Here is a 52,657-nt window from a genome sequence, read left to right as displayed (position 1 = left end):
TTCCTCGGCCTGGGTGGTCAGGATGCCGGACAGGATCGCCTTGCCGCCGGGCGCCACCTGGCGCGCCATGTCCGGCACCAGGTCGATCAGCGGCTGTTTCAGGATATTGGCAAAAACCAGGTCGAAGGGCGCCGCGCCCTCGATCAGCGGATGGTCGAAGCCGACCGCCTCGACGCATTCGACGCGGCCGTCCAGCCCGTTGGCGATGACATTGGCGCGGGCCACGTCCACCGCCTGAGGGTCGATGTCGCCGGCCAGCACCACGACCGGGAACACCCGCGCCGCCGCCATCGCCAGGACGGCGGTGCCGCAGCCGACATCGACGATGCGCTCGGGCCGTAACCCGTCCGCGACCAGCCGGTCCAGCGCCAGAAGGCAGCCGCGGGTGGTGGCGTGATGGCCGGTGCCGAAGGCCATCGCCGCTTCGATCAGCAGCGCCTCGGCGCCCTCGGGGACGCTGTCCGCGTCATGGCTGCCATGTACGAAGAAGCGCCCGGCCTCGACCGGCGCCAGCGTGCGCTTGACATGCGCGACCCAGTCCACTTCGGGCAGTTCCGACACCTCGAAGGGCGCGGCGCCCCAGGCGGCGGCAAGCAGGGCCAGCGCCACCTCGTCGGGGGCCTCGGTGAAATAGAGCCCCACCTCCCAGCGGTTCGAGCCGTCCTCGATCTCGAAGACGCCACTGCCGACGGGCTCGGGGGTCAGGTCCTCGCCCGCCTCGGCCAGCGCCTCGGCCGCCTCGCGGCCTGTGGTATGGGTCAACGCGGTCCAGGTCGGCATTCAGATTCCCTCGGCGATGTCGGTCAGCGGTGCTTTGACACCGGTGCCGCGCAATCCGCAATAGCCGTCGGGATAGCGGTCCAGATATTGCTGGTGATCCTCCTCGGCAGGCCAGAACGGGCCGGCGGGCAGGATCAGGGTGGTGATGTCCGGGTATCCGCCCACCGCCAGCCGGTTGCCGTAATCGGCCTTGCTGAGTTCGGCCGCCACCCGCTGGCTGTCGGTGAAATACATGATCAGCGAACGATACTGGTCGCCGACGTCGTTGCCCTGGCGGTTGCCCTGCGTCGGGTTGTGGTTTTCCCAGAACACCTGCAGCAGCCGCTCATAGCTGATGCGCGAGCTGTCATAGACCACGCGCACCACCTCGGCATGGCCGGTGCCGCCGGCGCAGACCTGCTTGTAGGTCGGGTTCTCGGTGGCGCCGCCGGCAAAGCCCACCTCGGTCAGCCAGACGCCGTCCAGCTGCCAGAACAGCCGCTCGACGCCCCAGTAGCAGCCCATGCCGAAGATCGCCTGGTCGAAGCCTTTGGGCGGTTCGGCATCCAGCGGCCGGTGAAAGATCCTGTGCATCGGGGCGGTCATCGTCGCATCCTTTCGCGAAAGCTGTTGCCGCAAATCTAGGTGCGGCCCTAGTCTGGCGCAACGCCGCAGGCCGCGGGACGGTTCGGCGGCAGGGCAGCAAAGAGGCAGAGATGCGGGCAGGACCGCGAAACCTCATCACCGATGTCGCCGGGCTGAGCGTGGGCAACGCCCGGGACGACCGGCTGCGGTCCGGGACCACGGTGCTGGTGGCGGATGCGCCCTTCGCCTGCGGCTTCAACGTCATGGGCGGCGCCCCCGGCACGCGCGAGACCGAACTTCTGGCCCCCGACAAGCTGGTGCAGGGCGTGGACGCGCTGGTGCTGTCGGGCGGCTCGGCCTTCGGGCTGGCCGCCTGCGACGGCGTCTCCGAGGGGCTGCGGGCGGTGGGCCGCGGCTTTGCCGTCGGTCCGGTGCGGGTGCCGATCGTGCCGGGGGCCATCGTCTTCGACCTGCTGAACGGCGGCGACAAGGATTGGGTGCAGAACCCCTATCCCGCCCTGGGCCGCGCGGCGCTGGAGGCGGCCGCGCCCGGTTTTGCCCTGGGCAGCGAGGGCGGCGGCACCGGGGCGATGACGCATCGCTGGAAAGGCGGCCTCGGCTCGGCTTCGGCGGTGCTCGACTGCGGCGTGACGGTGGGCGCGCTGGCGGTGGTGAACGCGCTCGGCTCGGTCACGGCCGGCGAATCGCGGCAGTTCTGGGCCGCGCCCTGGGAACTGGACGACGAGTTCGGCGGGCTGGGCCTCGCGGGTCCCTGGCCCGGCGGCGAGGAGCCGCTGCCCGGCAAGCGGCTGGGCGAGGCGACGACCATCGCCGTGGTGGCCACGGATGCGGCGCTGGACAAGGCGGGATTGACCCGCCTTGCCACCACGGCGCAGGACGGCATGTCCCGCGCCATCGTGCCCAGCCACACGCCTTTCGACGGCGATCTGGTGTTTGCGGTCTCGACCGGTGCCATGCCCCTGCCCGATCCGGCGCTGACCCCGTTCCAGCTGGGCCATGCCGCCGCCTGCGTGCTGGCCCGCGCCATCGCCCGCGGCGTCCATGCCGCAAGCCCCCGGCCGGGCGATCTGCAACCCTGCTGGGGCAGCGCCCTGCCGTCCGGGACAGCGCGGAGATAAAAAAGGGGCGGCGCGAGAGAAGCACCGCCCCAGCCTTGAACGCCAAGAGGGAAAACCTGACGATACAGGGCCAACGCCCCCCCCCCGCTTCGGGTTCATCACGATTCTGCGACGACGCATCGCCCGGGGCCGGCCTTGCGTTGTTCCGCCAAAAGCGCAAGCCTGCACCCGATTGCCCGAAAGGAGACCGCCATGAACACCCATGCGACCGATCTGAAGATGCTGTTGAAGGACCCGTCGCTGCTGGAGACGCGCGCCTATGTCGCCGGCGAATGGGTCGAGGCGGACGACGGCAGCACCTTTGCGGTGGTGAACCCCGCCCGCGGCGACGTGATCGCCCAGGTGGCGGATCTGTCGCGCGCCGAGGTCGCCCGCGCCATCGCCGCGGCCGCCGAGGCCATGAAGGCCTGGTCCGCCCGCACCGCCAAGGAGCGCGCCCAGATCATGCGCAAATGGTTCGACCTGATGATGGAGAACCAGGACGACCTGGGCCGCATCCTGACCGCCGAACAGGGCAAGCCGCTGCCCGAGGCCAAGGGCGAGATCGCCTATGGCGCCAGCTTCATCGAATGGTTCGGCGAAGAGGCGAAGCGCATCTACGGCGAGACCATCCCCGGCCACCAGCCCGACAAGCGCCTGACCGTGATCCGCCAGCCGATCGGCGTGGTGGCCTCGATCACACCCTGGAACTTCCCAAACGCGATGATCACCCGCAAATGCGGCCCGGCGCTGGCGGCCGGTTGCGGCTTCGTCGGCCGCCCCGCCGCCGAGACGCCGCTGTCGGCCTTGGCCCTGGCCGTGCTGGCCGAGCGCGCGGGCGTGCCCAAGGGGCTGTTCAGCATCGTGCCCTCGTCGCGGTCCTCGGACATCGGCAAGGAGTTCTGCGAGAACCCGGCTGTGCGCAAGCTGACTTTCACCGGCTCGACCGAGGTCGGGCGGATCCTCTTGCGCCAGGCCGCCGATCAGGTGCTGAAATGCAGTATGGAACTGGGCGGCAACGCACCCTTCATCGTCTTCGACGACGCCGACCTGGATGCGGCGGTCGAGGGCGCCATGGCCTCGAAATTCCGCAACAACGGCCAGACCTGCGTCTGCGCCAACCGCATCTATGTCCAGGCGGGGGTCTATGACGAATTCGCCAGGCGGCTGGCGGTGGCGGTCGACAAGCTGCGCGTCGGCGACGGGTTGGAGGAAGGCGTGACCACCGGCCCGCTGATCAACCGCGACGCCGTCGAAAAGGTGCAGGAACATATCCAGGATGCGCTGGAGGGCGGCGCGACCGTGGTCACCGGCGGCAAGCCGCGCGAGGGGCTGTTCTTCGATCCGACCGTGGTCACCGGCATCACCGACAGGATGAAGGTCGCGACCGAGGAAACCTTCGGCCCGCTGGCGCCGCTGTTCCGTTTCGACACCGAGGCGGAGGCCGTCGAGCGCGCCAATGCCACGATCTTCGGCCTGGCCGCCTATTTCTACGCCCGCGACATCGGTCGCATCACCCGGGTGCAGGAGGCACTGGAATACGGCATCGTCGGGGTGAACACCGGCATCATCTCGACCGAGGTGGCGCCCTTCGGTGGCGTCAAGCAGTCGGGGCTGGGCCGCGAGGGCTCGCGCCACGGGATCGAGGATTATCTGGAAATGAAATATATCTGCCTGTCGATCTAACCCGGCAGATCGCGGGCAATGCGCTGGAGGTAGAGCCCGCTCATCATCGGCGCCATGCCGGCCATGCCGTCCTACCAGACCAGGAAGGCGAGGCGCAGCCCAGCCACAGCGGCTGGTGGCGCGAGGCGGCGGCAGGCTGGCCAACAGGGCCAGGGCTTCGTCGCGCCGGCCGGCAGGGACGGTCAGCCTGAACCCGCCCAGAGCGAAGCCGGCATGCGGCAGCTGAGTGCCGCATGGGTGTCGTGGATCTCGGCCGGCAGGCCCGCGGCGTGCAGGACGGCAGCGGCCAGCTGCGCCTCATGCCAGCGATAGGCATGGGCGATCACCACTGGCGCGGCCTTCTGCCGCGGCACGGCGCCGGGCTCAGTTGTCCTCGTCTTCGTCGTCGTCGGCCTCGGGCAGGTTGAAGAAGCTGTCGGCGTCCAGATTGTCGGCCTGAGGCTTGTCCTCGTCCTTGCTGAGGCTGAAATTCTCGAGCCCGGCGATGCTCGAAGGCAGGCGCGGCTCGTCCGAGATCGCCAGCGAGGTCTCGGTCGACAAGAGCTTGCGACGCTCGTCATCGGTCATGGCGCCGCCCTCGGTCGCCTTCTTCTTGGCCGCTTTCTGCACGGCGGCATCCAGTTCGGACTGCCGGCACAGGCCCAGAGCGACCGGGTCGATGGGCTGCATGTTCTGGATGTTCCAATGCGTGCGCTCGCGGATCGAGGCGATGGTCGGCTTGGTGGTGCCGACGAGCTTGGCGATCTGCGCATCGGCCAGTTCCGGGTGGAACTTGACCAGCCACAGGATGGCGTTCGGCCGGTCCTGGCGCTTGGACAGCGGGGTGTAGCGCGGGCCGCGGCGCTTTTCCTCGCCCTCGGCGGCGGGGTTGTGCTTCAGCTTCAACCTGTAGAGCGGGCTTTTCTGGCCCTTCTCGATCTCGCCGGGATCGAGTTGGTTTGAGGCGATCGGGTCGAAGCCCTTGACGCCCGCCGCCACGTCGCCATCGGCGATGCCCTGCACCTCAAGCTCGTGCATGCCGCAGAAATCGGCGATCTGCTTGAAGCTCAACGTGGTATTGTCGACCAGCCAGACAGCGGTGGCCTTGGCCATCAGCGGCTTGTTCATGACCTTCTCCTTAACAATATCTCTTCCGGCCGGGGAAAACGGCTGTCGGCGGCTGCCATTCCATTTTCGGGGGATTGACGGGCTATATAGGACCAGATTGGACCAAAATAAAGCCTGAATTTCGTGGCGCCGGCGCCCTGCCACGACTAGTTTCCGGGCATGAGAACGCTCGCCCTGCTCGTCGCCCTGCTGACGACCGCCCCCGCCGCGCTGGCGCAAGACGTCGCCGGGCGCTTCGACTATTACGTCCTGTCGCTGAGTTGGTCCCCGGGCTGGTGCCGGGCCGAGGGCGATGCCAGCAGCGCCGCGCAATGCGATGCCGGCAAGCGGATCGGCTTCGTGGTCCACGGCCTCTGGCCGCAATACGAGCGCGGCTGGCCCGAGGATTGTCCGGCCACCACCTCCGACCCTTCGCGGCGCGACAGCCGGGCCATGGCCGATCTGATGGGCTCGCCCGGATTGGCCTGGTATCAATGGAAGAAGCATGGCCGCTGCTCGGGCCTTTCCGGCTCCGATTACTTCCTCCTGACCCGAGAGGCGGCCCGCGCCATCGCCATCCCCGATCCGCTGCGCCGGCTGGACCGCGACGTGACCCTGCCGGCGAAGGTGATCGAGGATGCCTTCATTACCGCCAACCCCAAGCTCACTCGTGACGGCATCACCGTCACCTACCGAAACCGCGCGCTGCAAGAGGTCCGCATCTGCCTGACCCGCGACCTGGCCCCCCGCACCTGCGCCCCGGACGCGCGGCGCGATTGCAGCGGCAGCTTCCTGATGCCGGCGCCGCGTTGACGGCACGGCCGCTGGCCTCCGGCGGGGATATTTATCCACAAAAGAAGCCGTTAACCGAATCGTAAGGATTTGCGGGCAATCTGGCATCACGGAACAGGCGGGGACGCCGATGGCCGTCACAGAAGAAGCCACACCCCGACCCTTTGCTCCGGCGGGCGGGGTGTGTGCTTTTCTTTTGTGGATAAATATCCCCGCCGGAGGCCAGCGACCGCGACGCAGAGCTCGGCTTCAGTCCTCGGCCAAGACCTGCAGCAGGATCTTGCCGATATGGCCGCTGCTCTCCATGCGGCGATGGGCCTCGACCGCCTCGCGCAGTGGGAAGCTGCTGTCGATCTGCGGGCGTACGACCTCGGCCTCGATCAGCGGCCAGAGCTTCTCCTGCAACTCGCTGGCGATCGCTGCCTTGGCACGGTCGGATTGCGGGCGCAGGGTCGAGCCGGTCACCGTCAGCCGCCGGGTCATGATCTGGGCGAAGTTGATCTCGGCCTTGGGACCGGCCAGGAAGGCGATCATCACCAGCCGGCCGTCGTCGGCCATGCATTTGATGTTGCGGGCGATATAGTCGCCGCCGACCATGTCGAGGATCAGGTCGGCGCCGCCCGCCTTGCGCAGCAGGGCGACGAAGTCCTCTTCGCGGTAGTTGATGGCGGTGGCGCCCAGCCGGCTGCAGGCCGCGCATTTCTCGGCCGAGCCCGCCGTCGCCCAGACCCGCGCACCCAAGGCCTTGGCGATCTGGATCGCCATGGTCCCGATCCCCGAGGAACCGCCATGAACCAGGAAACGCTCGCCCGGCTGCAGTCCGCCGCGCATGACGACATTGGACCAGACGGTGAAGGCGGTCTCGGGCAGGGCGGCGGCTTCGCGCAGGGTCAGGCCCGCGGGGATCGGCAGGGCGTGTTCCGCCGGGCAGGTCGCGTATTCGGCATAGCCGCCCCCCGGCAGCAGCGCGCAGACCCGGTCGCCGGGCTTCCAGCGCGTCACGCCCTGGCCGACGGCCGCGACCTCTCCGGCGCATTCCAGACCCGGCAGATCCGAGGCCCCCGGCGGCGGTGCGTAGGAGCCGGCGCGTTGCAGCACGTCGGGGCGGTTCACGCCGGCCCAGGCGACCCGGATCAGGATCTGGCCGTGGCCGGCCACCGGCACCGGGCGCGTGGCCGGCTTGAGGACCTCGGCCCCACCCGGAGCAGAGATTTCGATCGACTGCATGACATCGGGAATCACCCTTGCCCCCCCTTGGCTTTGTGCATGCGCGCATCGCCGCGCAAACCTCCGGGCAGATTGCGATTTTCCGGCCGCTTAATCCAGCCCGTTGCGAGCTCGGCCAGCATGCCCACGCCCGGCAGCGCGCCGATCCGGCCCTTGAAGGTCTCGAAGCGCATCACGCCCGCGATGCGGCGGTCCAGGAAGGCCCGCGTCGCCTCGCAGTCCGGGGAATCGTCGCCCAGCCAATAGAGCGCCGTCGCGCCATAGACCGCCGACAGGGTCGCGCGGCGGGAATACCAGTTCACGTCCTCGGACCGGTCGCCGAGCCCGTCCCAGACCGCGTCCGCCGTCTCCCACAGCAGCCGCGCGCCCAGGCTGGCATGCTGCGGCAGCGCCAGGACCGAGGCGCCGGCCCGGGCCAGGTCGCGGTCGCTGAACGCAAGGCGCTGCATCACCGCCGCCGCCACCCGGTCGCGGAAGCGGCCCTGCGGCGGATGCTGGACCAGCCAGTCGCGCAGCGCCCGGTCGCCCTTGCGGTGATAGGCCGCGGCCAGGTCGGCGCCGCCGCGCGGCAGCAGCACCCGCGCCATCGCCGGCGTCATGCCGAGGTCGCGGGCGCCCGCGGCCACGGCCTTTTCGCCCATGCCCTCGAAAACGACATGGGACAGGGCGGCCTCGATCAGCCGTTCCCGTTCATCCGTCATGGCCTTCTCCTCCTCGATATTGCGCAGGGACCTGGAAAATCTGGACAAGAGCGATTCGCCCTGCTAGAAGGCCGCGTCCTGCAAATCTGCTCAACTTTAACCTAGGAAGGTGGTGACAACCACATGCAGGTAAGTGTTCGCGACAACAACGTCGAACAGGCGCTTCGTGCTCTGAAGAAAAAGCTTCAGCGCGAGGGGGTGTTCCGTGAAATGAAGCTCAAGCAGCATTTCGAGAAACCCTCGGTCAAGAAGGCCCGTGAAAAGGCCGAGGCCGTTCGCCGCGCCCGCAAGCTGGCCCGTAAAAAGGCCCAGCGCGAAGGCGCGCTGTAAGACGAGCGACACGTTCGTTTCAGGAAAACCCCCGCTTTTGCGGGGGTTTTTCATGTCAGACCGGCAGCGCCGTGGTCTGTGCCACCGTGCGCAGCGAGAACGAGGAATGCATCTGCTGCACCCCCGGCAGCTTGGCCAGGGACTGGCGATGGATGCGGGCGAAATCGTCGGTGTCATGCGCCACCACCTTCAGCAGGTAGTCGGCCGAACCCGCCATCAGGTGGCATTCCAGAACGTCGGGGATCTTGCGCACCTCGCGCTCGAAGGCTTCCAGCAGCTCGTCCGCCTGGCCGGAAAGCGTGATCTCGACGAAGACCGTGGTCGGCCGCTCCAGCTTGCGGGCGTCGAGCAGGGCGACATAGCCGCGAATCACCCCCGCCTCTTCCAGCCTCTGGACCCGGCGGTGGCAGGCGCTGGCCGAGAGGCCGACCTCGGCCGCCAGGTCGGCATTGGTCATGCGGCCGTCGCGCTGCAGCACGGTCAGGATGCGGCGGTCCGTCGCGTCAAGCTCGATCATCGGTGAACATCCCCGCGTCCCGGGCGCCCTTTCGGGCGAATTCTTCGGATCTAACCGGATTCCGCGCGCAGTTTAAGCGGGAATTCCCCCCACGCCCGTGTCACGATCCCGTCAGGAGAGAGGAGAGCCCCATGAAGATCGGATGCCCGACCGAAATCAAACCGCAGGAGTTCCGCGTCGGCCTGACGCCCGAAGCCGTGCGGGAGGCGGCGGCCCATGGCCACGAGGTGCTGGTGCAGGCCGGCGCCGGTCTGGGCGCCGGCTTCCCGGACCAGGACTACCGGGCTGCCGGCGCCCGCATCCTGCCCGATGCGGCGGCGATCTTTGCCGAGGCGGACATGATCGTAAAGGTCAAGGAGCCGCAGGCCGGCGAACGCGCCATGCTGCGCCGGGGGCAAGTGCTGTTCACCTATCTGCATCTGGCCCCCGACCCCGCCCAGACCCGCGAATTGCTGGAGAGCGGCGTCACCGCCATCGCCTATGAAACCGTGACCGATGGCCGGGGCGGCCTGCCGCTGCTGGCGCCGATGTCCGAGGTCGCCGGCCGGCTGGCGCCCCAGGTCGGCGCCTGGACGCTGCAAAAGGCCAATGGCGGCTCGGGCGTGCTGCTGGGCGGCGTGCCGGGGGTGCGGCCGGGCAATGTCGTGGTGATCGGCGGCGGGGTCGTAGGGGCGGCAGCGGCGCGGGTGGCGGTCGGCATGGGCGCGAACGTGACCGTGCTGGACCGGTCGGTGCCGCGGCTCAGCGAGCTCGACGACGTCTTCATGGGCCGGCTGACCACGCAATACGCGACCCAGGCCGCGATCGCCGATCTGCTGCCCGGCGCCGACATGGTGATCGGCGCGGTGCTGGTGCCGGGGGCGGCCGCGCCCAAGCTGGTCACCCGGGCGCAGCTGCGGCTGATGAAGCCGGGCTCGGTGCTGGTGGACGTGGCCATCGACCAGGGCGGCTGTTTCGAGACCTCGCATCCGACCACGCATCAGGACCCGGTCTTCGAGGTCGACGGCATCATGCATTACTGCGTGGCGAACATGCCGGGGGCGGTGGCCCGCACCTCGACCCGGGCGCTGGGGAACGCCACCCTGCCCTTCGTGCTGGCTCTGGCGGACAAGGGCTGGCGCCGCGCGCTGTCCGAGGATGCGCATCTGCGCGCCGGGCTGGCCACGCATGAGGGCGCGCTGGCCTCGGCCCCGGTGGCGGCGGCGCAGGGGCTGGACTGGCAGGCGCCCGAGGCGCTAATCGGCTGAGCGCATGGCCGGCGCGGCGGACGCGCCGGCCGGCAGCATCAGCCGCGCTGCGCGCGCAGTTCGTCGCGGATCTGCAGCAGCAGTTCCTCTTGCGTCGGGCCGGAGGGCGCGGCGGCCTCTTCCTCTTTCTTGCGGATGGCGGCGGATTGCAGCTTGTTCACGCCCTTGACCAGCAGGAACACCGCCCAGGCGATGATCAGGAAGTTGATGACCGCCGACAGGAACGCGCCATAGGCAAAGACCGCCGCGCCGGAATCGCGCGCCGCCGCCAGGCTGGCGCCGTCCGGGACGTTGCCCTTCAACACGATGTAATGGCCGCTGAAGTCGGTGCCGCCGGTGAGCAGCCCGATGATCGGGTTGATCAGGTCGGCGACCAGCGAATTGACGATGGCGGTGAATGCCGCGCCGATGATGATACCGACGGCAAGGTCGACGACATTGCCCCGGGCGATGAATTCCTTGAATTCCTTGATCATGTGCTTACCTTTTCAACCTGTCGCACGTGTTGACGAATTTGCTCACAACACGCTGCCGGAATCCAGCCCAGACGGAACGGAACGGGACCCCATCATGACCGCATTGACCGACTTTCCCATCACCCACCGCTGGCCGCCCAGGCGTCCCGACGTGATCCAGCTTTACACGCTGAACACGCCGAATGGCATCAAGACCTCGGTCATGCTGGAAGAATGCGGGCTGGACTACGACGCGCATCGCATCAGCATCACCGACCCCGAGGACCAGCTGACCCCCGAGTTCCTGTCGCTGAACCCCAACAACAAGATCCCGGCGATGATCGACCCAAACGGGCCGGACGGCGCACCCATCGGCCTGTTCGAGACCGGCGCCATGCTGATCTATCTGGGCGACAAGACCGGGAAGTTCCTGCCCGCCTCGGGCAATGCGCGCTATCACACGATCCAGTGGCTGATGTGGCAGATGGGCGGCGTCGGGCCGATGTTCGGCCAGGTCGGCTATTTCCACCGCTACAAGGGCAGCGAGATCGAGGATCCCCGTCCCCGCACCCGCTATTACAACGAGGCGCGGCGGCTTCTGGGCGTGCTCGACCGGCAATTGCAGGGCCGCGACTGGATCACCGGCGAATATTCCATCGCCGACATGGCGGTGGGGCCGTGGCTGCGCACGATCCGCGTGAACTACCAGGCCGAGAAAGAGACGGGCATGGACGGGTTCGGCAATGTCCAGGCCTATCTGGACCGCTTCCTGGCCCGGCCGGCGGTGCAACGCGGCATCGAGGTCGGCGCGGAGTGACCTGAAGGCGCTACGGCCGAGGCGCCGGGACCGGTTCCCGCGGCACGGCCGGGATGTCCGCGGGCAGTTCAACGGCAAGAAACGGATCGCGCGGCCTGCCCGGGCCTGACACCGTCCCCTCCGAATAGCCGCCCCCGAGGGCGGGACCGGAGGGCTTGTCCATGTCGTCACCATCGCCATCCCGTCGCCCCATGACCCCGATGGAATGGGCCATGCTCCTGGCCCTTGCCACGGTTTGGGGCGGATCGTTCTTTTTCAATGCCGTCGCCGTGCGAGAGCTGCCCGTCCTTACCGTGGTCGTGTCCCGCGTGGTGCTGGCCGCCATCCTCCTGCTGGCGATCATGCGGCTGCGGGGCGAACGATTGCCGCCCGACCGGCGGGTCTGGGTCGCGTTCTTCGGCATGGGGCTTTTGAACAATGCCATCCCGTTCTCGCTGATCGTCTGGGGACAGCAGCACATTGCGTCGGGCGTGGCCTCGATCCTGAACGCCACGACGCCGCTGTTCACGGTCGTTCTCGCGCATGTGCTGACCCGGGACGAACGGCTGACGCGGGGCAAGTTCGCCGGCGTGCTGGCCGGCCTGGCCGGGGTTGCGGCGATGATCGGGCCGGATGCGCTGCAGGAGCTGGACGCCGGCTCGGTTGCCCAGCTGCTGTGCCTGGGCGCCGCGATGTCCTATGCCGCCGCCGGCATTTTCGGCCGCAGGTTCCGGGCCATGAAGATCAGCCCGATGAGTACGGCGACCGGGCAGGTGATCGCCTCCAGCCTGACCATGCTGCCGCTGGTCCTCATCCTGGATCGACCCTGGACCCTGCCGCCCCCCAGCCCGGCCGCCATCGGCGCGCTGATCGGCGTGGCCGCGATCTCGACCGCCTTGGCCTATGCGCTGTATTTCCGCATCCTCGCCACCGCAGGGGCCACCAACCTGCTGCTGGTGACGTTCCTGATCCCGGTCAGCGCGATCTTGCTCGGAACATTTTTCCTTGGAGAAACCCTGCTGGCGCGCCATGTCGCCGGCATGGCCCTGATCGGTGCCGGGGCGGCGGCCATCGACGGGCGGCTGTGGCAGGCCGCAACCGCCCAACGCAAGGGGACGGTGGAATGACCCGCGACACGATGCCGCGACAAGCCGTCGATATCCGCGACGTCGAGACGGCAGGAACCTTCGTCTATGACCGAGACAGCGACATGACGGTCCCGCCCGCTTCGCGGTATCCATCAAGGCAAATCCGGCGGGGTCAACCCGCCGGGCAACGCATTATTCGCGACGGGATTCATCACTCTGCCATCCGCCACAACCGATCGTATCTCGACGGCATAGGCTTCTCGCCGCATCGGAGGCTTCAATGGCTGGAAAGGCGTTGCCCGCACCACGCGCAACGGCAAGCCGAAGCGTGCGACGCCCGCCTGGCTGGCGCATACGCCCGGCGCCGCAGGCTGCGCTCAAACGCGCCCTGCCCTGGCCCTCAGCTCCGCAGCACGCCGCCCGTCGCCTTGGAGACTTTCTCGACGATCTTGGCCGAGACCGCCTCGATCTCGGCATCCGTCAAGGTCTTGTCCTTCGGTTGCAGGCGGGCGGTGATGGCGACGGATTTCTTGCCGCCCTCCAGCCCGGTGAACTGGTCGAAGACGGTAACCCGCTCGATCAGCGCCTTGTCCGCACCCGCCGCCGCGTTCACCAGCGTCAGGGCCTCGACCTGCGCATCCACAACGAAGGCGAAATCGCGCTCGACCGCCTGCAGGTCCGACAGCACCAGCGCCGGGCGCGAGGGCGTGCGGGTCTTGGGCAGCGGCACCGCAGCGATGCGGACGGTAAAGCCGACCGCCGTGCCCTTGATGCCGAAATGCTTCAACACGCGCGGGTGGATCTCGCCGAAGGTGGCCAGCGTGTTCGGGCCCAGCGCGATATTGCCGGCGCGGCCGGGATGCCACCAGCCATCCAGCTTGCGGTTGACCTGCGCCTTGGCCGGCGCGCCGATGGTGGCCAGCACCGCCTCGGCATCGGCCTTGGCGTCATAGATGCCCACCTTGCGGCGCGAGGCATAGGGGTCGCGCGGCGCCGTCGCGCCGACCAGGACGCCGGAAAGATGCAGGTCCTGCTCGCCCGGCTCGCCGCCACTGAAGACCGGGCCGCATTCGAACAGCGCCAGGTCCATGAAGCCGCGCGCCTGGTTGCGCGCCGCCGCCGCCAGCAGGCCGGGCAGCAGGTCGGGGCGCATATGGGTCATCTCGCTGCTGATCGGGTTTTCGATCCGCACCGCGTCCGAGCCGCCGCCGAACAGCGCCGCCGCCTGCGCGTCGATGAAGCTGTAGGTGACGCATTCGTTATAGCCCAGGCTCGCCGCCATGCGCCGCGCCGCCGATTCCCTGCGTTGCAGCGGCGTCAGCACCGGCTGCGGCACGCCGGCCTGCGGGCGCGGCAGCGGCTGGCCTTGCAGCCTGGTCAGGCTGGCAACGCGGGCGACCTCTTCGACCAGGTCGGCGCTGCCCTGCACGTCCGGGCGCCAGGACGGCACGAATGCCTCGTTGCCCTCCAGCCGGAAGCCCAGCGCCTGCAGCGTGGCGCGCTGTTCCGCCTCGGGGATCTCCATGCCGACCAGGCTGATGACCCGGGCGGGGTCCAGGGTATAGCTGCGGGTCGTATCGGGGATGGCGCCGGCGGTGACGACCTCGGAGGCCTCGCCGCCGCAGAGGTCGAGGATCATCCGCGTCGCCAGTTCCAGCCCTTTTTGCGTGAAGGCCGGATCCGCGCCGCGCTCGAAGCGATAGCGGGCGTCCGAGTTGATCTTCAGCGCCCGGCCGGTGGTGGCGACGGCGATCGGGTCCCAATAGGCGCTTTCCAGAAAGACGTCGGTGGTCTCCTCCGAGCAGCCCGACAACTCGCCGCCCATGATTCCGGCCAGGCTTTCAGGGCCTTGCTCGTCGGCAATCACCATGGTGCCGGGCGCGAAGGCATAGGTCTTGCCGTCCAGTGCCAAAAGCGCCTCGCCCTCGGTCGAGGGGCGGACGATCAGGTCGCCCTTGACCTTGGCGGCGTCGAAGACATGCAGCGGCCGGTTCAGGTCGAAGGTGAAGAAATTGGTGATGTCGACCAGCGTGTTGATCGGGCGCAAGCCGATGGCGGTCAGGCGCTTTTGCAGCCAGTCCGGCGAGGGGCCGTTCCGGACGCCCCGGATCAGTCGACCCGAGAAGAACGGCGCCTTTTCAGCGACTTGCGCATCAATCACCACCTTGATCGGGCTGGGGAACATGCCCGGCACGGTGACGTCGGCGATGGGCTTCAGCGTGCCAAGACCGCGCGCGGCCAGGTCGCGGGCAATGCCGTGCACGCCCAGGGCGTCGGGGCGGTTCGGGGTGATCTTGATCTCGATGACCGGATCGACCGCCTCGGGACGGTTCGCGGCCAGCCAGTCGACGAATTTCTCGCCGACCTCGCCCGAGGCAAGCTCGATGATGCCATTGTGTTCGTCCGAAAGCTCCAGCTCGCGTTCCGAGGCCATCATGCCATGGCTCTCGACGCCGCGGATCTTGCCGACGCCCAGCGTGGTGTCGATGCCGGGAACATAATCGCCGGGCTTGGCCAGGACCACGGTGATGCCGGCGCGGGCATTGGGGGCGCCGCAGACGATCTGCTTCTCGCCCTCGTCGGTCAGCACCTTGCAGACCCGCAACCGGTCGGCGTCGGGGTGCTGGACGGCTTCCAACACCTTGGCAAGGGTGAAGGATTTCAGCTTGCTGGCCGGATCGGTCACGCCCTCGACCTCGAGGCCCAGGTCGGTCAGCGCCTCGGTGATCGCGTCGAGCGAGGCGGTGGTGTCGAGATGCTCCTTGAGCCAGGAGAGGGTGAATTTCATGGGCGCGGGCTCCGGTCGTTTGCGCGTCCCTTAGCGCATGGCGCGGCGGATTGGTAGGGTCGTGCACCGCCCCCGGCCGGCCGTCGCGGATTTTCCGGCCGTTGCCGGCGATAGCGCTGCGCCGGGCGCACCGGCCTTGTTCCGCGCCGCGCCCGCCCTATATGTGAATGGGATTAACATGGGCATGAGGGCCGATGGACACGCAACGGGAAATGCTGATCGAACAACGGGTCGCGAATGACGCCAAGTCGCCGCTGGTCGCCTATCTGCTGGCGATCCTGCTGTGGGGCTTTGGCGCGCACCGGATGTATCTGGGGCGCTGGGTCAGCGGATTGCTGATGCTGGGGTTGTGGGGCCTGGGCTGGCTGACGGCGCCGATCCTGATCGGCTGGCCGCTGATCGGGCTGGTCTGCCTGTGGGCGCTGATCGACCTGTTCCTGATCCCCGGCATGATCCAGGAGGACAAGGACGCGATGCGCCGCAGCCTCGGCTCGCGCTGGTAGATCAGCCGGTGAACAGGCCCAGGGTCACGAACAGCGCCGCGCCGGCCAGCCAGGCCGGCTTGTTGCCCCGGCCGAGGATGCCGAAGGCCAGGCAGGGCGCGGCCAGGAACCAGGGCCAATGCCGCGCGAGCGCGGGGCCGGCACCGCTGATCCAGCCCGGCGCCATCAGAGCCAGGACATAGCTGAGCAGCGCCAGCAGCCCGAACCAGCAGGCGGCGGCGATGCCAAGCTCCAGCACCGCACGCTCGGTCTTTTCCTGGGTCCAGGGGTGCGGGCCAAGATGGCCGCGAGCCAGCGCGATGATGGTCACCGCCAGGAAGGTCGCCGAGGCGATGCCGAGGATCGGCAGCAGATAGGCCTGGGTGATGGCCGCAGAGACGGTTCCGCCTTGGCCGGCCTGCCCGGCATCGACAAGGCCAAAGAGGCTGATCGAGGCCATGAAGGCCGTGGCATAGGCGGTGAGCGTGGTGGGGTTCGACATGCTGGCCCTTGGGTGCTGGCGGAGATTTCTGACAGGGATTCGGGCGGCAGATTATCGGGCCGGCAGGGCGCTGTCATCTGGCAGAGGCGCGCAGGTGCACACGCGTCGGCGGGCTCAGGTTCCGGTTGTGGAGGGATGGATGGAGACGGCTCTGGTCGTGGTCCTGGTGCCGCTGACCTGCGGCGGGGCGCTGTGGCTGTGGCATCTGGCGCGGGATTCTCGGCAGGCGCGGCTGGTGATCGTGGCGCTGTGGGGCGTGCTGCTGGCGATAAGCATGATCGCGGGCGAGCCCTGGGTGCTGGTGATGGGCGCGGCCACGGTGATGATGGGGATATGGGTTTACGGAACGTGGCGATATTGATGAGTATGCGACGACGGGCGAGATGGCGCTGGCATAGCCTGAGCGGCGATCTCTGGCGGGCCTGTCTGGATAGCGCCGCCGGGTCCGGTCCCGGCCCGACCGATACTTCACAAGGAAGGCGTGCGGTGATCCCGGTCATGTGGCCCAGGGCTTCCGCTGGCGATTGCGAGGCGTCGAAGGTCAACAGAGCAGGACGCCCTTGGTCAAATCATCCGTCAGGAAGGACTCTGTTGCACCAAAGAGTTGATGGCCGGATTTCCCCTTTCCCCGGACAGATCTATCCCACGGCCTCTGTGACGGGGGTGCCAAGCGCGGTGTAACGGTTCAGAATAGCGATACGGACCTGAAGCTCGGCGACCTGTCGGTCAAAGTCCCGTGCCATGAGGCGCTGACCCAGCAGTTTCACACAGTGCATCTTCGTCTCGACGCGGCTTCGGGGGTGGTATCCACTCCATCGTCGCCAGAGGGCACGACCGAGGTATTTCGATGCCCGCAGAGCCTCGTTTCGTGCGCCCGCGCCGGCGGCGACTGTCTTCCAGGGTTTGGCGTTCTTGCGGGGCGGAATGACAGCGTCGGCGCCGCGGTCAGCGATGGCATCGTGGCATTTGCGGGTGTCGTAGGCGCCGTCTGCTGTGACGCGGCCGATCTGCTCGTGCGCCGGGATCTGTTTGAGCAGGTCGGGTAACACCGGCGCATCGCCGATGTGGCTCCCTGTGATCTCCACCGCCCGAACCTCCAGCGTTTCCTCATCAATCCCCAGATGGATCTTGCGCCAGACGCGCCGTTTCGGGCCGCCATGCTTGCGGGCGTGCCACTCGCCTTCGCCCTCGACCTTGATGCCAGTGCTGTCGATCAGCAGGTGCAGCGGCCCCTTGGACCCGCGATACGGTATGTTCACAGCCAGGGTCTTCTGGCGACGGGACAGGGTGCTGAAGTCAGGCACCGTCCAGTCGAGACCAACCAACTGCAGCAGGCTCTCGACGAAACCAGTCGTCTGCCTGAGCGCCATGCCGAAGAGCACCTTCATCGAAAGACACGTCTGAATGGCGGCATCGCTGTAGGTCTGCTGGCGGCCACGCCTGCCTGTCGGCGCGGCATCCCAGCTCATCTCGGGGTCGAACCAGATCGTCAGCGAACCCCGGCGCTTGAGCGCTTCATTGTAGGCTGGCCAGTTCCGGGTTCTGTATGTCGGGGATGCGGGTCGGCTCATGCAGACCAGCTACCGTACGGGTTTCATCAGATGAATCCATGACAGGATTTGTGCAACAGTGCCGTCAGGAAGGGGAGTTGAGCCGGATGAAAGGTGCGGGACCGGGCAGTCGGCTGAGCCGCCTGGGCGTGACCGTATCGCGAAAAGATAAAGGGCGGCAACGCCCGAGTTGGAAGAAAAGCCCCCTGCTTGGAGGGCGAGCGAGGCTATTCGTTACCGGGCGGAAGGGTGGAGTGGGACCTTGCTATGTCAGGCAGGCTGTTCGAAAGGGTTGCTCGCGGGCTGTTGGGCCGGCGTTCCAAAAGGACTGTTCGGAGCGGGTGTCGCGAACGGGTTCCGATCATTCGGGCCGGTCTTTTTCATGCGCCAGCAATCAGAAACAATCTGAAGGGCTTTTGCGCTGCCATGCAGGGGCACCGGGTAGACATCCCCATTCGGAAACGCGATCAGCATTTCTCTGCCATTCCTGATGCTGCTGAAAAGCCTGCCATACTGCTCGGCCTTCGGAATGATCATCATGGTGGATGACATCGGGCGTATATCATGCAGAGGACAGCTCACCGAAATGGCCGCGCCGAGAAAAGATGATCCATCAATCTTTATCAAAACCGGTCCCAGCAATTCGCCCCAAGGAAAGGCAAAATCGTCATGGTGATAAAGAATGTCGATCTCTTCGCCGTAAACGCGCAAGTAACCCATGCGTTGCGAAATTCGTGGCTGGCCGCACAAGCCTTCACAGTCCCAGCGCCGGAGCCATTGATTTCCTCGAACTGCCAGGCGAGAGCCGGAGGAATCGTCAGGAGCAGCAGAGCTATCGCATCCGCGACGATCTTACCAACATGTTTCATGCCGCACCTGCGAACTGATAAAGGCCCGCATAGCGCAGCATGATTGCTCTCGCCACTCAAGTTAATGGCTCAAACTTGATCGATTTAGGGCCGCGAACCTACCGCGACAACCCACCTGCCACGCTCGGCACATCCCCCGCGGCAAAGCCGTAATGCCGCAGCCAGCGCAGGTCGCTTTCGAAGAAGGCCCGCAAATCCGGGATGCCGTATTTCAGCATGGCGATCCGGTCGATGCCCATGCCGAAGGCGAAGCCTTGCCACTGGTCGGGGTCGATGCCGCCAGCGGCCAGGACCTTGGGATGCACCATGCCCGAGCCGAGGATCTCGAGCCAGGAATTGCCCTGGCCCAGCGTCAGCTTGCCGCCTTCCCAGGAGCAGCGGATATCGACCTCGGCCGAGGGTTCGGTGAAGGGGAAATGCGAGGCGCGGAAGCGCAGCTCGACCTCGTCGAGCTCGAAGAAGGCGCGGCAGAATTCCTCGAGCGTCCATTTCAGGTTCGCCATCGAGATGTCGCGGCCCAGCGCCAGACCCTCGACCTGGTGGAACATCGGCGCATGGGTCTGGTCCATGTCCATGCGATAGACCCGGCCGGGGGCAATGACGCGGATCGGCGCGCCGGTTTCCTGCATGGCGCGGATCTGCACCGGCGAGGTATGGGTGCGCAGGACATGCGGCGGGCGGTTGTCGCCCGTCGCGCGCGCCATGAAGAAAGTGTCGTGCTCCTGCCGGGCGGGGTGCTCGGGCGGGATGTTCAGCGCGTCGAAGTTGAACCAGTCGGATTCGATCTGCGGACCCTCGGCGACGCGGAAGCCCATGTCGGCGAAGATCGCGGTGACCTCCTCGGAAACCTGGCTGACCGGGTGGATGGTGCCCTGCGGCCGCGGCCGGCCGGGCAGGGTCACGTCCAGCCATTCCTCGCGCAGGCGGGCGTCCAGGGCGGCATCCTCGAGGCCCTGGCGGCGGGCGCGCAGGGCGGCGTCGACCTCGTCCTTCAGCCGGTTCAGCGCGGCGCCGGTGGTCTGGCGCTCCTCCGGCGTCATGCGGCCCAGTTCCTTCATCATGCCGCTGATCTCGCCCTTCTTGCCAAGGGCGGCCAGGCGCACCTGCTCCAGCGCGTCGCCGTCGGCGGCGGCCGAGATGCGGTCGAGATAGGTCTGGCGAAGGGCGTTCAGGTCGGACATGGCGGGCTTTCCTTGCGGTTTGCCCGCCGATTAGCACGCAGGGCGGGCCGGGAAAAGCCCGCGGAAAACCTCAGCGGCCATAGGTCTCGGTCACCCGTTCGGCCGGTCGGCACAGCCGCACGCCTCCGGGACCGCAAACGAAGGGTCGCTCGACCAGCAGCGGGTTCTCGACCATGGCGGCAAGGATGTCCTCGTCGCTGGCCTCCGCCAGCCCGCGTTCCTCGGCGTCGGTGCCTTTGACCCGCAGTGCCTGCCGCGGGGTCAGGTCGGCCGCGGCGAACAGGCCCAGAAGCTGGCCGCGGGTCCAACCGGCCCGGGCGTAATCCACGATCTCGGGCTCATGCCCGGCGTCGCGGATCATCTGCAGCACCTTGCGGGAGGTCGAGCAGGTGGGCTTGTGATAGATGGTGATCATGGCAGCGACTTTGGCGCGGGCCGCACCGGCTTTCAAGAGCGTTCGGACACCTGCAGCCAGACCCCGCCATGCGGGCGCAGGGTCAGGATCATCCGCGGCTGCGGCTGACGGTCGGTCAGGGCAAAGCGCAGCCGCGAGACCAGCGTGGCCAGGATGATCACCGCCTCCTGCAACGCGAAGCTGGCACCGATGCAGATGCGGGGGCCGGCGCCGAAGGGCAGGAAGGCGAAGCGGTCGCGGGTAACGCCGGGGCCGAACCGGTCGGGGTCGAAGGCGTCTGGGTCGTCCCACAGCAGATGGTGGCGATGCAGCGCATAGATCGGCAGCATGATGGTGTCGCCGGGCCGCACCTCGCGCCCGCCCAAAACGTCGGAACTGCGGGCGGTGCGCGACAGGAAGGCGGCGGGTGGATACAGCCGCAGCGCCTCGTCGATCACCTGGCGGACATAGGGCAGGCGCGGCAGGTCGGCGGCGGTCGCGGCGCGGCCGCCCAGCACCGCGCCCGCCTCGATGGCGGCGCGCTGCTGGACCTGCGGGTCGAAAGCCAGCAGGTAAAGCGACCAGGCCAGCGTCAGCGCCGTCGTCTCATGCCCGGCGACGATGAAGGTCAGCAGGTTGTCGCGCAATTCGGCCGAGGTCATGCGGCGGCCGGTCTCGGGATCCGCCCCGGCGCGCAACAGATCCAGAAGGTCCGGCACCGGGCGCGGACCGAAACGGGTGCGCGCGCGGATCGCCTGGTCCGCGACGCGCTTCATCCGCCGCAGGTCGCTCCCCGAGAGCAACCGTCCCGGCCGCGGAATCCAGCCGGGCAAGCCTAGGACGTCCAGGACCGAGATCCGCGCCGTGCCCTCGATATAGGCGTCGATCGCCCGGTGCACGGCATCGCGGTCAAAGCCCTCGTCCCCGGAAAAGGTCACATCCGAGATCACCTCGAAAGTCGCGGCTACGGTTTCTTCGAAAACATCGACCGGCCCTTGCGCCGCCGCCAGCCGCCGGGCCGAGGCCTCTGCGGCGGCGGTCATCACCGGCGCCAGCGCCTCGACATGGCGCAAGCCAAAGGCGGGGGCGGCGGCGAGCCGCTGCCAACGCCAATGCGCGCCTTCGGCCACGAACATCGATTCGCCCACCGCCGGCTCCAGGATCAGCCGCGTCACCAGCGACTTGGGATAGTCCTCGACGCGGTCCTTCAGCACCACGCGCAGCGCCTCGGGGTCCATGACCATATGCCAGCGCTTGCCGACCTTGCCCGACACCATGGGCTGGCGCACGGCGATCTCGGGGATCAGTTCCAGCACGTTGCGCCGCGCGACCATGGCCGATCCCAGCACCCCCAGCGGTTTGCGGTGCAAGGGGACGCGGACGGGACAGGCGGACGGAGACGGCATCTCCCGAAACCCCGCCTTGCCCGGAGCGGTTCCGACGGCAGCTTTTCTTTTGTGCGCAAATATCCCGGGGGAACGCTCCTGAGGCCCCGTCGAGGGGCCGCAGGAGCGTGGGGGCAGAGCCCCCGACCCCCGCAGCGCAAAGGATCCCGCAGCCAAGAAAAAAACCCGCGTCCTCGCGACGCGGGTCCCATCATCTCGACCTTCGCCCGAAAATCAGGCGGCGGCTTTCGCCTGCGCGACCACGGCGGCAAAGGCCTCGGGTTCGTGCACGGCCAGGTCGGCCAGGACCTTGCGGTCCACCTCGATCCCGGCTTTCGCCAGCGCGGCGATGAAGCGCGAATAGGACATCTCCGCATCGACCAGACGCACGGCGGCGTTGATGCGCTGGATCCACAGCGCGCGGAAATTGCGCTTGCGCGTCTTGCGGTCGCGGGTCGCGTATTGGTTCGCCTTGTCGACGGCCTGGGTCGCGGTGCGGAAGTTGCGCGAACGGTTGCCGTAATAGCCTTTCGCCGCGTCAAGAACCTTCTTGTGGCGGGCGTGGGTGATCTTACCCGATTTGACTCGTGCCATGTCCGGTTCTCCTTAGCGGTTGTAAGGCATGTATTTCTTGACGATCTTCGCGTCCGCGTCGGACAGGATCATGGTCCCGGTCACGTCGCGGATGAATTTCGTCGAGCGCTTGATCATGCCGTGGCGCTTGCCGGCCGGGCCGGCCTTGACCTTGCCCGAGGCCGTCATCGAGAACCGCTTCTTGGCGGCCGCTTTTGTCTTCATCTTCGGCATTTTACTCTCCTTGCGGTCAGAGTGAACGCGCGACTCGGCAATGCCATATCGGCCGGCCGCGCGGGTGGAAGCGTGCCCTATAGGCGGGCACGCCGATCTTGGCAAGCCTTATTGGGCCGGCGCCGGTGCCGCCGGGGTCGCGTCATCGGACGCCTGCGCCGGGGTCTCGGCGGGCGTTTCCGCAGCCGGGACTTCGGCCGGAGCCTCGGCCGGGGCGACCTCGGCGGGCGCCTCGGGCGCGGCCGGGGTCTCGGCAGCAGGCGCTTCCGTGGCCGGCGCTTCGGCTGCGGGGGTCTCGGCAACGGGCGCCTCGGCCGCCGGGGCCTCGGCTTCCTGGGCGGGGGCGGTCACCGGATCGTCGCTCAGCGTCACCTGGCCGTTCACCAGCCGCTGCCAGCTTTCCTGCAGCGCCGCGACGCCGAAGGGCCGCGAATCCAGCCGGGCGCCGGCAAAGACCAGCACCAGGCCAAGCACCAGCAGGATGGCGGCGCCGCGCGGCGCACGGGTGCGCGCCACCGAGACGATGGCGGCCAGCACCGAGAGCACGCAAAGCGCCACGCCGGCCAGCAACAGGATGTCGATCATCGAATCACCTTTCCGTAACAAATCGTTAGGCGGGGCTTATTCCGGATCGGTGCGATAGATCAAGCGCTCGTCGCAGGGGGCGATGCGCAGGATGTTGGTGGTGCCGGGCACGTTGAAGGGCACGCCGGCCATGACCACGATCTGGTTGTTCTCGTCGGCGAAACCGAAGTCCCGCGCCGCCTTGGCCGCGTTCACCACCGCCTGCTTGAACCGCTCCAGCGACGGGGTCAGCACGCAATGGGTGCCCCAGGTCAGGCACAGCCGGCGCAGCGTCCGCTCTTCCGAGGACATGGCGATGATCGCCACGCGCGGGCGTTCGCGGGCCACTAGGCTGCCGGTGGTCCCGGACTGGGTAAAGGCGCAGATCGCGGAAATGTCGGTGGTCTCGGCGATCTCGCGCGCGGCGGCGACGATGCCGTCGGCCACGGTCTGGCGCTTGGCGCTGCGCGAGCTTTCGATGATCTCGCGATAGGTCGGGTCGCCCTCGACCGAACGCGCCACGCTGTCCATCGTGCCCACCGCCTCGACCGGATAGGCGCCGGCGGCGCTTTCGGCCGAAAGCATCACCGCATCGGCGCCCTCATAGATCGCCGTCGCCACGTCGCTGACCTCGGCGCGGGTCGGCATCGGGCTTTCGATCATCGATTCCAGCATCTGGGTGGCGACGATCACCGGCTTGGCCGCCGCGCGGCAGGCGCGCACCAGCCGCTTCTGGATCGGCGGCACCGAATGCACCGGCAGCTCGACGCCCAGGTCGCCGCGCGCCACCATGATCCCGTCCGAGACCTTCAGGATGTCCGAAAAGGCGCGCACGGCGGCGGGCTTCTCGATCTTGGACAGGATGGCGGCGCGGCCCTTGGCCAGCTCGCGCGCCTCGATCACGTCCTCGGGGCGCTGGACAAAGGACAGGGCCAGCCAGTCCACCCCCAGCCCGCAGGCGAATTCCAGGTCGTCGCGGTCCTTGTCCGACAGCGCCGCCAGCGGCAGCACCACGTCGGGCACGTTCACGCCCTTGCGGTTCGAGATCGGCCCGCCCGCCGTCACCGTGCAATCGGCGAAATCGGAGCCGCAGGCCTGCACCCGCAGCCGGATCTTGCCGTCGTTGACCAGCAGCTCGGCGCCGGGTTCCAGCGCGGCGAAGATCTCGGGGTGCGGCAGCTGCACCCGGGTCGCGTCGCCCGGCGTCGCGTCGAGATCGAAGCGGAACCCCTGCCCCTCGACCAGATCGTGCGGACCATCGGCGAAGGTGCCGACGCGCAGCTTCGGACCCTGAAGGTCGGCGAGCACCGCGATGGGACGGCCCGATTCGGCCTCGACCTTGCGGATGATCTCGTAGCGGGCGCGCTGTTCCTCATGGGTGCCGTGGCTCATGTTCAGGCGGAATACGTCGGCGCCAGCCTCGAACAATGCCCGGATGGTGGCGAAATCGCTGGATGCCGGCCCCAGGGTTGCCACGATCTTGACCTTGCGATGCCGTCTCATCCGTCTCTCCCGCCTGTGTTTGCGCTATCGGCTGCTCTATAGACCCATTCACCCTCACGCGGCAACTGGCGCCTTGCGCAAGGCTTGCACTAAACATTGCCCGATGCGAGGCAAAGGAACCATGACGGCAGAGGCTTTCACCACCATCGGACCCGCGCGCGACTCGCGCTGGCTGATCACCTGCGACCATGCCACCAACCGGGTGCCGGACTGGGTCGGCGGCGGATCCCTGGGCATCGCGCCCGCGGACATGGCCCGCCACATCGCCTATGACGTGGGCGCCGCCGGGCTGGCGGTGCGGCTGGCCGAGCGGCTGGGCGCTCCGGCGATCCTGTCGGATTTCTCGCGCCTCGTGATCGACCCGAACCGGGGCGAGGACGACCCGACGCTGCTGATGCGGCTCTACGACGGCACGGTGATTCCCGCCAACCGCCATGCCGGCCCGGCCGAGCGCGAGCGGCGGCTGGACCGGCTCTATCGCCCCTATCACGCCGCCTACGCGGCGCTGGCCGCGGCCCGGCCGGACCGGGCGATCTGCGCCATCCACAGCTTTACCCGCCAGCTGCGCGGCCGGCCGCGCCGGCCCTGGGCGGTGGGCGTGCTCTATTCGCATCACGACGAAAGGCTGGGACCGCCGCTGATCCGGGAATGCCGGGCGCAGGGCTGGATCACCGGCGACAACGAACCCTATGCCGGCCATCTGGACGGCGATTCCATCGACCGCCACGCGCTGGCCCATGGCCGGCCGAACGTGCTGATCGAGGTCAGGAACGACCTGATCGCCGACGCCGAGGGCCAGGCGCTGTGGGCCGAGCGGCTGGCGGGCGTGCTGGACGGCTTGCTGGGCCGGTGCGGGCTGTGATGCGCGGGGCGGCGGCCCGCCGGACCCTGACCTTTGCCCTGGCCGCCGCCGGCGGCGCGCTGTTCCTGGCGCTGCACCTGCCGCTGCCGCTGCTCTTGGGCCCGATGCTCGCCTGCCTGATCGCGGCGCTGGCGGGGGCGCCGCTGATGGGCGCGGGCGGGCTGGGCACCTTCATGCGCACCTTCCTGGGCGTCGCGGTCGGGGCCTCGATCACGCCCGAGGTGCTGGGCAAGATCCCCGAGATCGCCGCCTCGCTGGCCTTCGTCCCCGCCTTCATCCTGGTGATCGCGCTGGTCGGCTATCCGCTGTTCCGGCGCGGCTTCGGCTTCGACCACCCGACCGCCTGGTATGCCGCCATGCCGGGCGGCTTGCAGGACATGCTGGTCTTCGGCGAAGAGGCCGGCGGCGACGTCCGCGCCCTGTCGCTGATCCACGCGACGCGGGTGCTGGTCATCGTCACCGTGGCGCCGCTGATCATGCAAAGCTTCTGGGGCGTCGACCTGTCGCAGCCGCCCGGCGTCTCGATCCGCGCCACCGATCCCTATGAGATCGCCATCATGGTCGCCGCCGGGCTGATCGGCTGGAAGGGGGCCGAGCGGCTGGGCCTGTTCGGCGCCTCGATCCTGGGACCGATGATCCTGACGGCGGCGTTGTCCTTGTCGGGCGTGATCGAACACCGCCCGCCGGCCGAGATCATCCAGGCGGCGCAATTCTTCATCGGCGTCGCGGTCGGGGTGAAATATGTCGGCATCACCGGACGCGAGCTGCGCATCGACGTGACCGCCGGGCTGGTCTATGCGCTGTTTCTGGCGCTGATCAGCCTGGTCTTCATCGAGTTGATCACCCATCTGGGCCTCGCGCCGACGCTGGACGCCTTCCTGGCCTATCTGCCCGGCGGGCAGGCCGAGATGGTGGTGATCGCCATCATCGCCGGCGCCGACCTGGCCTATGTCGTCAGCCACCACCTGCTGCGCATGGTGATCGTCATCACGCTGGCGCCGCTGGCCTCGAAGCTGATCGAGCGGCGGCGCTAGAAAAAGCTCTGCGGGTCGATGTCCACCGCCAGCCGCAGGTTCGTCGGCGGCTTCGGCGCCTGCGCCAGCCATGCCGCGATCGCCGCCTGCACCGGCGCCTGGCGCGGGGCGCGGATCAGCATCCTGACCCGGCAGCGGCCGCGGATGCGGGTGATGGGCGCCGGCGCGGGGCCGAAAAGCTCGGCCCCCACGGCGCGCAGCGGCTCGGCCCGGCGGGCAAGCGCATGGGCGTAATCCTCGACCACCGGCATGTCGGGATGCGACAGGATGATTCCCGCCAGCCGGCCGAAGGGCGGCATGCCGGCCGCTTGGCGCTGCGCCGCCTCGGCGTCCCAGAAATCCTCGTCCCGGCCCGAGAGAATCGCCCGGATCACCGGATGTTCGGGCTGATAGGTTTGCAGCAGCGCCAGCCCCCGCGCCTCGCCGCCCTCACGCCCGGCCCGGCCGGCGACCTGGCGCATCAGCTGGAAGCTGCGCTCGGCCGCGCGCAGGTCGGCGCCTTGCAGGCCGAGGTCGGCGTCGATCACGCCGACCAGCGTCAGGCGCGGGAAGTTGTGGCCCTTGGCGACCAGCTGGGTGCCGATGATGATGTCGGTTTCGCCGGCCCCGATCTCGGCGATGGCCTCCTTCAGCGCCCGGGCCGAGTGGAACAGGTCCGAGGACAGCACCGAGACGCGGGCCTCGGGGAACCGTTCGGCGACCTCCTCGGCCAGACGCTCGACGCCGGGGCCGATGGCGGTCATCTTGCCCTCGACGCCGCAGGCAGGACAGGCGGTCGGGATCGGCTTGGTCTCGCCGCATTGATGGCAGACCAGGCGGTTCTGGAAGCGGTGCTCGACCATGCGGGCATCGCAATGGTCGCAACCGATCTGCTGGCCGCAGGCGCGGCAGGCGGTGATCGGCGCATAGCCGCGCCGGTTCAGGAACAAGAGCGACTGCTCGCCGCGCTGCTTGCGGGCGGCGATCTCGGTCGCAAGGCGCGGGCTGATCCAGCGGCCCCTCTCCATCTCTTGCTGCCGCAGGTCGACGGTGCCCATTTCCGGCAGTTCGGCGGTGCCATAGCGCGACCGCAGGTCCAGCCGGCGGTATTTCCCGGCGGCGGCGTTGACCCAGCTTTCGACCGAGGGCGTGGCCGAGGCCAGCACCACCTGCGCCTGTTCGATGCTGGCGCGCAGCACCGCCATGTCGCGGGCGCTGTAATAGACCACGTCCTCCTGCTTGTAGCTGGAATCGTGCTCCTCATCGACGACGATCAGGCCCAGGTCGGCAAAGGGCAGGAACAGGGCCGAGCGGGCGCCGACCACCAGGCCGACGTTATGCGTCGCCGCCATGGTCCACAGCCGGCGGCGCTCGCTGCGGGTGATGCCGGAATGCCATTCGCCGGGCCGGGCGCCGAAACGGGCCTCGACCCGGTCGAGGAACTCGGCCGAGAGCGCGATCTCGGGCAGCAGCACCAGCGCCTGCCGGCCCTGGCGCAGGCATTCGGCCACGGCCTCCAGGTAAACCTCGGTCTTGCCCGAGCCGGTGACGCCGCGCAGCAGCGTGGTGCCATAGGCGCGGCGGGCGACCTCGGCCCGCAGGGCATCGGCGGCCTCGGCCTGGTCCTGGGCCAGCGGCTTGCCGGGCAGGCCGGGATCGAGCCGCGGATAGGGCACGTCTCGCGGCGCCAGCACCTCGGCCAGCGTGCCGGACTTGACCAGCCCCTGCACCACGCCCGGGCTGACACCGGCCAGCTGCGCCAGCTCGCCGGGGGCGAAGCCGGCACCGCCGTGATCCTCGATCACCCGCAGGACGGCGGCGCGGGCGTCGGTCATGCGCTCGGGCGGCGGCCCCGCACGATGGATGATGCGCCGGGCCGAGGGCGGCTGGTCCAGGTCCGGCGCCCGCGTCGCCATACGCAGCATCGCAGGCAAGGGCGTCAGCGTGTATTCGCCCATCCGGGTCAGGAATTCGATCATGCCCCCCGACAGCGGCGGCGCATCGACCAGCCGAGCGACGGGCCGCAGCTTGGCCATGTCGAAATCGCCCATGCCCGGCCCCCAGACCGCCCCCATCACCCGGCGCGGTCCCAGCGGCACCACCACCAGCTGGCCCAGCCGCACCCCGCCCTCGGGCGCGAGATAATCCAGCACGCCGACGACTTCCTGCGTCAGCACGGCGATGCGCGCGCCATGGGGATAGAAGGGCGGCGGCATCGGGTTCAGGGCACCGCAGCCCAGCCGACGAACAGCAGCAGCGGCCAATGCCCGACCAGCACCGGGCCGGCGGCCAGCAGCGGCAGCAGATCGAACAGGTCGGGGTTCAGGGCTTCCAAGGGCACTCTCCTGCGGACAAGGCCGGGATCTTGCACAGGGCCGCGCCCGCCCGCAAGCCGGGCGGACTTCACGCGCCGGCTGTTATGCGCTAAACCCGGGGCAAAATCGCAAAAGGGGTCCCCGCAGATGAAGTTCTTTGTCGATACCGCCGACGTCGCCGCCATCCGCGAGCTGAACGATCTGGGCATGGTGGATGGCGTCACCACCAACCCGTCGCTGATCCTCAAGTCCGGCCGCGACATCCTGGAAGTCACCAAGGAGATCTGCGACCTGGTCGACGGCCCCGTCAGCGCCGAGGTCGTCGCCAGCAAGGCCGGGGACATGATCCGCGAGGGCGAGCACCTGGCGAAGATCGCCCCGAACATCACCGTCAAGGTGCCGCTGACCTGGGACGGGCTCAAGGCCTGCAAGGCGCTGTCCTCGCAGGGCCACAAGGTCAACGTGACGCTGTGCTTCAGCGCCGCGCAGGCGATCCTGGCCGCCAAGGCCGGCGCCACCTTCATCAGCCCCTTCATCGGCCGGCTGGACGACATCAACTTCGACGGCATGGAACTGATCGCCCAGATCCGCGAGATCTACGACAATTACGACTTCCAGACGGAAATCCTGGCGGCCTCGATCCGTTCGGTTAACCACATCACCGACGCCGCCCGCATCGGCGCAGACGTCATCACCGCGCCCCCGGCCGTGATCAAGGCGATGGCGAACCACGTGCTGACCGACAAGGGGTTGGAACAGTTCAACGCCGACTGGGCCAAGACCGGGCAGAAGATCGTCTGATGCCCGCCGAAACCAAGGCCGAACCCCAGCCGCTTTCCGACGAGACCCGCGCCCGGCTGCTGGCGCAGCCCGAGCTGATCCTCGCCGACCGCGACCTGATGCGCGCGCTGATCGGCGCGCGCGAGGCCGAGGTGGGCGAGAACGTCATCGATATCCGCGGCCGCGCCATGCAGGCGCTGGAATCGCGGCTGGACCGGCTGGAGGCGGCGCATGAATCGGTGATCTCGGCCGCCTACGACAACCAGTCGGGGATGAACACCATCCACCGCGCCGTGCTGTCGCTGCTGGAACCGATGGAGTTCGAGGATTTCCTGGAAAACCTCGACCTGGCGGTGGCGCCGATCCTGCGGGTGGAAACCCTGCGGCTGGTGATGGAATCGGGCGGCGCCCTGCCCCAGCCCGAGGCCAGCGGCCCGCTGATCGTCGCCCCCTCGGGCACGGTGGCCGAGCTGATCTCGGGCGGCCGGCGCGCGCCGCGGGGCGACGACATCGTACTGCGCCGCACCGCCAGCCAGACCCAGGCCTTCCACGGCGAAACCCGGGCGCCGATCCGCTCCGAGGCGCTGTTGCCGCTGGACCTGGGCCCCGGCCGCTTCCCGGCGCTGCTGCTGATGGGCTCGGCCGAGATGGGGCGGTTCAACCCTGCGCAGGGCACGGACCTCTTGCGCTTCTTCGGCCAGGTGTTCCGGCTGGTGCTGATCTCCTGGCTGCGGCGATGAGCGGCGGGGCCGAGCCTCTGGCGCTGGCCCCGGCCATGGCCGACAATCTCGCGCGCTGGCTCGACAGCGAAAAGGCGACGCGCGACCTGTCCGAACACACGATCCGCGCCTACCAGGCCGACCTGCTGGCCTTCCTGGCCTTCCTCGGCGGCTATCACGGCACGCCGGCCCTGCCCGCGACGCTGGGCAGCCTGACCCAGACCGACATGCGCGCCTTTGCCGCCGCCGAGCGCGGCCGCGGCCTTGGCGCCCGCTCGCTGGCGCGACGGCTTTCGGCCACGCGCAGCTTCATCCGCTGGATGTCGGACCGGCACGGCTTCGACGCCTCCAGGGCGCTGGCGGCGCGCAGCCCGAAATTCACCCGCTCGCTGCCGCGCCCGCTGGCGCCGGACCAGGCCGAGGCGGTGCTGGACATCGCCGGCGACACCCACCCCGAACCCTGGATCGCCGCCCGCGACACGGCGGTGCTGACGCTGCTCTACGGCTGCGGGCTGCGCATCTCCGAGGCGCTGAACCTGAACGGCGCCGACTGGCCGTTTCGCGAGGCGCTGACCATCCGCGGCAAGGGCGGCAAGGAACGCCAGGTCCCGGTGCTGCCCATCGCGCGCGAGGCGGTGGCGGCCTATCTGGCCGTCTGTCCCTGGCCGCTGGAACCGCAATCGCCGCTGTTCCGCGGCGCGCGCGGCGGGCGGCTGAACCAGGCGCTGATTTCGGGCGCGATGCGCCACGCCCGCCAGGTCATGGGCCTGCCGCCGACGGCGACGCCGCATGCGCTGCGTCACAGCTTCGCCACCCATCTGCTGGCGGCGGGCGGCGACCTGCGCACCATCCAGGAACTGCTGGGCCACGCCAGCCTGGCCACGACGCAGGTCTATACCGGTGTAGACGACGCCCGGCTGTTGGCGGTCTATCGCTCCGCCCACCCCCGCGCCTGAGCGCCTTCACCACCTCAGAAATACCCGCGACAACCGCGCAGCCCGCAGCGACAAGGCCCATCCGCCCCGATTTCTTCGTTCGCCAAATACTCACCCCGGCCGTGCCGCGCAGGGCGGCTTTACATTCCGCGCAAGGCGCCGCAAAGGGCGGCATGTTCCAGCTTTCCCTCGACCTGCTGCCGATGCTGATGACGGCCGCCTTCGTCGCCGGCTTCGTCGATGCCATCGCCGGAGGCGGCGGGCTGATCACCGTGCCGGCGCTGATGCTGGCCGGGATCCCGCCGGCGCAGGCGCTGGCCACCAACAAGGTGCAGGGCGTCTTCGGCGCGGCGACGGCGGCCATCTCCTATGCGCGGCGCGGGCTGGTCGATCCGCGCGCGCAATTGCCCGAGGCCGCCATCGCCTTTCTCGCCGGGCTGGCCGGCGCGACGCTGGTAAGCTGGCTGCCGACGCAGGCGCTGCGGTTCGGCCTGCCGGTGCTGCTGATCGGCATCGCCGCCTTCTTCGCGCTGAAACCCGGGCTCGACGACACCGACCGCCTGCGCCGCCTGACGCCGGCGGCCTTCGCCGCCACGGTGGTGCCGGCCGTGGGCTTTTACGACGGGCTGCTGGGGCCGGGCACCGGGTCCTTCTTCATGCTGGGTTTCGTCACGCTGGCGGGCTACGGCATCCTGAAGGCGACGGCGCATACCAAGCTGCTGAACTTCGCCTCGAACCTGGGCGGGCTGACCGCCTTCGCGCTGGTCGGCCAGCCGCTGTGGCTGGTGGGGGCCGCCATGGCGCTGGCGCAGGTGGCCGGCGCCATGCTGGGCGCCAGGCTGGCGATGCGGATCGGCGCGCGGGTGATCAAGCCGCTGCTGGTCGCCACCTCGACCGCGCTGGCGCTGCGGCTGATCTGGCAGATGCTCTGACAGATCGCCAAGAGACCGTGCGCGGCGGCAGCGCGGACCCGGCCAGGCGCCGGACAAACCTGCATCCACAAGGTTGTGCCTTTCCAGACTGATCCCCGAAGCCGGAACGATTTTCGTCGCAGCTGACTCGGGAATCCTTGTTCGTCAACCTTCGATGGGAAGGGGCCTGCGCCCCATTTCCCGTAGGCCGTGACCGATGCCGAAGCGGCGCGCGCGCCGCCCGGCACCGGTCCGCCGGAAGGGATCAGACGAAGACGAACATCGATGAGTCGAGTTCCGCCATCACCACGCCTTCAAGCACCAGCGCATTGCCGCCACCCAGCTCGAAAACCGTATTGCCGCCGGACTGCCGGGCGGCGGCCATCAGTTCGGCATAGCTGTCCACCCCGTCCAGATCGACGCGGATGGTCTCGGCCCGGTGATCCGAGTCGCAGCCGCAAGCCCCGGTCTCGAAATCGATGATGCGGTCGCGGCCGCCGTTGAAGACGAAGGTGTCGTGCCCGTAGCCCCCCGAAAGCAGGTCGTCGCCGGCGCCGCCGTCGATCAGGTCGTCGCCGAAACAGCCGTTGAGCGTGTCGTTGCCGCTGCCGCCGAACAGCTGGTCCTTGCCGAAGCCGCCGTGCAGGAAGTCGTTGCCGGCCTCGCCCTTCAGGATGTCGTCGCCGAAGCAGCCATGCAGGCTGTCGTTCCCGGTGCCGCCCCACATCCGGTCGTTGCCCAAGCCGCCATGCATGAAATCGTTGCCGCCCTGGCCCCACATGCTGTCGTTGCCGTTGCAGCCATGCATCGAATCGCCGCCATTCCCGCCCCACATGCGGTCGTTGCCGAAGCCGCCGTGCAGGAAATCGGCGCCGTCATGGCCGCGCATGGTGTCGTTGCCGCCGCCGCCCAGCAGGGCATCGTCCCGGCGCGTCCCCTCCAGGATGTCCGCGCCGGCGGCGCCCTCGACCAGGTTCAGCCGCGGCAGACGCGCCAGCTGCCGGGCCAGTTCGGCGGCCACGTCGGCCAGGGTCTCGGAATAGACGGACCAGTAATAATCATAGGGCAGCGTTGCCATGGATCTACCTCATTAACAAAAAGGGCTTTGCCCGTTTCACGGGTGGATCCACACTGGCACATCCCCGCCGTGCCCGACATGCGCAGGCCGGGCCGGCGGCAGGAAACCGCCGGCCGAAATGGTTCGGAATCAGGCTTTTACCGAAGGGTTCAGTTCGGGAAACCCGAGGCGCAGCGCATCTCGCCGGTCTCGAAGCCGCGCCAGTTGCGGATCGGGCCGGTCAGGTATTTCGCGACCACCGGGTCCTCGGCGGACAGCAGGCCCAGGTGCACCATCAGCGCGGTGATCGCCGCCTCGGCGCCGCGGGTGCCGCCGTCCGAGACCTTCAGCGCCACCCCCAGCCCGCGCTCGGGGACGATGGCGACGAAGACCGCTTCGGCGCCGGTCTTGACCACGGCGCGGCCCCGCATGGCGCGCATCAGGTCGGTGCAGGCCCGGCCCTCGCCGGCGACGAGATCGGGATGGGCCGCCATCGCCTCGAACAGCCGGCGCTGCGCCGCGCCGCGCTTGCCAGAACGCGGGCGGGCGAACCCGGCCATGGCGCGGGCGAGCCCCTCGACCGTGCAGGCGAAATTCGGCGCCGAGCAGCCGTCGAGCCCCCAGCCGGCGGCGGTCTCGCCGGTGACCTCCTCGAAGGCGCGGCGCACGGCGCGCTGCACGGGATGGTCCAGCTCGACATATTCCGGCCCGGCGTTGATGTGGCGCTTCAGCGTCAGAAAGCCGGCATGCTTGCCCGAACAGTTGTTGTGGACCTGGCAGGGGCTCGCGTCCGAACACAGCAGCCGGCGGTATTCCTGCGGATCGCGCGGCATATGGGCGCCGCAGCGCAGGTCCTCGTCCTCGAAGCCCAGGCCGGACAGCCAGGCCTCGACCCGATCGACATGGCTGCGGGCGCCGTTGTGGCTGCCGCAGGCCAGCGCCAGGTGCTCGGGCCCCAGGCCCACCGCATCGGCGGCGCCGCTTTCCACCAGGGGCAGCGCCTGGATCATCTTGCACGAGGATCGCGGGAAGATCACCGTGCCCGGATTGCCCCAGGCCTCGACCACGCCGTCGGCATCCGAGATCACCACATGGCCCAGATGGCTGCTCTCGCGCAGGCCGCCGCGCCACAATTCGATGAGCCTTGCTGCCGTCATGGGTCGCATTTCCTCTGACAATCGCGCGATTTTCCACAGAATGGGGGTTTTTCCCGCGTTCAATTTCGCATTATCTTGCAGCCAGATGGTTGAAAACACCACCGTCATCGGCAACAAACCGGATCGAACCGGACCATGGCAGGAGACCAGAGCATGTTGAAATCCGCGCCGCGCGCCGCAGCGGCAGCCGCTGCAATCGCGATCGCCGCGTCTTCGCCGGTCCTGGCCCAGGACTCGACGAATGTCATCGGGACCGAGGGCGACTGGACCGTCTTCTCGGCGAACAGCCCCAAGGAATGCTGGGCCGTCTCGGCGCCCAAGTCGACGCAGAACCTGGATTCCTCGGGCAAGCCCAAGGACGTGACCCGCGGCGACATCCGCCTTTACGTCGCCTATCGCCCCGGCCAGGGCGGCGAGGTCTCGTTCTCGGGCGGCTATCCCTTCGCGCCGGATTCGGCGGTCGAGGTGAACATCGGCGGCAATGTCTTCAAGCTGTTCACCGAAGGCGAAAGCGCCTGGACCGGCTCGCCCTCGGAAGACAGCAAGCTGGTCAGCGCGCTGCGCGGCGGCTCGTCGGCGGTGATCAGCGGGCGCTCGGCCCGCGGCACCGTGACCAAGGACACGTTCAGCCTGTCGGGCATCACCGCCGCGACCAACAAGGCGCAGGCCGCCTGCAAATAGGCCGCAGCCACCGGAACGGACAGGGACAGGGGCTTCGGCCCCTGTTTTCTTTTGGACCGCTTTCGCCTATATAGGGGCCTTGCCCAACGCCCGGACCCGCCCAGCCATGAACGCCCCGACCCCTGCAGCGCCCGCCGCCCCGATCACGCAGGACCTTCTGACCATTCCGCGCAAGCTGCCGGAATCGGCGCTGACCAACATCGTCGGCCTGACCCGCGAGCAGCTGCGCGAGGCGCTGGTCGCCGCCGGCACGCCGGAAAAGCAGGCGAAGATGCGCGTGGGCCAGATCTGGCAATGGGTCTATCACTGGGGCGTGCGCGATTTCGCGCTGATGACCAACCTGGCCAAGGACTATCGCGCCTTCCTGGCCCAGCGGTTCCAGATCGCCCTGCCCGAGATCGTCACCCGCCAGGTCAGCGCCGACGGCACCCGCAAATATCTGCTGCGCATCAGCGGCGGGCATGAGGTCGAGACCGTCTACATCCCCGAGGAAAACCGCGGCACGCTGTGCATTTCCTCGCAGGTCGGCTGCACGCTGACCTGTTCCTTCTGCCACACCGGCACGCAGAGGCTGGTGCGCAACCTGACCGCCGGGGAAATCGTCGGCCAGGTCATGGTCGCCCGCGACGACCTGGGCGAATGGCCCCAGCCCGGCGCGCCCAAGGACGAGACGCGGCTGGTCAGCAACGTCGTGTTGATGGGCATGGGCGAGCCGCTCTACAATTTCGAGAACGTCCGCGACGCCATGAAGGTGGTGATGGACGGCGAGGGGCTCAGCCTGTCGCGCCGCCGCATCACGCTGTCCACCTCGGGCATCGTGCCCGAGATCGCCCGGACCGCCGAGGAGATCGGCTGCCTGCTGGCGGTCAGCTTCCACGCCACCACGGACGAGATCCGCGACAGGCTGGTGCCGGTGAACCGCAAATGGAACATCCGGACGCTGCTCGACGCGCTGCGCGAATACCCGCGGCTGTCGAATTCGGAGCGCATCACCTTCGAATATGTCATGCTGGACGGAGTGAACGACAGCGACGAGGACGCGCGCCGGCTGGTCAAGCTGATCCGCGGCATCCCGGCCAAGATCAACCTGATCCCCTTCAACGAATGGCCGGGCGTGGCCTACAAGCGCTCCAGCTGGGAACGGATCGAGGCTTTCGCCGACATCATCCACAAGGCCGGCTACGCCTCGCCCATCCGCACCCCGCGCGGCGAGGACATCATGGCCGCCTGCGGCCAGCTGAAATCCGCGACCGAGCGCGGCCGCAAGTCCAGGGCCGAGATCGCCGCCGAAACCCGCGCCAGCGCTTGAGCCGGGGCGGGATCCCGCCTAGCATGAACCGGTCCGGCAGGGCGGCCGCCCTGCGACGCTGAACGCGAAACGCGAAAGGAGCGGATCATGCCTTACCAGCCTCGACGCAGCTTCCTGAAACTTGCCGCGGCGGCGGGCCTCGCGCCCGTGCTGGGCGGCCTCGCCCTGCCCGCGCGGGCGGCCGAGCCCCGCCGCTTCGCGCCCCAGCCCAGCGACTGGCGCAGCTTCCAGACCGTGACCCGCGTCACCCTGCCCGCGGGGTCCGGACCGGCGCAGGTCTGGCTGCCGGTGCCCTCGCTCGACAACGACTACCAGCGCAGCATCGGCAATGAGATCGGCGGCAATGCCGCCAGCGCCCGCATCGTCACCGATCCCGCCAGCGGCGCCCGCTACCTGCATGCCAGCTTCCAAGGCGGCGGCGCGCCGGAACTGGTGCTGACCAGCAGCTTACAGACCCGCAACCGTACCGTGGACTTGTCCCGGACCGCCGAGGTCGCCGAGGATCCGGCAGTGCTGAAGGCCGCACTGCGGCCCTCGGGCAACAAGCCGCTGGACGGAGTCGTGGCGGAAACCGCGGCCGGCATCACCGCCGGGGCGCAAAGCGATGTGGACAAGGTCCGGGCGATCTATGCCTGGATCGTGACGAATTGCCATCGCAACCTGGACACCCCCGGCTGCGGCCCCGGCGACGTCGTGGCCACCCTGGCCAGCGCCGGCAAGGGCGGAAAATGCGCCGACCTGAACGGGCTTTTCGTGGCGCTGGCCCGGGCCTCAGGCGTGCCGGCGCGCGACGTCTACGGCATCCGCGTCGCGCCCTCGGCCTTCGGCTTCAAGCAGCTCGGCGCCAATGACGCCGCCATCACCGGCGCCCAGCATTGCCGGGCCGAGGTCTGGCTAAGCGGTCACGGCTGGGTCGCCATGGATCCCGCCGACGTGCTGAAGGTCATGCGGGCCGAGACCGACACCTGGATCAAGGACCCCGCCGATCCGCTGGTGACCCAGGTCAACGCGGCGCTGTTCGGCAATTGGGAAGGCAACTGGGTCGGCTACAACACCGCCGAGGACCTGGTTCTGGCCGGCCGCGACCGGCCGCTGCCCTTCCTGATGTATCCGCAGGCGACGCTGGACGGAAAGCCGCTGGACGAACTCGACGCCAAGGCCTTCGCCTATGAGATCACCGCCCGCCCGCTCGACGCCTGATCCCGGGACCGGCGCGCCCCGCCCGCGCGGCGCGCCGCCTCTGCACCGTTTCCCGAATGCCCGGGCGGCCCCGCGCCGCCGGCACCGCCCGTTCAAGATCGCCCGTTCACGATCGGCGGCGCCGGGCGGCAATTCCCAGCGCGAACTTGCCCCCCGGCCCTTGCGGCTTTAGAAGCATCCCGATCCGCGAAGAAGGCCGCCCATGACCCGTCCGAAACCCGTCGTCCTCTGCATCCTCGATGGCTGGGGCATCTCCGACCGCCCCGAACAAAGCGCCCCGGCACAGGCGCAGGTGCCGAACTTCGACCGGCTGATGCGCGAATACCCGCACGGCACCCTGATCACCTTCGGCCCGGACGTGGGCCTGCCCCGCGGCCAGATGGGCAATTCCGAGGTCGGCCACACCAATATCGGCGCCGGCCGGGTCGTCGCCATGGACCTGGGCCAGATCGACCTCGCCATCGAGGACGGCAGCTTCTACCGCAACACCGGCCTGGACGAATTCGTGCGCAAGCTGCAGGCCAGCGGCGGAACCGCGCATCTGATGGGCATCATCTCGGACGGCGGCGTGCACGGCCATATCCACCATGTCGTCGCCGCCGCCCGCGCCGTGACCGACAAGGGCGTGCCGGTGGTGGTCCATGCCGTCACCGACGGCCGCGACGTGCCGCCCAAATCGGCCCTGGGCTTCATCACCGAGCTCGAAGGCAGCCTGCCCGAGGGCGCGCGCATCGGCACGGTCATCGGCCGCTACTATGCCATGGACCGCGACAACCGCTGGGAACGGGTCTCGCGCGCCTATGCGATGATGGTCCACGGCAAGGGCATGCCGGCGACGGATGCCGCCCGCGCCGTGGCCGAGGCCTATCGCCATGACGAGACCGACGAATTCATCCAGCCGCGGGTCATCGGCGATTATGCCGGCGCCCGGGACGGCGACGGGTTCTTCTGCCTGAACTTCCGCGCCGACCGCGCGCGCGAGATCATGGCCGCCGTCGGCGACCCGGGCTTCGACTCTTTCGACACCGGCCGGCGCCCGGAATGGGCGGTGCTGCTGGGCATGGTCGACTACTCGGCCCGGCATGTCGAATTCATGGACGCGGCCTATCCCAAGCGGCAGGTGGCGAACACCCTGGGCGCCTGGGTCGCGCAGAAGGGCCTGCGCCAGTTCCGCCTGGCCGAGACCGAGAAATATCCGCATGTCACCTTCTTCCTGAACGGCGGCCAAGAGGCACCCGAGCCGGGCGAGGACCGCTTCATGCCGCAAAGCCCCAAGGTCGCGACCTATGACCTGGCGCCGGAAATGGCCGCGCCCGAGGTCAGCGCGAAACTGGTCGAGGCGATCGAAGCCGGCTACGACCTGATCGTGGTCAATTTCGCCAATCCCGACATGGTCGGCCATACCGGCAGCCTGCCCGCCGCGATCCGCGCCTGCGAGGCGGTGGACCAGGGCCTGGGCCTGATGCTGGCGGCGCTGGAACAGGCCGGCGGCGCGGCGGTGGTGATCGCCGACCACGGCAATTGTGAGACCATGATCGACCCCGAGACCGGCGGCCCGCATACCGCCCATACCGTGAACCCGGTGCCGGTGATCGTCTTCGGCGGCCCGGCCGGCGCCACGGTCCGCGACGGCCGGCTGGCCGACGTGGCACCCACGGTCCTGGACCTGATGGGCCTGGAACTGCCGCCCGAGATGACGGGCCGCTCGCTGATCGCCCGCGCATGAGGCTGAAGCTGCTCCTGCCGGTCGTCGCCGCGCTCGGCCTCGGCTCGATGGCCCCGGCGCAGCCGGCGACCCCGGCCCAGACCGATTCGCCATTGGGCCAGGCCGCGCAGGAGGCGGCGCAGGCGGCCGAGATGCTGCGCGCCGCCGTGGATCAGCTGGACGAGGCGCTGACCGAGGACGACCAGGTCGCTTCGCTGACCCGGATGATCCGCGCCTATGAACAGGGCCTGTCGGCCCTGCGCAGCGGGCTGCGCCGCGCCGGCGTGCGCGAGCAGGAGATCCGCACCGAATTCGACGCCCGGCGCGACCGGCTGGGCCGGGTGCTGGGGGTGATGACCTCGATGCAGAAATCGCCCGAGACCATGCTGCTGCTGCATCCCGCCGGACCCGAAGCCTCGGCCCGGGCCGGCATGATCCTGGATGCCGTGGCCCCCGGGCTGGAAGCCGAGGCCAGGGAGATGCAGCAGAAGCTGGAAGAGATCCGCGCCGTCCGCGCCATCCAGCTGAATGCCGCCAACACGCTGGCTCAGGGCCTGGGTCAGGTGCAGGAGGCGCGGCGGCTGCTGGCCTCGGCCGTGACCGACCGTTCCAGCCTGCCGGTGCGCTTCGGCAAGGACCCCAAGGAGCTGACGGCGCTGGTGCAATCGGCCGACACGCTGGAAGCCTTCGCCTCGGGCATCACCGGCATGGAGCAGGACGTGGGCGCGCCGATGGCCGATTTCGAGGGCGCGCAGGGCAGCCTGCCCCTGCCCGCCCTGGGCCAGGTGATCCGCCGCTACGACGAGCCGGATGCGGCCGGCGTGCGCCGCCCCGGCCTGGTGATCGCCACCGCGCCGGCGGCGCTGGTCACCACGCCCTGGCCGGCGACGATCCGCTATCGCGGCCCGCTGCTGGACTATGGCAATGTGATGATCGTCGAGCCGGCGCGCGGCTATCTGCTGATCTTCGCCGGGCTGGCGCAAGTCTTTGGCGAGACCGGCGACGTGCTGGCCGCGGGCGAGCCGGTCGGGCTGATGGGCGGGCAAGAGCCCCCGGCGCAGGAATTCGGGGCCGAGTTCGTCGCCGATGCCGCCGCCGGCGGCGGCGCTGGACAGAACGAGACACTGTATGTTGAACTGCGCCGGGGCAAGGAAACGCTGGACCCGGCCGAGTGGTTCGTGATGAATCCCATTGTCGGCGATACCACGCAGGGTGGAACCGGCCGAAACGCAACCGGGCAGGACGAGACGGAATGAAACACTATCTTCTGGCAGGGGCGATCGGCACGCTTGCGGGTGCGGTGGTCGCCACGCAATTCGCCGGCCCGCTGGTCGCGCAGGAAACGGGCAAGAACGCCTCGGTCTATGAGCAGCTGGACCTGTTCGGCAATGTGTTCGAGCGGGTGCGCTCGGACTACGTCGAGCAGGTGGACGACAAGAAGCTGATCGAGGCGGCGATCAACGGCATGCTGACCTCGCTGGATCCGCATTCGTCCTTCCTGTCGGCCAAGGATTACGAGGACATGCAGACCCAGACCCGCGGCAGCTTCGGCGGCCTCGGCATCGAGGTCGGGCAGGAGGACGGGCTGGTCAAGGTGATCTCGCCCATCGACGACACGCCTGCCGCCGAGGCGGGCGTCAAGGCCGGCGATTTCATCACCCATGTGAACGGCGAATCGCTGATGGGGCTGAGCCTCGACGAGGCGGTCGAGAAGATGCGCGGGCCCATCGGCTCCGAGATCAAGATCACCATCCTGCGCGAGGGCGAGAAGGAGCCCTTCGACCTGACCATGACGCGGGACACGATCAAGCTGACCGTGGTCAAGACCCGGATCGAGGGCCATGCCGTCGTTCTGCGCGTCACCACCTTCAACGACGAGACCATGGATACGCTGAAGACCGAGATGGCCAAGGCGATCAAGGAGGCCGGCGGCATCGACAAGGTCACGGGCTTCGTGCTGGACCTGCGCAACAACCCGGGCGGGCTGCTGAACCAGGCCATCGAGGTCTCGGACGCCTTCCTCGACAAGGGCGAGATCGTCTCGACCCGCGGCCGCAAGCCCGAGGAATCCGAGCGCTGGAACGCCAAGCCGGGCGACCTGGCCGAGGGCAAGCCGATGGTGGCGCTGATCAACGGCGGCTCGGCCTCGGCCTCCGAGATCGTCACCGGCGCGCTGCAGGACCACCGCCGCGCCATCGTCGTGGGGACGAAATCCTTCGGCAAGGGCTCGGTCCAGACCGTCATGCCGGTGACCGCCGACAGCGCCATCCGCCTGACCACGGCGCGCTATTACACGCCCTCGGGCCGGTCGATCCAGGCGCTGGGGATCCAGCCCGACATCATCGTGCAGCAGCCGACCCCGCCCAAGGACGAGGAAGGCGCGGACGAGAACAAGCCCAAGACCGACTCGAAATTCCTCAGCTCCGAGGCCGACCTGCGCGGCGCGCTGAACAACGACGCCGTGTCGGACGAGGAGAAGAAGCAGATCGAGCAGGAGGCCAAGGAAGTCGAGGCCACCGCCAAGCTGCGCGAGGAGGATTACCAGCTGGCCTATGCCGTGGACATCCTGAAGGGGCTGGCGGCGATGGACTACAGCGCCAAGGCCGTGCCTGAAGAGGCCAAGCCCGCCAATACCGGCGAGGCCTCGGGCCAGGGGGCGCAGTCGGAATGAGCGAATTGCTGGGCCCGTCGGGCCTGCCCTATCGGCCCTGCGCCGGGGTGGTGCTGATCAACCCGGCTGGCCTGGTCTTTGCCGGGCAGCGCATCGACAACCCGACCCCGGCCTGGCAGATGCCGCAAGGCGGGATCGACGCGGGCGAGACGCCGCGCGCCGCCGCCCTGCGCGAATTGGTCGAGGAGACCGGCGTCACCACCGACTTGGTGGACGTGCTGGCCGAGACCGCCGACTGGGTGACCTACGACCTGCCGCCCGAGCTGCTGGGCAAGGTCTGGAAGGGCAAATACGGCGGCCAGAAGCAGAAATGGTTCGCCATGCGCTTTCTTGGCCCGGACGAGGCGGTGCGGATCGCCACCGAACATCCCGAATTCGACCGCTGGCAGTGGATGCGCGCGGCCGATGTGCTCGAGTCGATCGTGCCTTTCAAGCGCGATGTCTACGCCCGGGTGCTGGGCGAATTCCGCGATATCCTGGCCTGATCGCGCCGGTGGCGCGGCCGGTTTCGGGTATTTGTGAAACAGTGAAGGCAGGAAGGGCGGCCCGGTGCCGCCCTTTGTCGTTCAGCTGCGCAGCAAGGCCAGCAGGCTTGTGTCGGCATAGCCGTCGGGCGTGACGCCGCGCGCGCGCTGGAAGGCCTTGATCGCCTCGGTCGACTGGCTGCCGAGCTTGCCGTCCACCCCGCCGGTGTCGAAACCCTTGGCCATCAGCAGGCGCTGGATCTCGGCCTTTTCGCTGGTCGAGAGCGTGCGGTCGCCGCGCGGCCATGACCCTTGGATGCCCGGGCGGCCGGCGATGGCTTCGCCCAGGTAGCTGACGGCAAGGGCGTAGCTGTCCGAGGCGTTGTATTTCAGGATGGCGCGGAAGTTTTCCGTGATCAGGAAGGCCGGGCCGCGCGATCCGGCCGGGACCAGGATCGAGCCCGAGGGCACCGCGCTGCCGTTGCGGGTGCGCACGCCCATCGCCGCCCATTGGCTGCCCGAGCGCTGCACCGCCTTGCCGGCGTTGTTGAAGTCGAAGCCGGGCGGCAGGATGACCTCGGTTCCCCAGGGCTGGCCGGGGCGCCAGCCGTTCTGGCGCAGGTAATGCGCGGTCGAGGCCAGCGCGTCGGTCGGGTCGTCCGACCAGATGTCGCGGCGGCCGTCGCCGTTGAAATCCACCGCATGGGCCAGGAAGGACGAGGGCATGAACTGCGTATGCCCCATGGCGCCGGCCCAGCTGCCGACCATATGGGCGCTGTCGACGTCGCCCGACTGGATGATGCGCAGCGCCGAGACCAGCTCGCCGGCGAAGAATTCGCCGCGCCGGCCGTCATAGGCCAGCGTCGCCAGCGCCGGCACGATGCGGGTATTGCCGCGATTGGCGCCGAAGTTCGATTCCATGCCCCAGACCGCCAGCACCACCTCGCGCGGGACGCCGTAGCGCGATTCGATGGCAGCGAGCGTCGAGGAATATTGCGCCGCCTTGCTGCGGCCGGTGGCGCCGCGCGTGCCGATGGCGCCGTCGAGATAGTCCCAGACCGGTTTGGCGAATTCGCTCTGCTTGCGGTCGAGCGCGATCAGGCTGGGCATGAAATGCGCGTCCGCCATGGCGCTGTCGAAGGTCGCGCCCGAGATCCCCGCCGCCAGCGCCCGGGGCCGGAAGCTGGCCACCCAGCTCTGAAAGCCCGCCTCGCTGCCTTGGCCGTTCGCCGTGGGCAGGCCGCCGAAATTGCCGCCGGGTGCGCCGGGCGTGCGGTTCATCGACACCCCGCAGCCGGCCAAGCTGGCAATCAGGATCGCGCCGAGGACGATGCGGGAAATCCGTCTGGTCATTCTGCCTGTCCGCTCTGTCTTGTTCTGGTTGCGGGCCAGTCTAGCGGCGGCGGTGGGCGATGGATAGTCAATCCTCGCCGTAAAGCGGCTCCATCTGCGCCACGATCACCGCGTTCTCGGCCAGGGCGCGGTCCATCAGGGCGCGCTCTTCCTCGGGGATCTCATGGCTCTCGGCCAGGCGCTCGTTGATGCTGCCGTGGCCGGTGACCTCGATCGGGGCTAGGCCCGCCTGCTTCAGGATGGCGACGGTTTCGCGCACCGCCTCGTCCTCGTCCTTGCCCGAGGCGTAGCAGACCAGCGCGGCGCCCGTCGCACCATCGGGCAGGCCGTCGTCCCTGGCGCGGCCGACCTCGACTAGAAGCGTATAGACCTGCTGGGCCATGGCTTTCCCTTCCTGCGGTTTTCCCGTCATATCGCCCGAAACCAAGGAGGGGACAATGAGCAAGAGCCTGCGCCGCGTGCAATCTGCCCTGGAGGCAGCGGGTCTCGCGGTCGAGATCCGCGAGACCGACGACAGCGCCCGCACCGCCGAGGGTGCGGCGGCCGCGGTCGGCTGCACGGTCGACCAGATCGCCAAGTCGATCATCTTTCGCGGTGAGGACTCGGGCCATGTCGTCCTGTTCCTGACCGCCGGCGGCAATCGCGTCGATCCGGCCAAGGCCACGGCGCTGGCCGGGCAAAGCCTGGGCAAGGCCGATGCCGAACTGGTCCGCGCCGAGACCGGCTTTGCCATCGGCGGCGTCGCGCCGGTCGGCCACCTGAACTGGATCGAGGCCTGGCTGGACCCGCGCCTGCTGGATTTCGAGCAGGTCTGGGCGGCGGCGGGCACGCCGCGCCATGTCTTCGCCATCGCCCCCGCGGACCTGCTGCGGCTGACCGGGGCCACGACGGCCGATTTCATCGCTTGAGATGAAAAGGGGCGGGATCGACCCGCCCCGTTTTCGCTATCCGGCCACCGCTCGATAGAGCCAGATCAGCACCACCGCGCCGATCAGCCCGGCCACGCCCTGCGCCAGCCAACTGCCGGCCTGGGCGTTCAGGCCCACCAGGCCCAGGAGCGCGTTGCCGACCACGGCCCCGACGATGCCCAGGATGATGTTGAGAAAAACCCCGGTGTCGGCCTTCATGATATTGCTGGCGATCCAGCCCGCGAGACCGCCGACGATAATCGCGGCAATCCAACCCAAACCCTGCATGTGAAACTCCGCTTGCTGCTAAGGCTGCGGAATTGAACGCGGCCGGGGCGGATCGGTTTCACATCGGATTCACGCCGGGGTGAATCCGATGCAGGCGCGCAACAGCTCAGTCGCGCAGCAGCTCGTTGATCGAGGTCTTGGAACGGGTCTGCGCATCGACGCGCTTCACGATCACCGCGCAATAAAGGTTCACGCCGTTCTTCGACGGCAGCGAGCCCGCGACCACGACCGAGCCCGACGGAACCTCGCCATACATGACCTCGCCGGTTTCGCGGTCGACGATCTTGGTCGATTTGCCGATGAAGACGCCCATGCCCAGGACCGAGCCCTCGCGCACGATGCAGCCCTCGACCACCTCGGACCGGGCGCCGATGAAGCAGTTGTCCTCGATGATGGTCGGGCCGGCCTGCATCGGCTCCAGCACGCCGCCGATGCCGACGCCGCCCGACAGGTGGACGTTCTTGCCGATCTGCGCGCAGCTGCCGACGGTGGCCCAGGTGTCGACCATGGTGCCCTCGTCGACATAGGCGCCCAGGTTCACGAAGCTGGGCATCAGCACCACGCCCTTGGCGATATAGGCCGATTTGCGCACGATGCAGTTCGGCACGGCGCGGAAGCCGGCCTCGCGCCAGCGGTTCTCGCCCCAGCCGGCGAACTTGCTGTCCACCTTGTCCCACCAGGTGCCGTTCTGCGGGCCGCCCGGTTGCATCTCCATGTCCTTCAGGCGAAAGCCCAGCAGCACCGCCTTTTTCGCCCATTGGTTCACATGCCAGTCGGCGCCGCGTTTTTCGGCGACGCGCAGCGCGCCCTTGTCCAGCGCCTCGAGCGTCGCCTCGATAGCGTCGCGGGCCTCGCCCTTGGTGGCGGGAGTGATCTGGTCCCGGCTTTCCCAGGCGGATTCGATGGCGGCTTCAAGGGCGTCATTCGACATGTGCAGGCCTCTCTCGGGTGGAAACTGTCGTGCAAGGGCTATAAGCCGGAGGCTGCGGCCGCGCAATGCGCGGCGTCCCGTGCCAGAGGTTTGGATGATAGAAGAAGACGAGCGCAGCCACCCGTTCCGCGACAGCCAGCAGGACGCGGCCGCGACGCGCACCTTGCCGAACACCGCCCAGACCCGCGCGCCCGCCTATCGTCTGGCCTTCACCGATGCCGAATTCCTGCTGCGCGAGGAACTGCGTCCGGTGCGGCTGCAGCTGGAACTGCTGAAACCGCAAATGATCATGGACGCGCGCGGCATCCGCTCGACCGTGGTGATGTTCGGGGGCGCGCGGATTCCGGCGCCGGCGGAAAGCGACAGTGCCCGCACCCCGGCCCTGGCCGCCCTGTCGCGCTATTACGAAGAGGCCCGAAAATTCGCGCGGGCGATGACCGAGCGCAGCCTGGAAAGCTATGGCGCCGAGAACGTCATCTGCACCGGCGGCGGCCCGGGCGTGATGGAGGCCGGCAACATGGGCGCCTCCGAGGCGGGCGGCATTTCGATCGGCCTGTCCATCGTGCTGCCGCACGAGCAGGCGCCGAACCAGTATGTCACGCCCGACCTGTGCTTCAATTTCCACTATTTCGCCATCAGGAAGATGCATTTCCTGATGCGGGCCAAGGCGGTGACGGTGTTTCCGGGCGGCTTCGGCACCATGGACGAGATGTTCGAGGCGCTGACCCTGATCCAGACCGGCCGGATGCAGCGCATCCCCTTCATCCTGTTCGGACGCGACTTCTGGAACCAGATCATCAACTGGCAGGCGCTGGCCGATGCCGGCACCATCAGCCCCGAGGATCTGGAGCTGGTCCGCTTCGTCGAAAGCGCCGACGAGGCGGTCGACATCATCGACAGCTGGGTGCTGCCCTGTCCCTGACCGCAACCGGGATTATTTCGGCCACCAGGCGATGAAGTCGTTGGGTCCGACGCTGGCCGGCAGGCCATCGGCACCGCGCCGCAGGGCCAGTTCGGCCGCGGCCTGGATGGCGCCTTCGCGATAGATCGCATAGGTCAGTTCCGGCCGCATCTCGGGCTCGGGCTGATCCTCGACCGCGCGCACGACGATGGTGCCCAGCTTCAGCGCGCGCTGAAAGGCCTCGTCGTCGCGATACATGGCATTGAGAAACTTGATGACCTTGGCGCGGAACACCGCCCGGTCCTGGGGCCCGTCGGTATCGTCGGCGGCCGGCTTGGCCGGGCGCGCGCGACGCGGTTCGCCCGGCTCGGCCGCGGCCTTTGCGGCGTGGCCGATGCCGTCGCGGCCCAGCTGCACGTCCTCGCTGACCGAGGAGGCTTCCTCGACCGGCGGAATATCGGTGCGGCCTTGCGCGACAGTCGTCCCCACCGGGTCGCCCAGGTGGGTCGCGGCGGTCGTCGCCGGTCCGGCCCGGCTGTGAATTTGGTTGGCGAGAGGAATCATGTTGCACCTGACGACTCAGTAATGGAATGGATCCATCATAACCGAAGAATCCTGAACCGGACCTTTCCACCGCCAGTTTAATAAATAAGAACTTAACTGTTTTAATGACTTATCCTACCCTGACCGAGCGCGCCAAAGGCTCCGGGGCGGAGGGCATTTGAAAAACGGTGAATGTGCGGTCGCTGTCCGCGTTGGCGCCGGAGACCTGCCCGCAGGCCCCGTTCACTCGCGATGATAGGGGCTGCCGGCCAGGATGGTGGTGGCGCGATAGATCTGTTCGGCCAGCATGACGCGTGCCAGCATATGCGGCCAGACCATGCGGCCGAAGCTGATGGCCAGGTCGGCGCGGTCGCGCAGCGCCGGGTCGATCCCGTCCGCGCCACCGATGACGAAGGCAACGTCCCGCGCCTGGTCGCGCCAGCCGGCGATGCGCGCGGCGAATTCGGGCGAGCTCAGCATCTGGCCGCGTTCGTCCAGCACGACCACCGCGGCACCTTCGGGGATGGCTTTCGCGAGAAGCGGGGCCTCGGCCGCCATGCCGCCGCCGCGCTTGTCCTCGACCTCGGCCAGGGTCACCGGCGGCAGGCCCAAGGGGCGGCCCGCCTTGGCGTGGCGGTCCAGATAATCGGCGATCAGTTTCGCCTCGGGTCCCTGCCGCAGCCGCCCGACCGCGGCAATGACCATGCGCATGGATCAGTTCTGGGTCTTGCGAGCCGCTTCGTCCGCTGCGTGATCGGCGCGCATGCGATCCAGCGTGGCCGAGCGCAGCGCGTCGGTGGGCATCCACATCTTTTCCAGCTGGTAGAATTCGCGGACCTCGGGGCGGAAGACATGGACGATCACGTCGTCGGTGTCGATCAGCACCCAGTCGCCGGTTTCCTTGCCTTCGACCCGGGCGGTGCGGCCGGTCTGTTCCTTCAGGCGCTCGACCAGCTTTTCCGCGATCGATGCCACCTGGCGGGCGTTGCGCCCCGAGGCGATTACCATGTGATCGGCCATGGCCGAGCGACCGCGCAGGTCGATGGTCACGACATCCTCGGCCTTGTCGTCGTCGAGAGAGGCAAGAATGCGGTCCAGCAGCTGATCGCTGGTCAGCCCGGGCTCCGCGGTTGTCGCTGCCGGCACAGAGGCCGACGGGGCGGTATTGGACAGGGGTCCATCCTCCGGTCAACGCGCCGTTCACCCCCGGCGCCGGGTCTTTCCAATGTAGCACGGAATCGCGCCCGCTCAATGCGGGGGCGGCGGAATTCTGGCGTGGTCCGCCCCCGGACAGGCGGAAACCGGCAGGTTGGCCCAGGGCGCGGGACATTTGACCAGGCCCTCGGCCCAGGCCAGCCGGCCATGGTCAAGCCGCGACAGCGCCCGCGCCCGATCCAGCGGCGTGTCGGTCAGATAGACCGCCAGGGTGAAGAGCGTCACGCAGGCCAGCGGAATCGTCCGCAGGATGATGCGAATCAGCATGCCTGATCCTTTCCGTCATTGTCGCGGGCAGAATAGGGACCAATCCTCAACATGGAATTAACAGCCGCGTGTGACGATGTTGAACGCCGGGCGAAATCGGCGTAATACTGCCGGCATGCAAGGATTCGTCTATTTCGATATCCATGACCGCGCCCGCCTGCCCGGCCGGTTCTACGGCGAAAGCCTGTCCGTCACCGCGCGACTTTGACGGGTGGCGGCGCCTGCGCGCGCCTCTGGTCCAGCGGACCACCAGCGATTTTCCCTAGCTACTCTTTCGGAAAGAGACAGCCATGACTGGCAATACCAATGCGGGCGCCCCCCGCACCCTGTATGACAAGATCTTCGACGCCCATGTGGTGGATCGGCAAGAGGACGGCACCTGCATCCTCTATATCGACCGTCACCTGGTGCATGAGGTGACCTCGCCCCAGGCCTTCGAGGGGCTGCGCATGGCCGGCCGCAAGGTCCATTCGCCCGAACGTACCATCGCCGTGCCGGACCACAACGTGCCGACGACGCCTGACCGCGTGAACGGCATCGAGAACCCCGAGGGTCGCATCCAGGTCGCCGAACTGGACAAGAACGCCCGCGAATTCGGGCTGAACTATTACCCGATGAGCGACGTCCGCCAGGGCATCGTCCATATCGTCGGCCCCGAACAGGGCTGGACCCTGCCCGGCATGACCGTGGTCTGCGGCGACAGCCACACCGCGACGCATGGCGCCTTCGGCGCGCTGGCGCATGGCATCGGCACCTCGGAAGTCGAGCACGTCCTGGCGACGCAAACGCTGATCCAGAAGAAATCCAAGAACATGAAGGTGGAGATCACCGGCAAGCTGCGTCCCGGCGTCACCGCCAAGGACATCACGCTGGCGGTGATCGGCAAGACCGGCACCGCCGGCGGCACCGGCTATGTCATCGAATATTGCGGCGAGGCGATCCGCGACCTGTCGATGGAAGGCCGCATGACCGTCTGCAACATGGCGATCGAGGGCGGCGCCCGCGCCGGCCTGATCGCGCCGGACGAAAAGACCTTCGCCTATTGCCAGGGCCGCCCGCACGCCCCGAAAGGCGCCGCCTGGGAGGCCGCCGTCAACTGGTGGAAGACGCTCTTCACCGACGAGGGCGCGCATTGGGACAAGGTCATCACCATCCGCGGCGAGGACATCGCCCCGGTGGTGACCTGGGGCACCTCGCCCGAGGACGTGGTGGCAATCACCGACCGCGTGCCCGCACCCGAGGATTTCGAGGGCGGCAAGGTCGAGGCCGCGCGCCGCAGCCTGGACTACATGGGCCTGAAGCCCGGCACGCCGCTGAACGAGGTCAGGATCGATGCGGTCTTCATCGGCTCCTGCACCAACGGCCGGATCGAGGATCTGCGCGCCGCCGCCGGCATCCTGAAAGGCAAGCACCTGGCGGCGGGCGTGCGCGGCATGGTCGTGCCCGGCTCGGGCCTGGTGCGCCTGCAGGCCGAGGAAGAGGGTCTGGACAAGATCTTTACCGACGCCGGCTTCGAATGGCGGCTGGCGGGCTGCTCGATGTGCCTGGGCATGAACCCCGACCAGCTGGCGCCGGGCGAGCGCTGCGCCGCGACCTCGAACCGCAATTTCGAGGGCCGCATGGGCCGCGGCGGCCGCACCCACCTGATGTCGCCGGTCATGGCGGCGGCGGCGGGGATCGCCGGCCACCTGACCGACGTGCGCGAACTGCTGGCGGAAACCGTCTGATGCCTGCGGGCGGGGTCTTAGCGGCCCCGCCTCAGCAGCATCAGGGCGTTGATCGCGATCAGCACCAGCCCGGCGTTCTCGAACCAGAAGTTGAACTTGAGGTTCGCGACATCCAGGCTGAGGAGCATGTCGACATGATGGAAACCCACCGCGCGCACCAGCACGAAGCCGCAGAGCACGGCCAGCCCCAGCAGGGCAAGGCCGTTCCTGCGCATGTGCCCGCGCAAGGCCCGGCTTGCCCAGACCAGCGCGATCAGCACGCCCAGCACCAGCCCGGCGATGAAGGCGATCTGCACCAGGTAGCGGTTGTCGTACCAGCCCTGGGCATGGGCCATGCAGCGGCCGGTCGCCGTCAGGGCGGTTTGCAGGTCGAGTTGCTTGTTCAGCCCAAGGAAGGCCATCAGCCCGGCGATCGCCAGCCACAGCCCGCGCGCCGCGCCCGCCGGCCGGCGGCGCAGCACCATCACCGCCAGCACAAAGCATATGAGATACGAGATCACCGTCAGCCAGCCGGTGATCTCGGGGTCCCCGATCTGCGGCGTCCAGTCGCGCGCGATGCAGGCGCGCAGGGCGGAGAGGCTCGAAAACCCGAAAAACATCAGCAAGACCCGTATAGCCATGGCGCCAGGCGCCGCTCGGGTCTCGGTTAACGGGGGCACGCGCCCCAAGTCAATTCTGCGAGGATCACCATATGGACAAGTTCACCACCCTGACCGGCATCGCGGCCCCCATGCCGCTGGTCAATATCGACACCGACATGATCATCCCGAAACAGTTCCTGAAGACGATCCATCGCTCGGGTCTGGGCAAGAACCTGTTCGATGAAATGCGCTTCAATCCCGACGGGTCCGAGGTGCCGGATTTCGTGCTGAACCAGCCGGCCTATCGCGACAGCCAGATCATCGTCGCCGGCGACAACTTCGGCTGCGGCTCGTCGCGCGAACACGCGCCCTGGGCGCTGCTGGATTTCGGCATCCGCTGCGTGATCTCCACCAGCTTCGCCGACATTTTCTACAACAACTGCTTCAAGAACGGCATCCTGCCCATCGTCATGCCGCAAGAGGTGGTGGACGTGCTGATGGAGGATGCCAAAAAGGGCGCCAACGCCCGCATGACCGTGGACCTGGAGAACCTGACCGTGACCACCTCGGACGGACAGAGCTTCCCCTTCGAGCTGGACCCCTTCCGCCGCCACTGCCTGCTGAACGGGCTGGACGACATCGGCCTGACCATGGAAAAGGCGCCGGCCATCGACACGTTCGAGGCGCAGATGGCCCAGAGCCGGCCTTGGGTCTAAGGGCTCTTGCCGGGGCGGCGCTGCTGGCCGCCCTGGGCCTTGCCGCAGACGCTGACCCCTTGCGGATCGCGACCTACAGCCCCGACCTGTCGCGCGACGGGCCGGGGCTTTTGTTGCGCGACCTTGGCCGCAAGGATGCGCAGGTCACCGCCGTGGTCCAGGTCATCGCCGAGACCCGGCCCGACATCCTGCTGCTGACCCATTTCGACTGGGATTTCGAGGGCAAGGCGCTGGACGCCTTCGCCGCCCTGCTGGCGCAGGCGGGGCTGGACTATCCGCACCGCTTCGCCGCGCGGCCCAACAGCGGCATGGCGACCGGGCTGGACCTGAACGCGGACGGCCGCTTCGGCAGCGCCGACGACGCGCAGGGCTTCGGCCGCTTCACCGGGCAGGGCGGCATGGCGATCCTGTCGCGTCATCCCATCGGGCCGGTGACGGATTACACGGATTTCCTGTGGCGCGACCTGCCCGGCAACCTGATGCCGCCGCTGCCCGAGAAGGTGGTGGCGGTGCGCCGCCTGCCCTCGACCGCGCATTGGGACGCGGTGATCACGGTGGCAGACAAGCCGCTGCACCTCTTGGCAATGTCGGCCACGCCGCCGGTCTTCGACGGGCCCGAGGACCTGAACGGCCGCCGCAACCACGACGAACTGGCCTTCTGGTTGCGGCACCTGCCCGATGCGCCCTTCGTGCTGGCCGGCAACCTGAACCTCGATCCGCTGGACAGCGAGGGCCGGCCGCAGGCGCTGGCGGCGATCATGGCGCATGTCACCGACCCCCTGCCCCGCAGCGCCGGCGGCGCGGCGGCGACGGGCGGCGTCAACGCCGGCCACAAGGGCGATCCGGCGCTGGACACCGGCGACTGGCCCGACGACAAGCCGCCGGGCAACCTGCGCGTGGATTACGTCCTGCCCGCGAAAGGGTTGAAAGTGATCGATTCGGGCGTGTTCTGGCCGGCCGAGGGGCCGCTCGCCAAGGCGGCGCTGACCGCTTCCGCGCATCGTCTGGTCTGGGTGGAGCTGGACTGGCCATGACC

The 52,657-nt window shown here is 68.4% G+C and carries 59 protein-coding genes (2 of these 59 running past the window's edge); 28 read left to right on the top strand and 31 right to left on the bottom strand.

The genetic code is table 11. The features are described 5' to 3' along the window. Both JCM7685_RS02515 and msrA read right to left on the bottom strand, forming a co-directional pair. On the bottom strand, window positions 1-780 hold the 5' portion of the coding sequence (locus JCM7685_RS02515) for a 50S ribosomal protein L11 methyltransferase (RefSeq protein WP_074966894.1). Its footprint begins 90 nt before the window's first position; the window shows 780 of its 870 coding nt (coding positions 1-780); the start codon lies at window positions 778-780; the stop codon falls past the left edge of the window. Next, window positions 781-1,365 carry a peptide-methionine (S)-S-oxide reductase MsrA gene (msrA, locus tag JCM7685_RS02510; RefSeq protein WP_074966895.1) on the bottom strand — a complete coding sequence of 195 codons (585 nt, stop codon included), beginning with the start codon at window positions 1,363-1,365 and terminating at the stop codon, window positions 781-783. 110 nt (window positions 1,366-1,475) lie between these two features. Between msrA and JCM7685_RS02505 the strand changes: the two genes are divergently transcribed. Together JCM7685_RS02505 and JCM7685_RS02500 are read left to right on the top strand one after the other, a co-directional pair. Then, window positions 1,476-2,483, top strand: a complete 1,008-nt coding sequence (locus tag JCM7685_RS02505; RefSeq protein ID WP_074966896.1) for a P1 family peptidase — start codon at window positions 1,476-1,478, stop codon at window positions 2,481-2,483. 192 nt (window positions 2,484-2,675) lie between these two features. After that, the gene (locus tag JCM7685_RS02500; protein ID WP_074966897.1) at window positions 2,676-4,148 is read left to right on the top strand and encodes an NAD-dependent succinate-semialdehyde dehydrogenase; all 1,473 of its coding nucleotides are present in this window, start codon (window positions 2,676-2,678) and stop codon (window positions 4,146-4,148) included. Window positions 4,149-4,330: 182 nt separating this feature from the next. Here the strand turns inward: JCM7685_RS02500 and JCM7685_RS19790 are convergent, their stop codons facing one another. Together JCM7685_RS19790 and JCM7685_RS02495 are read right to left on the bottom strand one after the other, a co-directional pair. Further along, a complete protein-coding gene (locus JCM7685_RS19790; protein ID WP_170848907.1) occupies window positions 4,331-4,501 on the bottom strand; it encodes a hypothetical protein in 171 nt (56 codons plus the stop codon). 10 nt (window positions 4,502-4,511) lie between these two features. Continuing rightward, window positions 4,512-5,255, bottom strand: coding sequence for a DUF1013 domain-containing protein (locus tag JCM7685_RS02495; RefSeq protein ID WP_074966898.1), 744 nt, complete (start codon window positions 5,253-5,255; stop codon window positions 4,512-4,514). A 159-nt stretch (window positions 5,256-5,414) separates the two neighbouring features. On the opposite strand from JCM7685_RS02495, the gene JCM7685_RS02490 reads away from it, so the two are divergent. Next, a complete protein-coding gene (locus JCM7685_RS02490; RefSeq protein ID WP_074966899.1) occupies window positions 5,415-6,047 on the top strand; it encodes a ribonuclease T2 family protein in 633 nt (210 codons plus the stop codon). Window positions 6,048-6,275: 228 nt separating this feature from the next. Here the strand turns inward: JCM7685_RS02490 and JCM7685_RS02485 are convergent, their stop codons facing one another. Together JCM7685_RS02485 and JCM7685_RS02480 are read right to left on the bottom strand one after the other, a co-directional pair. Next, a complete protein-coding gene (locus JCM7685_RS02485; protein WP_074966940.1) occupies window positions 6,276-7,253 on the bottom strand; it encodes an NAD(P)H-quinone oxidoreductase in 978 nt (325 codons plus the stop codon). Window positions 7,254-7,264: 11 nt separating this feature from the next. Next, window positions 7,265-7,954, bottom strand: coding sequence for a COQ9 family protein (locus tag JCM7685_RS02480; RefSeq protein WP_074966900.1), 690 nt, complete (start codon window positions 7,952-7,954; stop codon window positions 7,265-7,267). Between the two features lie 123 nt (window positions 7,955-8,077). On the opposite strand from JCM7685_RS02480, the gene rpsU reads away from it, so the two are divergent. After that, window positions 8,078-8,284 (top strand): 30S ribosomal protein S21, encoded by a 207-nt coding sequence (gene rpsU / locus JCM7685_RS02475; RefSeq protein WP_011748553.1) that lies wholly within the window; start codon window positions 8,078-8,080, stop codon window positions 8,282-8,284. 55 nt (window positions 8,285-8,339) lie between these two features. Here rpsU and JCM7685_RS02470 read toward each other — a convergent pair whose 3' ends face one another. Then, window positions 8,340-8,798 carry an Lrp/AsnC family transcriptional regulator gene (locus tag JCM7685_RS02470; protein WP_170848909.1) on the bottom strand — a complete coding sequence of 153 codons (459 nt, stop codon included), beginning with the start codon at window positions 8,796-8,798 and terminating at the stop codon, window positions 8,340-8,342. Between the two features lie 134 nt (window positions 8,799-8,932). Here JCM7685_RS02470 and ald point away from each other — a divergent pair, with 134 nt between their 5' ends. Further along, window positions 8,933-10,048 (top strand): alanine dehydrogenase, encoded by a 1,116-nt coding sequence (ald, locus tag JCM7685_RS02465; protein ID WP_074966903.1) that lies wholly within the window; start codon window positions 8,933-8,935, stop codon window positions 10,046-10,048. 38 nt (window positions 10,049-10,086) lie between these two features. Here ald and mscL read toward each other — a convergent pair whose 3' ends face one another. Then, window positions 10,087-10,524, bottom strand: coding sequence for a large conductance mechanosensitive channel protein MscL (gene mscL, locus JCM7685_RS02460; RefSeq protein WP_074966905.1), 438 nt, complete (start codon window positions 10,522-10,524; stop codon window positions 10,087-10,089). 94 nt (window positions 10,525-10,618) lie between these two features. Here mscL and JCM7685_RS02455 point away from each other — a divergent pair, with 94 nt between their 5' ends. Then, window positions 10,619-11,320 carry a glutathione S-transferase C-terminal domain-containing protein gene (locus JCM7685_RS02455; protein WP_074966907.1) on the top strand — a complete coding sequence of 234 codons (702 nt, stop codon included), beginning with the start codon at window positions 10,619-10,621 and terminating at the stop codon, window positions 11,318-11,320. 212 nt (window positions 11,321-11,532) lie between these two features. Further along, window positions 11,533-12,426, top strand: coding sequence for a DMT family transporter (locus tag JCM7685_RS02450; RefSeq protein WP_231964676.1), 894 nt, complete (start codon window positions 11,533-11,535; stop codon window positions 12,424-12,426). Between the two features lie 361 nt (window positions 12,427-12,787). Here the strand turns inward: JCM7685_RS02450 and pheT are convergent, their stop codons facing one another. Continuing rightward, entirely contained in the window at window positions 12,788-15,175 is a 2,388-nt protein-coding gene (pheT, locus tag JCM7685_RS02445) for a phenylalanine--tRNA ligase subunit beta (protein WP_074966911.1), read from the bottom strand. A 212-nt stretch (window positions 15,176-15,387) separates the two neighbouring features. On the opposite strand from pheT, the gene JCM7685_RS02440 reads away from it, so the two are divergent. Further along, window positions 15,388-15,678 (top strand): TM2 domain-containing protein, encoded by a 291-nt coding sequence (locus tag JCM7685_RS02440; RefSeq protein WP_231964675.1) that lies wholly within the window; start codon window positions 15,388-15,390, stop codon window positions 15,676-15,678. Window position 15,679: 1 nt separating this feature from the next. Here JCM7685_RS02440 and JCM7685_RS02435 read toward each other — a convergent pair whose 3' ends face one another. Beyond that, window positions 15,680-16,159, bottom strand: a complete 480-nt coding sequence (locus JCM7685_RS02435) for a hypothetical protein (RefSeq protein WP_074966915.1) — start codon at window positions 16,157-16,159, stop codon at window positions 15,680-15,682. Between the two features lie 139 nt (window positions 16,160-16,298). Here JCM7685_RS02435 and JCM7685_RS02430 point away from each other — a divergent pair, with 139 nt between their 5' ends. Beyond that, window positions 16,299-16,520 carry a hypothetical protein gene (locus JCM7685_RS02430; protein WP_074966917.1) on the top strand — a complete coding sequence of 74 codons (222 nt, stop codon included), beginning with the start codon at window positions 16,299-16,301 and terminating at the stop codon, window positions 16,518-16,520. 277 nt (window positions 16,521-16,797) lie between these two features. On the opposite strand, the gene JCM7685_RS02425 is transcribed toward JCM7685_RS02430, so the two are convergent. The 9 genes from JCM7685_RS02425 to pyk form a co-directional block, all read right to left on the bottom strand. Next, window positions 16,798-17,730 carry an IS5 family transposase gene (locus JCM7685_RS02425; RefSeq protein ID WP_100526019.1) on the bottom strand — a complete coding sequence of 311 codons (933 nt, stop codon included), beginning with the start codon at window positions 17,728-17,730 and terminating at the stop codon, window positions 16,798-16,800. A gap of 249 nt (window positions 17,731-17,979) precedes the next feature. After that, window positions 17,980-18,429 (bottom strand): hypothetical protein, encoded by a 450-nt coding sequence (locus JCM7685_RS19485; RefSeq protein WP_139218079.1) that lies wholly within the window; start codon window positions 18,427-18,429, stop codon window positions 17,980-17,982. 247 nt (window positions 18,430-18,676) lie between these two features. Next, window positions 18,677-19,759 (bottom strand): phenylalanine--tRNA ligase subunit alpha, encoded by a 1,083-nt coding sequence (pheS, locus tag JCM7685_RS02415; protein ID WP_100526017.1) that lies wholly within the window; start codon window positions 19,757-19,759, stop codon window positions 18,677-18,679. A gap of 70 nt (window positions 19,760-19,829) precedes the next feature. Continuing rightward, window positions 19,830-20,174 (bottom strand): arsenate reductase family protein, encoded by a 345-nt coding sequence (locus tag JCM7685_RS02410; RefSeq protein ID WP_074967242.1) that lies wholly within the window; start codon window positions 20,172-20,174, stop codon window positions 19,830-19,832. A gap of 32 nt (window positions 20,175-20,206) precedes the next feature. Continuing rightward, complete coding sequence (locus JCM7685_RS02405) at window positions 20,207-21,559, bottom strand: cytochrome P450 (RefSeq protein WP_074967245.1); 1,353 nt, start codon at window positions 21,557-21,559, stop codon at window positions 20,207-20,209. A gap of 213 nt (window positions 21,560-21,772) precedes the next feature. Further along, on the bottom strand, window positions 21,773-22,132 hold the full coding sequence (gene rplT / locus JCM7685_RS02400) for a 50S ribosomal protein L20 (protein WP_074967247.1): 360 nt from the start codon (window positions 22,130-22,132) through the stop codon (window positions 21,773-21,775). Between the two features lie 12 nt (window positions 22,133-22,144). Next, window positions 22,145-22,345 (bottom strand): 50S ribosomal protein L35, encoded by a 201-nt coding sequence (rpmI, locus tag JCM7685_RS02395; protein ID WP_017998717.1) that lies wholly within the window; start codon window positions 22,343-22,345, stop codon window positions 22,145-22,147. A 108-nt stretch (window positions 22,346-22,453) separates the two neighbouring features. After that, window positions 22,454-22,930 carry a hypothetical protein gene (locus JCM7685_RS02390; protein ID WP_074967249.1) on the bottom strand — a complete coding sequence of 159 codons (477 nt, stop codon included), beginning with the start codon at window positions 22,928-22,930 and terminating at the stop codon, window positions 22,454-22,456. A 36-nt stretch (window positions 22,931-22,966) separates the two neighbouring features. Continuing rightward, window positions 22,967-24,412 carry a pyruvate kinase gene (gene pyk, locus JCM7685_RS02385; protein ID WP_074967251.1) on the bottom strand — a complete coding sequence of 482 codons (1,446 nt, stop codon included), beginning with the start codon at window positions 24,410-24,412 and terminating at the stop codon, window positions 22,967-22,969. A gap of 121 nt (window positions 24,413-24,533) precedes the next feature. Here pyk and JCM7685_RS02380 point away from each other — a divergent pair, with 121 nt between their 5' ends. Beyond that, a complete protein-coding gene (locus JCM7685_RS02380; protein WP_074967253.1) occupies window positions 24,534-25,274 on the top strand; it encodes an N-formylglutamate amidohydrolase in 741 nt (246 codons plus the stop codon). Continuing rightward, complete coding sequence (locus JCM7685_RS02375) at window positions 25,274-26,308, top strand: AbrB family transcriptional regulator (RefSeq protein WP_074967255.1); 1,035 nt, start codon at window positions 25,274-25,276, stop codon at window positions 26,306-26,308. The genes JCM7685_RS02380 and JCM7685_RS02375 overlap by 1 nt, the downstream gene beginning before the upstream one ends. On the opposite strand, the gene JCM7685_RS02370 is transcribed toward JCM7685_RS02375, so the two are convergent. Continuing rightward, window positions 26,305-28,503 carry a primosomal protein N' gene (locus JCM7685_RS02370; RefSeq protein ID WP_074967257.1) on the bottom strand — a complete coding sequence of 733 codons (2,199 nt, stop codon included), beginning with the start codon at window positions 28,501-28,503 and terminating at the stop codon, window positions 26,305-26,307. The genes JCM7685_RS02375 and JCM7685_RS02370 overlap by 4 nt on opposite strands. A 246-nt stretch (window positions 28,504-28,749) precedes the next feature. On the opposite strand from JCM7685_RS02370, the gene fsa reads away from it, so the two are divergent. From fsa to JCM7685_RS02350, 4 genes are all read left to right on the top strand, one after another. Beyond that, entirely contained in the window at window positions 28,750-29,403 is a 654-nt protein-coding gene (gene fsa, locus JCM7685_RS02365) for a fructose-6-phosphate aldolase (protein ID WP_074967259.1), read from the top strand. After that, window positions 29,403-30,122, top strand: coding sequence for a DUF484 family protein (locus JCM7685_RS02360; protein ID WP_074967261.1), 720 nt, complete (start codon window positions 29,403-29,405; stop codon window positions 30,120-30,122). The genes fsa and JCM7685_RS02360 overlap by 1 nt, the downstream gene beginning before the upstream one ends. After that, window positions 30,119-31,057 carry a tyrosine recombinase XerC gene (locus JCM7685_RS02355; protein WP_074967263.1) on the top strand — a complete coding sequence of 313 codons (939 nt, stop codon included), beginning with the start codon at window positions 30,119-30,121 and terminating at the stop codon, window positions 31,055-31,057. Before JCM7685_RS02360 ends, JCM7685_RS02355 begins: the two co-directional genes overlap by 4 nt. A 152-nt stretch (window positions 31,058-31,209) precedes the next feature. Next, window positions 31,210-31,968 carry a TSUP family transporter gene (locus JCM7685_RS02350; RefSeq protein WP_074967264.1) on the top strand — a complete coding sequence of 253 codons (759 nt, stop codon included), beginning with the start codon at window positions 31,210-31,212 and terminating at the stop codon, window positions 31,966-31,968. Window positions 31,969-32,212: 244 nt separating this feature from the next. Here JCM7685_RS02350 and JCM7685_RS02345 read toward each other — a convergent pair whose 3' ends face one another. Next, window positions 32,213-33,025 carry a calcium-binding protein gene (locus JCM7685_RS02345; protein WP_083412678.1) on the bottom strand — a complete coding sequence of 271 codons (813 nt, stop codon included), beginning with the start codon at window positions 33,023-33,025 and terminating at the stop codon, window positions 32,213-32,215. 149 nt (window positions 33,026-33,174) lie between these two features. Further along, entirely contained in the window at window positions 33,175-34,161 is a 987-nt protein-coding gene (locus JCM7685_RS02340; RefSeq protein WP_074967266.1) for an asparaginase, read from the bottom strand. A 153-nt stretch (window positions 34,162-34,314) separates the two neighbouring features. On the opposite strand from JCM7685_RS02340, the gene JCM7685_RS02335 reads away from it, so the two are divergent. The 7 genes from JCM7685_RS02335 (at window position 34,315) to JCM7685_RS02305 (ending at window position 42,212) form a co-directional block, all read left to right on the top strand. Beyond that, the gene (locus JCM7685_RS02335; protein ID WP_074967268.1) at window positions 34,315-34,842 is read left to right on the top strand and encodes an invasion associated locus B family protein; all 528 of its coding nucleotides are present in this window, start codon (window positions 34,315-34,317) and stop codon (window positions 34,840-34,842) included. 106 nt (window positions 34,843-34,948) lie between these two features. Continuing rightward, on the top strand, window positions 34,949-36,151 hold the full coding sequence (gene rlmN / locus JCM7685_RS02330; RefSeq protein ID WP_074967270.1) for a 23S rRNA (adenine(2503)-C(2))-methyltransferase RlmN: 1,203 nt from the start codon (window positions 34,949-34,951) through the stop codon (window positions 36,149-36,151). Between the two features lie 87 nt (window positions 36,152-36,238). After that, entirely contained in the window at window positions 36,239-37,351 is a 1,113-nt protein-coding gene (locus tag JCM7685_RS02325; RefSeq protein ID WP_074967272.1) for a transglutaminase-like domain-containing protein, read from the top strand. Between the two features lie 202 nt (window positions 37,352-37,553). Then, on the top strand, window positions 37,554-39,077 hold the full coding sequence (gpmI, locus tag JCM7685_RS02320) for a 2,3-bisphosphoglycerate-independent phosphoglycerate mutase (protein ID WP_074967274.1): 1,524 nt from the start codon (window positions 37,554-37,556) through the stop codon (window positions 39,075-39,077). Beyond that, entirely contained in the window at window positions 39,074-40,312 is a 1,239-nt protein-coding gene (locus JCM7685_RS02315) for a murein hydrolase activator EnvC family protein (protein ID WP_074967276.1), read from the top strand. Before gpmI ends, JCM7685_RS02315 begins: the two co-directional genes overlap by 4 nt. Next, window positions 40,309-41,727 (top strand): S41 family peptidase, encoded by a 1,419-nt coding sequence (locus tag JCM7685_RS02310; protein ID WP_074967278.1) that lies wholly within the window; start codon window positions 40,309-40,311, stop codon window positions 41,725-41,727. Before JCM7685_RS02315 ends, JCM7685_RS02310 begins: the two co-directional genes overlap by 4 nt. Further along, window positions 41,724-42,212, top strand: coding sequence for an RNA pyrophosphohydrolase (locus JCM7685_RS02305; RefSeq protein ID WP_074967280.1), 489 nt, complete (start codon window positions 41,724-41,726; stop codon window positions 42,210-42,212). The genes JCM7685_RS02310 and JCM7685_RS02305 overlap by 4 nt, the downstream gene beginning before the upstream one ends. A gap of 81 nt (window positions 42,213-42,293) precedes the next feature. Here JCM7685_RS02305 and JCM7685_RS02300 read toward each other — a convergent pair whose 3' ends face one another. Together JCM7685_RS02300 and JCM7685_RS02295 are read right to left on the bottom strand one after the other, a co-directional pair. Beyond that, complete coding sequence (locus tag JCM7685_RS02300; RefSeq protein WP_083412679.1) at window positions 42,294-43,544, bottom strand: lytic murein transglycosylase; 1,251 nt, start codon at window positions 43,542-43,544, stop codon at window positions 42,294-42,296. Window positions 43,545-43,611: 67 nt separating this feature from the next. Further along, window positions 43,612-43,926 (bottom strand): hypothetical protein, encoded by a 315-nt coding sequence (locus tag JCM7685_RS02295; RefSeq protein WP_074967282.1) that lies wholly within the window; start codon window positions 43,924-43,926, stop codon window positions 43,612-43,614. Window positions 43,927-43,981: 55 nt separating this feature from the next. Here JCM7685_RS02295 and JCM7685_RS02290 point away from each other — a divergent pair, with 55 nt between their 5' ends. Further along, window positions 43,982-44,452, top strand: coding sequence for a YbaK/EbsC family protein (locus JCM7685_RS02290; protein WP_074967284.1), 471 nt, complete (start codon window positions 43,982-43,984; stop codon window positions 44,450-44,452). Window positions 44,453-44,488: 36 nt separating this feature from the next. Here JCM7685_RS02290 and JCM7685_RS02285 read toward each other — a convergent pair whose 3' ends face one another. Then, window positions 44,489-44,740, bottom strand: coding sequence for a GlsB/YeaQ/YmgE family stress response membrane protein (locus JCM7685_RS02285; protein ID WP_017998739.1), 252 nt, complete (start codon window positions 44,738-44,740; stop codon window positions 44,489-44,491). Window positions 44,741-44,846: 106 nt separating this feature from the next. After that, window positions 44,847-45,671 carry a 2,3,4,5-tetrahydropyridine-2,6-dicarboxylate N-succinyltransferase gene (gene dapD / locus JCM7685_RS02280; RefSeq protein WP_074967286.1) on the bottom strand — a complete coding sequence of 275 codons (825 nt, stop codon included), beginning with the start codon at window positions 45,669-45,671 and terminating at the stop codon, window positions 44,847-44,849. 94 nt (window positions 45,672-45,765) lie between these two features. Between dapD and JCM7685_RS02275 the strand changes: the two genes are divergently transcribed. Beyond that, window positions 45,766-46,593: an LOG family protein gene (locus JCM7685_RS02275; RefSeq protein ID WP_083412680.1), complete on the top strand. Its 828-nt coding sequence runs from the start codon at window positions 45,766-45,768 to the stop codon at window positions 46,591-46,593. 12 nt (window positions 46,594-46,605) lie between these two features. Here JCM7685_RS02275 and JCM7685_RS02270 read toward each other — a convergent pair whose 3' ends face one another. The 4 genes from JCM7685_RS02270 to JCM7685_RS02255 all read right to left on the bottom strand — a co-directional run bounded on the left by JCM7685_RS02270 (window position 46,606) and on the right by JCM7685_RS02255 (window position 48,597). Then, a complete protein-coding gene (locus JCM7685_RS02270; protein ID WP_074967288.1) occupies window positions 46,606-47,136 on the bottom strand; it encodes a hypothetical protein in 531 nt (176 codons plus the stop codon). Window positions 47,137-47,358: 222 nt separating this feature from the next. Next, window positions 47,359-47,826: a 23S rRNA (pseudouridine(1915)-N(3))-methyltransferase RlmH gene (gene rlmH, locus JCM7685_RS02265; protein WP_074967290.1), complete on the bottom strand. Its 468-nt coding sequence runs from the start codon at window positions 47,824-47,826 to the stop codon at window positions 47,359-47,361. 3 nt (window positions 47,827-47,829) lie between these two features. Next, entirely contained in the window at window positions 47,830-48,261 is a 432-nt protein-coding gene (gene rsfS, locus JCM7685_RS02260) for a ribosome silencing factor (RefSeq protein ID WP_074967292.1), read from the bottom strand. A 102-nt stretch (window positions 48,262-48,363) separates the two neighbouring features. After that, window positions 48,364-48,597 (bottom strand): hypothetical protein, encoded by a 234-nt coding sequence (locus tag JCM7685_RS02255; protein ID WP_074967293.1) that lies wholly within the window; start codon window positions 48,595-48,597, stop codon window positions 48,364-48,366. A gap of 290 nt (window positions 48,598-48,887) precedes the next feature. Here JCM7685_RS02255 and leuC point away from each other — a divergent pair, with 290 nt between their 5' ends. Further along, window positions 48,888-50,324, top strand: coding sequence for a 3-isopropylmalate dehydratase large subunit (leuC, locus tag JCM7685_RS02250; RefSeq protein ID WP_074967295.1), 1,437 nt, complete (start codon window positions 48,888-48,890; stop codon window positions 50,322-50,324). A 17-nt stretch (window positions 50,325-50,341) separates the two neighbouring features. Here the strand turns inward: leuC and JCM7685_RS02245 are convergent, their stop codons facing one another. Continuing rightward, window positions 50,342-50,923 carry a hypothetical protein gene (locus JCM7685_RS02245; protein ID WP_074967408.1) on the bottom strand — a complete coding sequence of 194 codons (582 nt, stop codon included), beginning with the start codon at window positions 50,921-50,923 and terminating at the stop codon, window positions 50,342-50,344. 92 nt (window positions 50,924-51,015) lie between these two features. Between JCM7685_RS02245 and leuD the strand changes: the two genes are divergently transcribed. The 3 genes in view from leuD to bluB are tightly spaced (each overlapping or abutting the next) and all read left to right on the top strand, a layout consistent with a single transcriptional unit that may run on beyond the window. After that, on the top strand, window positions 51,016-51,621 hold the full coding sequence (gene leuD, locus JCM7685_RS02240) for a 3-isopropylmalate dehydratase small subunit (protein ID WP_074967297.1): 606 nt from the start codon (window positions 51,016-51,018) through the stop codon (window positions 51,619-51,621). After that, a complete protein-coding gene (locus tag JCM7685_RS02235) occupies window positions 51,612-52,655 on the top strand; it encodes an endonuclease/exonuclease/phosphatase family protein (protein WP_074967298.1) in 1,044 nt (347 codons plus the stop codon). The genes leuD and JCM7685_RS02235 overlap by 10 nt, the downstream gene beginning before the upstream one ends. Next, window positions 52,652-52,657 carry the start of a 5,6-dimethylbenzimidazole synthase gene (bluB, locus tag JCM7685_RS02230; RefSeq protein ID WP_074967300.1) on the top strand. 621 nt of this gene lie beyond the right edge of the window, so the window shows 6 of its 627 coding nt (coding positions 1-6); it begins with the start codon at window positions 52,652-52,654; its stop codon lies off the right edge, out of view. The genes JCM7685_RS02235 and bluB overlap by 4 nt, the downstream gene beginning before the upstream one ends.

The sequence above is a fragment of the Paracoccus aminovorans genome, from assembly GCF_900005615.1.
GTDB classification, from domain to species: domain Bacteria; phylum Pseudomonadota; class Alphaproteobacteria; order Rhodobacterales; family Rhodobacteraceae; genus Paracoccus; species Paracoccus aminovorans.
Note: the sequence above shows the minus strand (reverse complement) of the source record. Positions and strands in the feature narration are given on the sequence as shown.

What these genes read in the sequence shown, in the direction of transcription:
- JCM7685_RS02500 (WP_074966897.1), top strand. Translation starts at nt 2,676, where the DNA reads ATGAACACCCATGCGACCGATCTGAAGATGCTGTTGAAGGACCCGTCG.
- pheT (WP_074966911.1), bottom strand. Translation starts at nt 15,175, where the DNA reads ATGAAATTCACCCTCTCCTGGCTCAAGGAGCATCTCGACACCACCGCC.
- JCM7685_RS02435 (WP_074966915.1), bottom strand. Translation starts at nt 16,159, where the DNA reads ATGTCGAACCCCACCACGCTCACCGCCTATGCCACGGCCTTCATGGCC.
- JCM7685_RS02275 (WP_083412680.1), top strand. Translation starts at nt 45,766, where the DNA reads ATGATAGAAGAAGACGAGCGCAGCCACCCGTTCCGCGACAGCCAGCAG.
- JCM7685_RS02290 (WP_074967284.1), top strand. Translation starts at nt 43,982, where the DNA reads ATGAGCAAGAGCCTGCGCCGCGTGCAATCTGCCCTGGAGGCAGCGGGT.
- JCM7685_RS19485 (WP_139218079.1), bottom strand. Translation starts at nt 18,429, where the DNA reads ATGGGTTACTTGCGCGTTTACGGCGAAGAGATCGACATTCTTTATCAC.
- JCM7685_RS02315 (WP_074967276.1), top strand. Translation starts at nt 39,074, where the DNA reads ATGAGGCTGAAGCTGCTCCTGCCGGTCGTCGCCGCGCTCGGCCTCGGC.
- rplT (WP_074967247.1), bottom strand. Translation starts at nt 22,132, where the DNA reads ATGGCACGAGTCAAATCGGGTAAGATCACCCACGCCCGCCACAAGAAG.
- JCM7685_RS02405 (WP_074967245.1), bottom strand. Translation starts at nt 21,559, where the DNA reads ATGCCGTCTCCGTCCGCCTGTCCCGTCCGCGTCCCCTTGCACCGCAAA.
- JCM7685_RS02450 (WP_231964676.1), top strand. Translation starts at nt 11,533, where the DNA reads ATGCTCCTGGCCCTTGCCACGGTTTGGGGCGGATCGTTCTTTTTCAAT.
- JCM7685_RS02310 (WP_074967278.1), top strand. Translation starts at nt 40,309, where the DNA reads ATGAAACACTATCTTCTGGCAGGGGCGATCGGCACGCTTGCGGGTGCG.
- JCM7685_RS02375 (WP_074967255.1), top strand. Translation starts at nt 25,274, where the DNA reads ATGCGCGGGGCGGCGGCCCGCCGGACCCTGACCTTTGCCCTGGCCGCC.
- rlmH (WP_074967290.1), bottom strand. Translation starts at nt 47,826, where the DNA reads ATGCGCATGGTCATTGCCGCGGTCGGGCGGCTGCGGCAGGGACCCGAG.
- JCM7685_RS02490 (WP_074966899.1), top strand. Translation starts at nt 5,415, where the DNA reads ATGAGAACGCTCGCCCTGCTCGTCGCCCTGCTGACGACCGCCCCCGCC.
- JCM7685_RS02325 (WP_074967272.1), top strand. Translation starts at nt 36,239, where the DNA reads ATGCCTTACCAGCCTCGACGCAGCTTCCTGAAACTTGCCGCGGCGGCG.
- gpmI (WP_074967274.1), top strand. Translation starts at nt 37,554, where the DNA reads ATGACCCGTCCGAAACCCGTCGTCCTCTGCATCCTCGATGGCTGGGGC.
- fsa (WP_074967259.1), top strand. Translation starts at nt 28,750, where the DNA reads ATGAAGTTCTTTGTCGATACCGCCGACGTCGCCGCCATCCGCGAGCTG.
- JCM7685_RS02350 (WP_074967264.1), top strand. Translation starts at nt 31,210, where the DNA reads ATGTTCCAGCTTTCCCTCGACCTGCTGCCGATGCTGATGACGGCCGCC.
- JCM7685_RS02285 (WP_017998739.1), bottom strand. Translation starts at nt 44,740, where the DNA reads ATGCAGGGTTTGGGTTGGATTGCCGCGATTATCGTCGGCGGTCTCGCG.
- pheS (WP_100526017.1), bottom strand. Translation starts at nt 19,759, where the DNA reads ATGTCCGACCTGAACGCCCTTCGCCAGACCTATCTCGACCGCATCTCG.
- JCM7685_RS02390 (WP_074967249.1), bottom strand. Translation starts at nt 22,930, where the DNA reads ATGATCGACATCCTGTTGCTGGCCGGCGTGGCGCTTTGCGTGCTCTCG.
- JCM7685_RS02505 (WP_074966896.1), top strand. Translation starts at nt 1,476, where the DNA reads ATGCGGGCAGGACCGCGAAACCTCATCACCGATGTCGCCGGGCTGAGC.
- rpmI (WP_017998717.1), bottom strand. Translation starts at nt 22,345, where the DNA reads ATGCCGAAGATGAAGACAAAAGCGGCCGCCAAGAAGCGGTTCTCGATG.
- rlmN (WP_074967270.1), top strand. Translation starts at nt 34,949, where the DNA reads ATGAACGCCCCGACCCCTGCAGCGCCCGCCGCCCCGATCACGCAGGAC.
- JCM7685_RS02295 (WP_074967282.1), bottom strand. Translation starts at nt 43,926, where the DNA reads ATGGCCCAGCAGGTCTATACGCTTCTAGTCGAGGTCGGCCGCGCCAGG.
- JCM7685_RS02245 (WP_074967408.1), bottom strand. Translation starts at nt 50,923, where the DNA reads ATGTTTTTCGGGTTTTCGAGCCTCTCCGCCCTGCGCGCCTGCATCGCG.
- pyk (WP_074967251.1), bottom strand. Translation starts at nt 24,412, where the DNA reads ATGAGACGGCATCGCAAGGTCAAGATCGTGGCAACCCTGGGGCCGGCA.
- JCM7685_RS02440 (WP_231964675.1), top strand. Translation starts at nt 15,388, where the DNA reads ATGCTGATCGAACAACGGGTCGCGAATGACGCCAAGTCGCCGCTGGTC.
- JCM7685_RS02380 (WP_074967253.1), top strand. Translation starts at nt 24,534, where the DNA reads ATGACGGCAGAGGCTTTCACCACCATCGGACCCGCGCGCGACTCGCGC.
- JCM7685_RS02300 (WP_083412679.1), bottom strand. Translation starts at nt 43,544, where the DNA reads ATGACCAGACGGATTTCCCGCATCGTCCTCGGCGCGATCCTGATTGCC.
- JCM7685_RS02340 (WP_074967266.1), bottom strand. Translation starts at nt 34,161, where the DNA reads ATGACGGCAGCAAGGCTCATCGAATTGTGGCGCGGCGGCCTGCGCGAG.
- JCM7685_RS02430 (WP_074966917.1), top strand. Translation starts at nt 16,299, where the DNA reads ATGGAGACGGCTCTGGTCGTGGTCCTGGTGCCGCTGACCTGCGGCGGG.
- leuC (WP_074967295.1), top strand. Translation starts at nt 48,888, where the DNA reads ATGACTGGCAATACCAATGCGGGCGCCCCCCGCACCCTGTATGACAAG.
- rpsU (WP_011748553.1), top strand. Translation starts at nt 8,078, where the DNA reads ATGCAGGTAAGTGTTCGCGACAACAACGTCGAACAGGCGCTTCGTGCT.
- JCM7685_RS02255 (WP_074967293.1), bottom strand. Translation starts at nt 48,597, where the DNA reads ATGCTGATTCGCATCATCCTGCGGACGATTCCGCTGGCCTGCGTGACG.
- JCM7685_RS02270 (WP_074967288.1), bottom strand. Translation starts at nt 47,136, where the DNA reads ATGATTCCTCTCGCCAACCAAATTCACAGCCGGGCCGGACCGGCGACG.
- ald (WP_074966903.1), top strand. Translation starts at nt 8,933, where the DNA reads ATGAAGATCGGATGCCCGACCGAAATCAAACCGCAGGAGTTCCGCGTC.
- JCM7685_RS02455 (WP_074966907.1), top strand. Translation starts at nt 10,619, where the DNA reads ATGACCGCATTGACCGACTTTCCCATCACCCACCGCTGGCCGCCCAGG.
- JCM7685_RS02335 (WP_074967268.1), top strand. Translation starts at nt 34,315, where the DNA reads ATGTTGAAATCCGCGCCGCGCGCCGCAGCGGCAGCCGCTGCAATCGCG.
- JCM7685_RS02305 (WP_074967280.1), top strand. Translation starts at nt 41,724, where the DNA reads ATGAGCGAATTGCTGGGCCCGTCGGGCCTGCCCTATCGGCCCTGCGCC.
- JCM7685_RS02410 (WP_074967242.1), bottom strand. Translation starts at nt 20,174, where the DNA reads ATGATCACCATCTATCACAAGCCCACCTGCTCGACCTCCCGCAAGGTG.
- JCM7685_RS02370 (WP_074967257.1), bottom strand. Translation starts at nt 28,503, where the DNA reads ATGCCGCCGCCCTTCTATCCCCATGGCGCGCGCATCGCCGTGCTGACG.
- dapD (WP_074967286.1), bottom strand. Translation starts at nt 45,671, where the DNA reads ATGTCGAATGACGCCCTTGAAGCCGCCATCGAATCCGCCTGGGAAAGC.
- JCM7685_RS02345 (WP_083412678.1), bottom strand. Translation starts at nt 33,025, where the DNA reads ATGGCAACGCTGCCCTATGATTATTACTGGTCCGTCTATTCCGAGACC.
- JCM7685_RS02360 (WP_074967261.1), top strand. Translation starts at nt 29,403, where the DNA reads ATGCCCGCCGAAACCAAGGCCGAACCCCAGCCGCTTTCCGACGAGACC.
- leuD (WP_074967297.1), top strand. Translation starts at nt 51,016, where the DNA reads ATGGACAAGTTCACCACCCTGACCGGCATCGCGGCCCCCATGCCGCTG.
- JCM7685_RS02485 (WP_074966940.1), bottom strand. Translation starts at nt 7,253, where the DNA reads ATGCAGTCGATCGAAATCTCTGCTCCGGGTGGGGCCGAGGTCCTCAAG.
- msrA (WP_074966895.1), bottom strand. Translation starts at nt 1,365, where the DNA reads ATGACCGCCCCGATGCACAGGATCTTTCACCGGCCGCTGGATGCCGAA.
- JCM7685_RS02355 (WP_074967263.1), top strand. Translation starts at nt 30,119, where the DNA reads ATGAGCGGCGGGGCCGAGCCTCTGGCGCTGGCCCCGGCCATGGCCGAC.
- mscL (WP_074966905.1), bottom strand. Translation starts at nt 10,524, where the DNA reads ATGATCAAGGAATTCAAGGAATTCATCGCCCGGGGCAATGTCGTCGAC.
- JCM7685_RS02495 (WP_074966898.1), bottom strand. Translation starts at nt 5,255, where the DNA reads ATGAACAAGCCGCTGATGGCCAAGGCCACCGCTGTCTGGCTGGTCGAC.
- JCM7685_RS02425 (WP_100526019.1), bottom strand. Translation starts at nt 17,730, where the DNA reads ATGAGCCGACCCGCATCCCCGACATACAGAACCCGGAACTGGCCAGCC.
- JCM7685_RS02480 (WP_074966900.1), bottom strand. Translation starts at nt 7,954, where the DNA reads ATGACGGATGAACGGGAACGGCTGATCGAGGCCGCCCTGTCCCATGTC.